31 protein-coding genes are annotated in these 47,954 nt (G+C 34.2%); all 31 read left to right on the top strand.

Annotated features, from left to right (window positions below; translation table 11 throughout):
- Positions 1-364: 364 nt before the first annotated feature.
- The 31 genes from HNS40_RS23735 (at position 365) to HNS40_RS13785 (ending at position 47,828) form a co-directional block, all read left to right on the top strand.
- Positions 365-2,599 carry an ABC transporter permease gene (locus HNS40_RS23735; RefSeq protein WP_371742944.1) on the top strand — a complete coding sequence of 745 codons (2,235 nt, stop codon included), beginning with the start codon at positions 365-367 and terminating at the stop codon, positions 2,597-2,599.
- A 763-nt stretch (positions 2,600-3,362) separates the two neighbouring features.
- Entirely contained in the window at positions 3,363-4,037 is a 675-nt protein-coding gene (locus tag HNS40_RS13645; protein WP_172281730.1) for an ABC transporter ATP-binding protein, read from the top strand.
- A gap of 139 nt (positions 4,038-4,176) precedes the next feature.
- Complete coding sequence (locus HNS40_RS13650) at positions 4,177-6,534, top strand: FtsX-like permease family protein (protein WP_172281732.1); 2,358 nt, start codon at positions 4,177-4,179, stop codon at positions 6,532-6,534.
- A 115-nt stretch (positions 6,535-6,649) separates the two neighbouring features.
- Positions 6,650-8,938: an ABC transporter permease gene (locus tag HNS40_RS13655; RefSeq protein ID WP_172281734.1), complete on the top strand. Its 2,289-nt coding sequence runs from the start codon at positions 6,650-6,652 to the stop codon at positions 8,936-8,938.
- Positions 8,939-8,964: 26 nt separating this feature from the next.
- Positions 8,965-11,316, top strand: a complete 2,352-nt coding sequence (locus tag HNS40_RS13660; protein WP_172281736.1) for an ABC transporter permease — start codon at positions 8,965-8,967, stop codon at positions 11,314-11,316.
- A gap of 45 nt (positions 11,317-11,361) precedes the next feature.
- On the top strand, positions 11,362-13,755 hold the full coding sequence (locus tag HNS40_RS13665) for an ABC transporter permease (protein ID WP_172281738.1): 2,394 nt from the start codon (positions 11,362-11,364) through the stop codon (positions 13,753-13,755).
- Positions 13,756-13,770: 15 nt separating this feature from the next.
- Positions 13,771-16,128, top strand: a complete 2,358-nt coding sequence (locus HNS40_RS13670) for an ABC transporter permease (protein WP_172281740.1) — start codon at positions 13,771-13,773, stop codon at positions 16,126-16,128.
- Positions 16,129-16,188: 60 nt separating this feature from the next.
- A complete protein-coding gene (locus HNS40_RS13675) occupies positions 16,189-16,521 on the top strand; it encodes a hypothetical protein (RefSeq protein WP_172281742.1) in 333 nt (110 codons plus the stop codon).
- Between the two features lie 17 nt (positions 16,522-16,538).
- On the top strand, positions 16,539-17,639 hold the full coding sequence (locus HNS40_RS13680; protein ID WP_172281744.1) for a T9SS type A sorting domain-containing protein: 1,101 nt from the start codon (positions 16,539-16,541) through the stop codon (positions 17,637-17,639).
- Between the two features lie 835 nt (positions 17,640-18,474).
- Positions 18,475-19,422 (top strand): kelch repeat-containing protein, encoded by a 948-nt coding sequence (locus tag HNS40_RS13685; RefSeq protein ID WP_172281746.1) that lies wholly within the window; start codon positions 18,475-18,477, stop codon positions 19,420-19,422.
- Between the two features lie 57 nt (positions 19,423-19,479).
- Positions 19,480-20,121 carry a hypothetical protein gene (locus HNS40_RS13690; protein WP_172281748.1) on the top strand — a complete coding sequence of 214 codons (642 nt, stop codon included), beginning with the start codon at positions 19,480-19,482 and terminating at the stop codon, positions 20,119-20,121.
- A 12-nt stretch (positions 20,122-20,133) separates the two neighbouring features.
- A complete protein-coding gene (locus HNS40_RS13695; RefSeq protein WP_172281750.1) occupies positions 20,134-22,662 on the top strand; it encodes an MBL fold metallo-hydrolase in 2,529 nt (842 codons plus the stop codon).
- Positions 22,663-22,666: 4 nt separating this feature from the next.
- Positions 22,667-24,016 (top strand): S41 family peptidase, encoded by a 1,350-nt coding sequence (locus HNS40_RS13700; protein WP_172281752.1) that lies wholly within the window; start codon positions 22,667-22,669, stop codon positions 24,014-24,016.
- Positions 24,017-24,020: 4 nt separating this feature from the next.
- Entirely contained in the window at positions 24,021-25,223 is a 1,203-nt protein-coding gene (locus HNS40_RS13705) for a redoxin family protein (protein ID WP_172281754.1), read from the top strand.
- A 26-nt stretch (positions 25,224-25,249) separates the two neighbouring features.
- Positions 25,250-26,470, top strand: coding sequence for a T9SS C-terminal target domain-containing protein (locus tag HNS40_RS13710; RefSeq protein ID WP_172281756.1), 1,221 nt, complete (start codon positions 25,250-25,252; stop codon positions 26,468-26,470).
- 136 nt (positions 26,471-26,606) lie between these two features.
- Positions 26,607-27,668 (top strand): alpha/beta hydrolase-fold protein, encoded by a 1,062-nt coding sequence (locus HNS40_RS13715; RefSeq protein WP_172281758.1) that lies wholly within the window; start codon positions 26,607-26,609, stop codon positions 27,666-27,668.
- A 67-nt stretch (positions 27,669-27,735) separates the two neighbouring features.
- The gene (locus tag HNS40_RS13720; RefSeq protein ID WP_172281760.1) at positions 27,736-28,743 is read left to right on the top strand and encodes a PD40 domain-containing protein; all 1,008 of its coding nucleotides are present in this window, start codon (positions 27,736-27,738) and stop codon (positions 28,741-28,743) included.
- A gap of 49 nt (positions 28,744-28,792) precedes the next feature.
- The gene (locus HNS40_RS13725) at positions 28,793-29,116 is read left to right on the top strand and encodes a M48 family metallopeptidase (protein WP_172281762.1); all 324 of its coding nucleotides are present in this window, start codon (positions 28,793-28,795) and stop codon (positions 29,114-29,116) included.
- A gap of 218 nt (positions 29,117-29,334) precedes the next feature.
- A complete protein-coding gene (locus HNS40_RS13730; protein ID WP_172281764.1) occupies positions 29,335-31,947 on the top strand; it encodes an ankyrin repeat domain-containing protein in 2,613 nt (870 codons plus the stop codon).
- Positions 31,948-32,096: 149 nt separating this feature from the next.
- A complete protein-coding gene (locus HNS40_RS13735; RefSeq protein ID WP_172281766.1) occupies positions 32,097-33,008 on the top strand; it encodes a PD40 domain-containing protein in 912 nt (303 codons plus the stop codon).
- A 14-nt stretch (positions 33,009-33,022) separates the two neighbouring features.
- Positions 33,023-35,044, top strand: a complete 2,022-nt coding sequence (locus tag HNS40_RS13740; RefSeq protein ID WP_172281768.1) for an FG-GAP-like repeat-containing protein — start codon at positions 33,023-33,025, stop codon at positions 35,042-35,044.
- A gap of 81 nt (positions 35,045-35,125) precedes the next feature.
- A complete protein-coding gene (locus tag HNS40_RS13745; RefSeq protein WP_172281770.1) occupies positions 35,126-35,809 on the top strand; it encodes a CPBP family intramembrane glutamic endopeptidase in 684 nt (227 codons plus the stop codon).
- Positions 35,810-35,836: 27 nt separating this feature from the next.
- Entirely contained in the window at positions 35,837-36,943 is a 1,107-nt protein-coding gene (locus HNS40_RS13750; protein WP_172281772.1) for an alpha/beta hydrolase-fold protein, read from the top strand.
- Positions 36,933-38,129 carry a hypothetical protein gene (locus HNS40_RS13755; RefSeq protein ID WP_216663668.1) on the top strand — a complete coding sequence of 399 codons (1,197 nt, stop codon included), beginning with the start codon at positions 36,933-36,935 and terminating at the stop codon, positions 38,127-38,129. Before HNS40_RS13750 ends, HNS40_RS13755 begins: the two co-directional genes overlap by 11 nt.
- Before the next feature lie 73 nt (positions 38,130-38,202).
- Positions 38,203-38,943, top strand: a complete 741-nt coding sequence (locus HNS40_RS13760; protein WP_172281774.1) for an NAD(P)-binding oxidoreductase — start codon at positions 38,203-38,205, stop codon at positions 38,941-38,943.
- A gap of 51 nt (positions 38,944-38,994) precedes the next feature.
- On the top strand, positions 38,995-39,138 hold the full coding sequence (locus HNS40_RS22940; protein ID WP_216664175.1) for a hypothetical protein: 144 nt from the start codon (positions 38,995-38,997) through the stop codon (positions 39,136-39,138).
- 4 nt (positions 39,139-39,142) lie between these two features.
- Positions 39,143-40,459, top strand: coding sequence for a serine hydrolase (locus HNS40_RS13765; protein WP_172281776.1), 1,317 nt, complete (start codon positions 39,143-39,145; stop codon positions 40,457-40,459).
- 74 nt (positions 40,460-40,533) lie between these two features.
- Positions 40,534-41,430: a M28 family metallopeptidase gene (locus HNS40_RS13770; protein WP_172281778.1), complete on the top strand. Its 897-nt coding sequence runs from the start codon at positions 40,534-40,536 to the stop codon at positions 41,428-41,430.
- A 62-nt stretch (positions 41,431-41,492) separates the two neighbouring features.
- Entirely contained in the window at positions 41,493-44,570 is a 3,078-nt protein-coding gene (locus tag HNS40_RS13775) for an ATP-binding protein (RefSeq protein ID WP_172281780.1), read from the top strand.
- A gap of 131 nt (positions 44,571-44,701) precedes the next feature.
- Positions 44,702-46,531, top strand: a complete 1,830-nt coding sequence (locus HNS40_RS13780) for a DUF3471 domain-containing protein (RefSeq protein WP_172281783.1) — start codon at positions 44,702-44,704, stop codon at positions 46,529-46,531.
- A gap of 49 nt (positions 46,532-46,580) precedes the next feature.
- Positions 46,581-47,828, top strand: coding sequence for a serine hydrolase (locus tag HNS40_RS13785; RefSeq protein WP_172281785.1), 1,248 nt, complete (start codon positions 46,581-46,583; stop codon positions 47,826-47,828).
- Positions 47,829-47,954 lie beyond the last annotated feature (126 nt).

Here is a 47,954-nt window from a genome sequence, read left to right on the forward strand (position 1 = left end):
TGGTATGTTATGAACCAGTGGCTTCAGAATTTTGCTTATAGAATCGGATTAAGTTGGTGGATATTTGCCTTAGCTGGGTTTGTTGCTTTGTTAATAGTTTTAATCACAGTTAGTTTTCAGGTTTTTAAGCTTGCAAGAAGAAATCCAGTGGAGGCTTTGCGATACGAATAGAGTAATGCGATTGCAAAAATAAATAGCACATTAAATTTTATAAAATGATTCTACACTATTTAAAAATTTCAATCAAGAGAATTTCTAAGAATTTAATATTTTCAGGTGTAAATATTCTAGCCTTAGCTATTGGGATTATTTCATTTTTCATCTTGTTTATCTATGTTACAAATGAAGAAGTTTTGATAAGCATATTAAGGATTATAAGAATATATACAGGGTCATCTCTAGTCCTACAGGTTCGAATATGCAATGGGCCAGAAGTCTCGGTTTTATTAATGGAGCGTCTAAACATATTCCTGAAATAGTGGAGGCAACGCAATTCACCCATTGTCCCATCGGAACAATTAGGCTAAATGAAAACTCTTTTCAGCAAAAGAACATGATGTCGGTTGACGAAAGTTTTATAAAAATGTTTGAAGTAGAAAGCTTGGTGGGAGATTTAAACGATATTTCAAAACCAAATACCGCATTTATCTCTGAAGACTTTGCAAAAATACATTTTGAGAATGAAAACCCTATCGGTAAAACCATTAAGATAGAATCCTTGCAATATTTTCAAGATGTGGGTGAATATCAGATTAGAGGTATAGTGAAAAATACACATCCCAAAACTCATTTTGAATATCATATCTTACTTTCGCAAAAAGGATCATTGCAGGAACGATTCAACGTTTTGCCAAATCGGAAGACCCATTGGGTTTACAACTATATAAAATTAAAAAATGAGGTCTCTCCAGCACTAGTGGCCGATAAATTCCTTTCTATATATAATGAAAGCAGCTTACGGAACGTGAGAGGGCCTGAGGATTATAAATTCAATCTTATAGCATTGGCAGACATTCATTTAAAGTCTGATTATCGCTTTGAATTAAAAGAAAGTACCAGCAAAATCAATATTGGCTTGTTCATTACCATTTCGTTTGTAATACTATTTGTAAGCCTTTTTAATTTTATCAATTTGAACCTTACCAAATTGATAAAAAAATCAAAGGAACTTGGTTTGTATCGTGCTGTTGGGGCGCATAAAAAACAGATCATAGAACAGGTTTTGGTTGATGTATTAGTGCATTGTTCTGCTGCCATTCTTGTTTCGCTGTTTTTATTAAAATTTATTGGCTCACAAATAAATCAGTTTTTCGAAATAGATTTTAATATTTATTATTCCGAGCCTATTATATACCTTACCATAATTGGTGTCCTGGCTATTTGTGGAGCCCTAAGTACTCTTTTTGTGGGGTTCTTTTTATTAAGAAAAACCACAACAGTTCAGCTCCTTACAAAAAAAGATAGTTCCTCAGGAAATTTTAGTTTAAAAGCTTTGATTGTGCTGCAAATTTGCATTGTTATCGTCCTGATGTCATGTACAATTATTGTAAATAAGCAAATTGATTTTATGAGCACAAAATCATTAGGTTTCGAAAAAGAAAATGTAGTTGTTATTCATTTTGAAGACTTCTCGAAAGATCCTACCGTTTTTGCCAATGAGTTGAAGAAGAATACTCTCATTAAATCTGTTGGTTTCACTCGACAATATTTTGGTTATCCCACACAAGATTTCCAGCTCGAAGGTTTTGGAATTGATGGATCTGCCGATTTCGTTCTGGCTAATTACGACTATATAAAAACAATGAATATTCAATTACTCCATAATTGGATTTCTCCCTCTGCAGATACTGTTGAAGGTATGCTTATTAATGAACATTTGTTTAATAGATTATTGGAAAAACACGGAACAATAGAAGCGCTTGAAACCTATGCTATGACTCACAATTTAGATCAGAATGATAATCCAGTAAAAATACTTGGTGTAGCAAAGGATTTTAATTATAACTCAGCGCATGAAGCCGTGGGTGATTTTGCTTTTTTATTAGGAGAATCGCCATCTCGTGCAAGATTTACTCATATTAGAATACGAGCAGGAAATACCAGAGAAGGTTTAGATATCACAAGGGAAGTGTGGAATAAACATTATCCCAATCAAGAATTCAGCTACTTTTTTATCGACGAAAAGATAGCTCAGCAATACAAAGCCGAAGAAATTCTAGGCAGAATACTTTTTACCTTCTCAATTATCGGCATATTAATTAGCATTGTAGGAATTACTGCACTAGCATTATTTATCTCGCAGCAACGCACCAAAGAAATGGGTATTCGAAGGGTAAATGGGGCCTCAATCTCTGAGATTCTAATCATGCTCAATAAAGACTTTATAAAGTGGGTGGCCATTGCCTTTGCAATTGCTGTTCCTATTGCTTGGTATGTTATGAACCAGTGGCTTCAGAATTTTGCTTATAGAATCGGATTAAGTTGGTGGATATTTGCCTTAGCTGGGTTTGTTGCTTTGTTAATAGTTTTAATCACAGTTAGTTTTCAGGTTTTTAAGCTAGCCAGAAGAAATCCAGTGGAGGCTTTGAGGTATGAATAAAAATAAGGCGAACTTGTTAAAGGAAAGTATCCTAGGAATAGATAAGGGCCGGGATTTCATAGTATAATGTGAAATTAAAATGGAATAATCATTTAAAAGCACAAATAACATTTAAATGAATACAATAGCGTCCTAATAATTATTAAAGATTCCTCGCTTCGCATCGGAATGACAGGTGTTTTGACAACTCATAAGGAAGAAGGGCTTTGCTTTTTTCAATACCAAAAGCAAAACCCTTCTTCCTTCCAATTAAATCTTAAACACCCGTCTTTCTGAACGTAATGTAATGATGTGAAGAATCTTTTTTAATATGGAACTTCTTTTGGACAGTATTTAAATGAAAACAATTATAATTTCAACACTACTCTTTTTTATTTCAAAGCACCATTCTTCTCGTTCAAATATTTGTAAATTATATATACAATCGCTGTAAAAAATATTTACACTTAGTTCTTTTTTTAATTGATCGAATATTCTGTAAAAACCATAAATACAATGTGTTAGGCTTTGCGGCACAAAGCTTGATTTAATGGAGTCAAATAGAAATGAATATCGATGAAGAATGTACAAAAGTAGAAATTGACAGATGCAAATGAAGGAATGAGGGAATGGGGAAATGATAGAGTATAAGAACAAGCTAAATATTAAATCATTCAAGCATTATATCATTAGAATGAAGCAATAAAAAGTATAATTTCTTTACGACTTTGCGGCTTTGCGTGAGGATAAAGCATAAAATATAGAAACAATAAAAACAATAGACATGATAAAAATTGAAAAATTAACCAAAGTATTTAGAACAGAAGATATTGAGACTTATGCGCTTAATGGTGTAGACATCAATGTAAAAAAAGGAGAATTTGTAGCCATTATGGGGCCTTCGGGTTGTGGGAAATCCACTTTGTTGAATATTGTGGGTTTACTTGATAATCCTACCGATGGTTCCTATCAATTTGGCGGTACGGAAGTAGCCAAACTTAAAGAAAAAGACAGAACCGTTTTCCGTAAAGGAAATATTGGTTTCGTTTTTCAAAGCTTTAATCTGATTGATGAATTTTCTGTATACGAGAATGTGGAGCTTCCTCTTATTTATTTAAAGATGAGTGCTTCAGAAAGAAAGAGAAGAGTGGAGGAGGTTTTACAAAGAATGAAAATCGGACATCGTATTAAGCATTATCCTCAACAATTATCTGGTGGGCAGCAACAAAGAGTAGCTATAGCAAGAGCAGTGGTAGCCAATCCCGATTTAGTTTTAGCCGATGAGCCAACGGGTAACTTAGATACCAAAAATGGTTTAGAAGTCATGAACTTGCTCACCGAGCTCAACCAAGAAGGTGCCACTATTATTATGGTAACGCACTCCGACAGAGATGCTGGATTTGCCCATCGTACCATTAATTTACTCGATGGACAAGTGATTACGGAGGAGTCAAAATAATCTTAAAAATGGGGAGGTTTTTTGATAGTGATTATAGTAAAAAATGAAAAGTATTTAGAAGAATAAATTGATACTTCAAATAAGAGATATCAATCGCGTAAAACCAAGAAAAAGAAATTAATCATCTAAAAAAAATGTCATGATTAAAAATTACATAAAGATAGCTTTTGCGAATTTGTGGAAGAATAAAGTGTATTCTTCAATAAGTATCTTAAGCCTGACCATTGGTTTGGCGGTTAGTATTTTACTGCTTTTCTATGTGTTGCACGAGTGGAGTTTTGATCGTTATCATACAAAAGCTGATAGTATTCATAGGCTTTGTCAGGAACAGCATCCTTATCAAGCTCCTGGTACTGCAGCTTTGTTGACTGAGAAACTCCCTGCTATAAAAAGTTTCGCAAGAATTTTGCCCCGTGATAATATACTCATTCAAAAGAGCGAGCTGAGGTTTAAGGAAAATTTGGTGGCTTGGGTAGATCCCGATCTGTTTAATATATTCTCTTTCCAATTTGTAAGAGGAGATGCTGCCACAGCTTTAACCCAGCCCTGGTCCATGGTGATTACTGAAGAAACCGCCCTTAAATATTTTGGTGATGCTGATCCTATAGGTAAAACTTTAAAAGTTAGTAGCGAATATGATTATACCATCACTGGGGTCATTCAAGATATTCCTGAAAATTCCCATTTTACTTTCGATATTTTTATGACTTTGAACGATGGTAATGCTATGTTCGATGATGGTTGGGAGGAAAACTGGGGATGGTGGAATTTCCTAGTCTATTTTGATACTCAACAGGGCTTTAATAAAGCGGATGTGGAAGCAGAAATCAGCAAGTTGATGAAGGATTACTACCAAGAGGCTGATGCATTACCTATATTTACTTTGCAGAATCTTAAAGATATACACTTATTTTCTTCCCACTTCTTAGGAGATATTCAGCCACAGAACAGTGTTACTTATGTTATTATATTTCTGGCTATAGCCTTACTTATCTTGCTGATTGCTAGTTTTAATTATGTGAATTTACTAACGGCCAATGCTACCAAACGATTGACAGAAATAGGGGTGAGAAAATCCTTTGGAGCTTCAAGAAAACAATTAGCCACTCAATTTATTATGGAATCCATTTTGGTATTTCTCATTTCGTTTGGCTTAGCTCTATTATTAGTTAAACTGAGTCTTCCACTTTTCAATAATCTAGCGGATAAACAGCTCACCTTTTCTATACTCACCAATGGTACTGTTATTCTTGGAATGACTATAATGATGTTTACCTTAGGAATACTTGCAGGCTGGTATCCAGCTTTTGTTTTGTCTTCTTATCAGCCACAAAGAGTGATGAAGTCTAATAATAGTGGTGGACGTTCTGGATTTCAAATTAAAAGAGTTCTTATTGGCACACAATTTACCATAGTAATCATCTTAATTGTAAGCGCTATTGTGATGTTTCGACAAATCAGTTTCTTACAAAATAAAGATTTAGGTTTCGAAAAAGATGGGGTATTGACTGCCATTTTTGACTTTGGAGATGAAACGAAATACAATACCCTCAAACAGGCTCTCCTCAAAAATAATGATGTAATAAGTGTTGCTGTTGCCAGTCGAATTCCCTCTGGATCTCTTAATAATGATGGTACTGTTTTACCGGAAGGACAAACCGACCCTATTACTATTCCATATGTTCATGTAACTTTTGATTATTTCAAAACCTTAGGTATAGAAGCTGCTCAAGGAAGATTATTCTCAGAGGAGACCAAGACAGATCAAATGGAGGCGATTGTGTTAAATCAGGCCGCAGTAGAAAAATTGGGAATCACTGAAAATCCCCTCGGACAATCCTTAGAATGTGTCTGGCCAAATGCTAGTCGTAGAGTAATCGGTGTTATAGATGATTTTCATTTTGAGTCTTTATATAATAATATCAAGCCTGCCGTATTTGTTATTCATTACCCATGGGCTTATCATTTAATCGTAAAAGTGAAGCCTACTCATGATGTTTCAGCCATAAAGTCATCCTTATCAGGTGTTTGTCATCAAATCTATCCCAACGAAATCATAGAATTTAGTTTTCTTGATGAGATACTAGAGCAAAGATATATGAGAGATAACAAAACTTTCCAATTGATGGGATTCTTTGCTATTCTAGCTATCCTACTTGCCAGTATGGGCCTATTTGGAATTGTTTCTTTTATGATGGCCAGTAGGACTAAAGAAATAGGAATTCGTAAGGTAAATGGAGCCACCGTTTTCCAAGTATTGAAATTATTAAATCTAGGTTTCCTAAAGTGGGTTCTGGTTTCTTTTGTTATCGGAATTCCAATTGCATATTATGGTTTGAATATTTGGCTTACACATTTTGCTTTTAAAACGGCTCTAAGTTGGTGGATCTTCCTGTTAGCAGGTGGTTTGTCATTTATTATTGTATTGCTAACTGTAAGCGGACAGACTTTTAAAGCTGCACGACAAAACCCTATTGATGCTTTGAGATATGAATAGATATTAAACTTTGATTTTTTGTAAGCTAGAGTGAAAATGAAAAAAACATTAAAGGTCACGGTACAAACTAAATACATAGATGAAGCAAATTCTCAAGATAATACAGATATTTAAAATGAATAAACTAAACAGTTCGGTGATCATCATTAGTCTGGCTGTAGGAATGGCTTTCTTCCTATTAATATCCGTATTTATTCAGCGTGAGCTAAATCCTGAAAGTTTTAATCCGGATAAGCATAGAATATTCGCTTTACAAACAAATAATCCTTTTGGGGCAGTGGGAGGTGACAGCCCCAAAATGCTATTCGTTCGATATGGTTCAGCAGAATATATGAAAGAAAATTTTACTGAAGTAGAAAGTTTTTGCAGAATCATACACAATAGTGTAACGCAAGTAAAGGTAAATAATAACTCTTTCTATAATCAGCCTGTTGTTTTAAATGCATCATCTAATTTCTTTAACTTTTTTAATTATACCCTTTTAAGTCGAAATGAGCAAACTGTGCTCAAATCAAAAAATGATATTGCCATTTCAAAAGAACTTGCCATGAAATACTTTGGTAATGAAATGCCTATTGGTAAGCCTATTATAATAAGTTTCAAAAGTGAGGAGAAAGAGTTTTTAGTTAGCGGAGTTTTTGAAAAACCCAATACCGTAACGCAATTTAATTTTGATATGGTAAGTCTATTCCATGGAGAAAGAAACAGCCGTTGCTATGTGAAATTGGATTCTCCTTTGAGCAGACAAAAAATGGAACAAGAGTTTGAGCGTTTAAAAGATGAAATTCCCGTTATCAAAGGCGACAGCCCAAACCAATATGATCTACTGCCAATGAATGAGGCCTATTATAGTTCTATGAGAAGATCAATATTCGACCTCACACGCGATAAAGCTGACCTTTGGATAGCCATTCTAGTTGCGTTATTGATTTTAGGGGTTGGATTGTTTAACTATCTCATACTCATTAAGAACAGATTAAACGATAATTCAAAAAACTATATAATAAACAGAATACATGGTGCTTCAAATAAAGATTTGACACTCCTTTTTATGAGGGAAGTTTTTGTGCTAATTTTGGTCTCTATCGGACTCGGTATCCTTCTATTAAAACTATTAATACCCTATTTTAATGAGCTGCTAAAAACTACAATTACTGCCTCTACTTTTATTCAATTTAATAGTTTAGCCTTAAGTATATTGCTTTTAGGATTGGTGGCTGTAATATCCTATTTCTTTGCGCAAATCCATATAAGAACAAAGCTCTCAACAACAAATATGAAATGCAGTTTCCAACCCATTAGAAGAAAAATAAACGTAATGAATATTTTTCAGCTTGCAGTAATGATAGTTTTGATAATCTCTTTTTCCGTTATAATCAAACAAATTCAGTTTGTTAACAATAAAGAAATTGGCTTGGACAAAAATGTAATGGCAATAAAAATTCCTCAAGCTTATAAAAATCTCAGCAAGGCTTTTAAAGAAGAATTGCGTGCCAATCCAAATATTAAGGAGGTGGCACTAACTCCCTCTGCACCTTTCCTCGGGCATTTTAAACTGCTTTTTAATTATGATGATAATGGTGTGAAAAAGGAATACTATCCTTGTTTTTTTTCTGGAGATGCAAGCTTTGTAAAGACTCTGGGGATAAGGATACTGGAGGGTGAAGGTTTTTCTGGGAATCCGGAAGTCGATAAGCATAAGTGTCTTGTAAATAAATCATTGGCTAGTCTTTTTCCCAATCAGCAACTTATTGGTAAAAGTATGCCAGGAAATTCTGACAAAACTATTATTGGTATTGTTGACGATTTTCATTTCTCAAATTTAAAAAGAAAAATAGAACCTGGTTTTATAGAATATAGAGACGAAGGCCCCAATGTTTTAGTTAAAGCAATAGCAGGTCAAGAAAAAGAAGTAGAAGCTTCGATAGCTGGCATTTGGTCCAAGCTCATTCCCGATTATCCAGTAAATTTCGAAAGCCTTGATCTACGTTACAAAAGTATTCACGATGAGAACAAAAATTTCATTCGCTTAATTGGCTCCTGCAGCATCATCTCTATTTTTTTATCGATGATGGGTTTGTTTGCCATTTCAGTGGATAAATCTGTAAAACTTACCAAGGAAATAGGTATTCGTAAAGTAAACGGTGCAAGCGTTCTTGAAATTATCCAATTGCTGAATAAAGACTTTATAAAATGGGTTTCCATCGCCTATGTAATTGCTGTTCCTGTTGCTTGGTATGCTATGAATGAATGGCTAAAGGGTTTTGCTTATAAAACGGAACTGAGTTGGTGGATTTTTATACTTGCGGGCTTAATGGCTCTTTTTATTGCCCTTATCACAATAAGTTGGCAATCGTTTAAGGCTGCTCGGAGAAATCCTATTGATGCTTTGAGGGATGAATAAAAGAACCTTTTTGAAAAAACACGATAATGATAAATTTGATTAAGTCTGCTTTTTATAGTTTTAAAAACTTTAAAATTTATTCCTTTATCAATCTATTTGGATTGGTGTTAGGTTTAAGCTGCTCCATGGTTATTATCTTATATGTTAGTTTTGAATACTCTTTCGATAGTTTTCATAAAGATAAGGATCGAATTTTTAGGGTGAATGAAATAGCTACAAGCCCAAAAGCAAGAAATATTAGCCCTTCGATTAGAATGCCCTATGGCCCTGCTTTAAAAAATGAAATTTCAGAAATTGAAGAGGTGGTCAGGATACGGAACAATTGGCATGAAAATACGCTTAAGTATGGCGATAAAGAGCTTACTCTTGAGAATGTGATTTTTGCTGATAGCAATTTATTCGAGTTTTTTTCTTTCGATATCATCCAAGGGCAGCCAAAGCAAGTCCTAGCAGGTAAGAATAGTATTGTGCTTACACAAAAAGTTTCAGAGCGATTATTTGGAAAGGAGAATGCATTAGGGAATCTTGTGGAGTATGACAATAATTCCTATATCATTACCGGAATTGTAGCCGATATTCCTTTAAATTCTCACATTCAGTTCAATGCTGTTTTTCCCATGGAAATATTAATCCATTCACCCGATGTATATGTTGGCTGGGATGGTGGAATATCTGCTCATACTTTTGTCAAGCTTTATTCAGGACATTTACAATCAAAAGTAGAAGCAAGATTACCCGATTTTTTATGGGAAAAGATAAATAAAAAGGATGAAGATTCAGGTTTTTTCAGTGAATTTTATCTGGAGCCTTTAGCACAAATACACTTGTTCTCTGATGTGGATTGGGATAGTAATGGCAAAGATGGAAAACAAGTTTTACTGCTTCTGTTTATTGGAGTTCTCATCCTTCTGATAGCCATCATTAATTATCTTTTTATTTCAAGTGGAGTATTAAGCCTCCGCTTAAAGGAGTTTCGTATTAAACACTATTTTGGATATGAAGAATCTGGCATTGCCAAACAATTTTTTATAGAATCGTTTCTGCTATTTATGATTGCAGCAGTGCTTTCGGCGATGATCATCTATGTGTTGAGGAATCCCATTTTTCAGTTATTCCAAACTGATTTTATATCCTTCCAGTTGAAGGAAAATATTTTCATGTTGATAATGGCGATTATCGTCATCAGCAGTATTACTGCTTTTATCCAATTTGTAAATTACAAAAAGAAAATCATTAGCATTGACGAAATTAGTTCTTTCTCAACGCCCTTTCGAAGTAGAAGACTGAATTATATTTCTGCATTTCAATTTTGTATTTCTATTGTTCTTATCTCCTCCATACTGATTGTTAATAAGCAATTAAACTATGCATTACATAAGGATTTGGGATTTAAAGCGGAGCATGTTATTAATATTTCTCATGGTTCTATTGGTGCGAAACAAGGAATGCTCATAGACGAAATAAAAAAAATACCAGGTGTGGTAAATGCATCAGCAAGTTTTGGTATTCCTGGATTAGAGACTACCGCTAATGGCTATCAACCTGAGGGTTCAGAGCAGTATCAAATGTTTAACGCGCTCTATGTAGATGATAACTTCTTTAATACTTTCAAATTGGAATTATTGGAAGGCCGAAATTTTAGAGAAGGGCTTAACAGCGACACCAAAAAGTTTATCATAAACGAAACATTAGCCAAACAGATGAATTGGGAGAATGCTGTCGGAAAATCAATGTTTAGAAATAGCAATTATGAAATTATTGGGGTGGTAAAAGATTTCCATGTAGGATTGATATACAGTAAAATACCTCCATTAATCATCTCAAAAGAATGGGCTGATAGCTTTTACTCCCTATCCATAGCATTAATGCCGGGTGAATCGCAGAAAACGATAAACGAGATAGAAACTTTGTGGTATAGCGTGTTACCCGATGTTCCTTTCCATTACTCGTTTATGAATACAAAATTTGAAAGTTTGTATGCTGAGATAAAGCGAACGGCCACTATTTTGTTTCTATTTACTTGCATATCTATACTCATATCTATGCTAGGTTTATTTGGAGTTACATTTTTGCTCATGAATAGTAAAGTGAAAGAAATAGGTATTAGAAAAGTAAATGGAGCCACTGTTTTTGAAATGGTGAAAATGTTAAATTATAATTTCATAAAATGGGTGCTCATTGCCTTTGTTATTGCTGTTCCCATTGCTTGGTATGCTATGAACACATGGTTACAGAACTTTGCTTATAAAGCAGAAATTAATTGGTGGGTTTTTGCATTTGCAGGAATGATGGCTTTTCTGATAGGAATAATTACCATAAGTTGGCAAACCTTTTTAGCAGCAAGAAGAAATCCAATTGAGGCTTTACGTTACGAATAATCAAATAGAAATAATGATTGATAATCAAAAAAATTAACTAGAAATATGATGCTCATAAAAAGTATTAGCTTGTCGATAAAGCGTTTGTGGTCCTTCAAACTCTATTCTATCATCAGTATTATGGGATTGAGTTTGGCTATGGCTGTGGCCTTGGCTATTTTCTCCTATACTTCGCATCATGCCAGTTATGATAGGTTTATCGAAAATGGAGAAAACGCCTATAGATTGGTCTCTAGACTTGGAGATGGCAACTATAATACCAGCACTTTTGCTGCCCTTCAAGATGTTATTGAGGAGGATGTAAATGTGATTTCTTCCACCACTTGTCATACTTATCATTCCATTGAAGAATTGGATGTGGAGGGAGAGAAGTATAAAATAGATCATGCTATTTTTATAAACTCCTCCTTTCTTGATTTTTATTCCATTTCCTTAATTTTGGGAGATTATAGAAGTATTGATGAGCCCAATATGGTCTTTCTTACACAAAAAATGGCTGATAGAGTATTCCCACAAGAGAGCGCTATTGGAAAGCAAGTATTTGTGAGGTCTTTTAGTGCGCATCAGGATAGCTTAATTGCTTTTACGGTGGGAGGAATAGTAGAAGAGATGCCCATGAATTCTCATCTATCGTATGAGGTTTTGTTTTCGCAATCTGGTCATTTTTCACCAACAGTAGAGGCTGTGAAATCCCGTAAGGTTTTTGCTGCAGCTATCTATTTAAAACTTCGCGAAGGTGCAGATATAGAGGTTTTTGAGTCGGGTCTGAGGGAACGAGCTGAAGTTCGACTTGAAAACGCTCCTGGCCCTCCAATGGAGGCTTTTAATTTTCATTTACAGCCTATTTTCGATATACACTTTACTGCAGGATTAACAGGAGAAATGAAGCCAACCGTTCGTGAATCTTCTCATCAGGTTTTAATCATCATTGGGTATTTGATACTGGCTTTAGCCATCTTAAATTTCGTGATTATGCACATTGCTAAAGCCTCTTTCTATCGCAAAGCCAACTTTATGATGCGATCGATGGGTGCTTTTAAGAATCAGATACTATTTCAAACCTTTTCGGAAATATTTATTTCTGTATTCTTCAGTTTGATTCTGGCGATATATCTTTTGGCTTCCTTTCAAGGATTATTTGGAGCAGACTATTTTGGCGACTTTAAAATCTCGTTCTTCTCCTTTAACTTCATCTCCTTATGTCTGCTGAGTCTTTTATTGCTAAGCTTGATTATTTCATTGATAGCCTCCTCCGATTTAGTGAAGAAAGAATCATTATTATCTGAGATTAAATTGAAAAGCAAAAGGAAGTTTGCTGTCATTTTATTGATATTTCAGTTTACTGCTGTAATAGGCCTGATTGGTTTTACCCTGCTGATCAATAAACAAATAGATTTTATCCAAAATAAAGACTTGGGTTATAATAGTGAGCAAACTTTGGTGATTAAAGTTCCTCAAAATAATGAAAAAATAAACATATTAAAACAAGAACTGAAAAATGATAAAGCCGTAATCAGTGCTGCAGCTGTTCGTCACTATCCGGGCTATAGACTACAAGATATGACTTTCTCTAATGCCGAGGATTCCTTTCCTTTTAAGTTTGGATTTATTGAGGCTGATGCCTTAGAAACATTAGATATCCCTGTTATTCAATATTTTCATCCCGATAAAGAAAGGGCAAAAGGAGGATGGTATATCAATGAGACTTTCTATCATCAATTGCAGCAAAAGTATAGTGAAGAACAAATCAGCAGTAGTCAATTTCCTGTTGACGAGAATGCGGAAGATAGGGGGGAGCAAGAGTTCTTAATATTGGGCGTCATCGGAGATTTTCATTATGAATCCTTACATCACAATATTGAAAGTTTTGCTTTCCATATTCCTGATGATGAAAGAATGGGATTTCGTTTTGTTTTGGTCAAATTCTTCCATAATGAAGCCCATCGTTTGATCAAATTAGTAGAACAGAAGCTAGCTGAGGTTTTTCCTGGTCAACCTGTACGCTATCATTTCATGCAAGAAGAAGTGCAAGAACAATATGAATCGGAAAGCGTTTTACTAAAGCTCATCAATACTTTTTCCATCCTCAGCATCTTAATAGCCTGTTTCGGATTAATTGGGCTTTCTGTTTTTATATCAGAACAAAGAACAAAAGAAATTGGCATTAGAAAAGTGAATGGAGCTTCCATTAGCGAAGTACTATTATTATTGCTTAAAGATGTGGTGATTTGGATTTCGGTATCCTTTATTTTGGCCACTCCACTTTCCTATTTTGCCATGAGAAAATGGTTAGAAAATTTTGCCTATAAAACAGATATCTCCTGGTGGATATTTCTTTTGTCAGCTGCAATAGCTTTTGTTATCGCATTGATAACAGTGAGTTGGCAAACCATCAAAGCAGCCAGAAAAAATCCAATTGAAGCATTGAGATATGAATAGCTTATAATATAAAACATGATACTAAACTATATAATATCAGCATTTAAGCATTTGTGGAAGAACCGTTTTTTCACCCTTATAAACTTGATTGGTTTATCTATTGCTCTATTTATTGCATATAATGCCCTTGTTTATATACTATTTCAATTCAGCTTTAATAAGCATCACGAAAAAATTGACGACATTTATCTGGTGGAATCATACTTGACGGACTTCCAAATGTCTCGTTCTCGAGTTGCCTATAAAGTGGCTCAAACTTTATGTGATGAATTTCCAGAGATTGAGACTGCTACTAAATATAGTTATTTGAAGAGCGTAAAAGTTGAACATAATAATGAGGTTTTCAATGCAAAGGAATTCTATGCTGTTGATGAAAATATATTGGATGTTTTTTCAATTCCATTGCTTTCACAAAATGGGCAGGAAGTTTTATTATCAGATAAAAGCTCTATTCTTATTTCTGAAGAAATGGCGAAGAAGTATTTTGGGGATAAAAATCCTGTTGGTGAATCATTAAAAATAAATACTAGGAATGGCCAATTAGTTTTCATCGTTCAGGCTGTTTTTAAGGATACTCCTTTAAATTCTACTTTTCGTCCGAGCTATATGGTGAATCAAGAAAATGCTTTTAATTTTTTCGAACGCTATAGCGATGAAAAGGATAAGCAGGATATTATGGATAATTGGACCAGGAGAGATTGGTTTACCTATATCCTGTTATCACCAAATGCAGATATTGATAATTTAAATTCAAAATTAGAGGGATTCCTTTCTAGAGTGGCTGGAAAAGGTTTAAAAATAGAATTGAAAATCCATTCTTATAAAGAACTCTATATTGATTATTATATGGATTTTGAAGTGTTATATGTTCTTTTAATACTTGCACTATTGGTCATCTTTGTAGCTTCAGCAAATTATATCATACTTAATTCGGCTTTATCCATCAACAGAAATAAGGAAATTGGAATAAGAAAGGTAATGGGCGCAAAACCCAAAGATATAAAGAAACAATTCCTTGGGGAGTCCATTATTCTTTCCCTATTGGCTTTACCATTAAGTATCTTATTGTTTAAGATATTTCTTCCAGATATTACCTCCCTTTTAAAGATTCCACTTGATTTTGTCAATCTGAATTTCTTTAGTTATTTTCCTTATTTCTTACTATTAAGTATTGTGATTGGGCTTTTGTCGGGTATATATGTTTCCTATAAGCTTTCCAATCTCCTTGTTGTTGATGTGCTGAAAGTCAAGTATAAAAAGCTTTCGACGAAGAGCGTTTTTCGAAAATCATTAATAATTTTTCAGTTATGTATTGTGATTTCACTTCTCATTATTCTTTTTGCGATTAGGCTGCAATTGAACTATAGTCAAGAGAAAGACATGGGTTTTGATAAAGATGATATTATCATATTAAACCTTCCCCGTGGATCGGGAAATACACAAGCTTTTCTAGATGGAATACTTGCAAATCCAAATGTAAGAAAAGCTGCTTTAGCTATGGATGGTCCTCCTACAAGTTCGTCTATGAGTTTTATGGTGCCACGATTTGATCAACCTGAGGAAGAAATTTTGCTTGAAGCAATGGGAGTGGATCATGGTTTTTTAGAGGTTTTTGATTTTAAACTCATAGAAGGCAGATACTTTTCAAAACAATTCACTTCAGATAAGAATGCTGTTCTCTTGAACGAAACCGCTGTTGAAAGTTTGGGTTTGACAGATCCCCTTGGAAAGAAAGTAATAGGAAAGGAAGTAATTGGGATTATTAAAGATTTTCATTTTCATTCTATGCATAGAGAGATTCCAGCATTAGTCATTAAACTAGGAACAAAAAAATATCTTTCTGAAATTGCTATAAAGCATGAGCCCAATTCACAAGCTGATATCATAGATGATGCAAAGAAGCAATGGGAGGAAACTGGAAAAGTTGGAAATTTATCGGTTCGAACTTTCGATGAAACATTATCTCAGCTTTATGAGCAGGAGAAACTTTATACCCATGTGATTGCCATCATCACCTTGATCATTTGTTTAATTGCTTTATCAGGTTTGTTTGGTTTGAGCCTATTTATGATTCGTAGCAAACAACGTGAGCTTGGCTTGAAAAAACTTTATGGAGCTTCCATTCGGTCTATTCAATATTCATTGTTTAGAGAGTTTTCTTATCAAGTGTTATGGGCATTTCTTATAGCCATTATACCTTCCTATTTTGTGGTAAGTAAATATCTAGAGCAGTATGCTTATAAGACACCATTAAATATTTGGATTTTTATTTTGCCTGGCATCATCACCTATTTGGTGGTTTCCATGGCTGTGATTTATTATGTAAACAAAGCTGCCAGAACCAATATCATTCAAATATTAAAAGAAGAATAGAAAGAATTATACTGCATGAATCAAATAAAGATATGCATTAGGAATTTCAAGCACAGTCCCATGTTGCTGTTTATTAATGTCCCAGGTTTGGCAATCGGTTTGGCTGCTTTTATTCTAATCATTGCCATCATAAACTTTATCAACCAATTAGGTTCCGAAGTAGTGAAAACCTACCTCAGAAATCATATCTATTTTATTCGATCTAATGATCATCAAATACTACTCTATGAAAAACGATCTAATACATTCCTATTTTTCTTAAAATATAATATTTCATTACCATCCATTAAAAGAGCTTGTATTTATTCGGAATATTGGCATTTCGTTGGGTTTTTAGACGAGCTGCCCTTGGGCGCAAAGTTGAGTTCATTATCAATTATACCAAAGTACTAATTTCAAACTTCTAAAAAATGAGAACAAAAAATATTTTTAGTTTACTGGCATTGGGATTAATTTCCATGAATTTGATTTCACAAGAAATAACGATTGATTATTTAGGCCAAACTCCACCAACAGATGTTCCAGAGATTTTTGCCCCTGGTATTGTTTCATTAAGTGATAGGTATGAATATGGATTAGCTGTTTCACCGGATGGAGAAGAAATTTTCTTTACTTGTTCATCGCCCGGTGATGGCTTAATGAGAATTGTTAAGGATGGTGATACATGGTCTTCGCCACAAGTTGCAAACCTAAGAAATAGTAATATTTGGGAGTATGAAGCATTTTATGCACAGACAGGCGATAGTTTGTTTTTTACTTCAGAAGATGCGAACAAACAGCAATTATTTTATGTGACAAAAACTGAATTAGAGTGGGGAGAAGCAAGCAAATTAAATTCAGTTGTAAATGACGATGATGTTATGTGGTCTAGTTTCTCTGAAAAAGGGAATATGTTTTACACCAAAATAAGTGATTTTAGTTCCTACTGTTCAAAAAAAGTTAATGGAATTTATCAGGCTGGCGAAAAAATTACAAGCGGCACTCATCCTTACGTATCCTCTGACGAATCTTTTTTCCTCTATAATGCAAGCGGCGATATTTACATTAGGTTTAAAAATATCGATGGAATAACATGGGATTCTGCAATCAAATTAGATAGTAGTATAAATACTACATATTTAGAGACTTGTCCGTCGCTGTCGCCTGATGGAAAGTATATGTTTTTCAGTCGGTACAACGATTTTGGAGATAAAAGCGACATATATTGGGTGAGCACTGCTTTTATTGATGAGCTATTAAATCCAACAAATTCAGTCATTCATGTTATTGAGCAAAACATCCAGATTTTTCCCAATCCAACAAAAGGTATATTGAGCATTTCGTTTGGTGAACAACCATATAAAAATGCAATTGTTGAAATAACCAATATTGAAGGTAAACAAATATTATCAAATACTTTCCAAAATATTACAGATGCAACAATTGATATTACTGGCAATCCGAAAGGTATTTATCTTATAAGTATTAGCATAGATGGAAATAGTATTCATGAAAAAAATTTTATGGAATGATAATATTAAATCCTAGCACTCAACACAAAAGCATATAAAAAGTAGCAGATGGAAGGAGTTTAAGTAACTAAATACTTTGAGTATTCAAGTTTCTCATAGCTTTTTGATAAAATGCATTATTTAAAGAATTTACCATCCAGGTATTGATAGCCTTCGTTTTCGCTAGTTCTGGGGCATATATCATCATATCAGAATATATGAAAATGTATGCTTATCCTACTCCTTTATATGCTTGTATAGTTATATTACCTTGTATTATTACCTTTCTATTCAAAATTTCATATATAACAAAGCCAGTTAACAGAAATAATTACAGGCTTTATATACAATATTTAAAGTATTTATATTTTACGAAACAAGAAGAATAGACTGCCACTTGATGTTTAGCTTTGTAGTGGCCTATTGCTAAAGACGAATGTTCCATTATGCTCATCGAAACCAAAACCACTAAACATACAGGAGATGTTAAGTCTCCCATCACCAAATCTATTCAAGAACAATCTTATTAAATCGGTTTCGTAACCTTCCTCATTGCCACTCAAAGCTTTTCATCTAAACTTACTTCGTTAAATTAATTAACTAAGGGACGATAACTGTAAAATATACATACACTCAGTGTAAGATATCTTTACACTAATTTCTGTATACCTCTTCCAGAATAGGTCTATGTTGTTCTTATCCTGTATTTTACGGTCATTGGCATAGCAATTGATTTAATTATATCAACAATATGAACACAGTATAAAAGTATTAACTAAGTATTTAGTTAATGGCAAGGCCATTGTTCTCTTTCTGTAATCAGCTAATTACTTAGTTATAGATTAACACTAAAACGATGAAAAAAGTAGCTATAATCACATTGTTTTGTTTTTTTATTTGCTCATGCTTCGCTCAAACAATTGTATGGAAAGAAGTAGCATCTCTACCGGAAGCTTATAGTGGCGGAGAAGCCGTAAGCCTGAACAATGAAGTCTATTTTGTGGCAGGATGTACCAAAACTACTAGAAGCAGTGCGTCTTTTTACAAATTCAATCCTCAAAAGAATCAGTGGACAAAACTGGCAGATATTCCAGCCCCCGCAACAAATTTTGCACTAGCAGCTGTAAATGGAAAAATTTATGCCATTGGAGGGGATCAATTTCAAGATGCTAATCGAGAATACAATCCAAAAACCAATAGCTGGAAACTACTCAACCCAATGCCCACTGCACGTCAGCATATCAACTGTGGCGTTTATGAAAATAAAATTTACATTTCCGGAGGACTCACTTCTTGGAAAAACATCACACAAAAACATGAAGTATACGATGTACCAACTGATTCATGGTCAGAAAAAACAGAAATTCCCTATTTAGTGCAAAATGCTTCTGTTGTTACTATTGATTCTCTCATTTATGTAATAGGGGGTGCAGGTGCAAAAGAAGATATTTGGGGAGATGTATGGACTGTTGAGACTTACAATACCAAAACAAATAAATGGAAACATATCAATGATTTACCAAAACTGCTATTTGGAACAGCTGCTGTTGTGGTGAACAAAGAAATCATTGTTCTAGGTGGGCAGACCTTGATAGATGGTAAGGAAGACACCTCAAAAAAGGTTTTTATTTATAAAGTTAAATCTGACCAATGGATAGAAACAACTCCACTACCCATAAAAAATGTGTTTTTTGCATGTACCACAATCGAGAATAAATTATATGTAATAGGTGGAACAGTAGGTGGCAACCCCAATTGGGATAACTACGCTGAGGTTTATGAAGGGGAGATTATTGATAAGTAATATGGTTAATGACACAATGGACATGAAATAAATATCCTTTTGAAAAAATAATATAAAATGAAAACATTTAAGCTCTTTTTAGTCATTATTCAATTGTGCTTTGGTTCATCGTTATTTGCACAACAAAATGAGATAATCCCTCATTTATCAAAAGCTAATGACTCCAATTTATGGGTTTTGCATAATAGAGAGGTTCATATTGGTAATGAAGTTCATTTAGATGGAAAACCTGGAAATGGATTATATTGGATTAAAGAACCCCTATTTACAAATGGAAGAATTGAGCTTGATATTAAAGGAAAAGATGAGCGCGGGAAAAGTTTTGTGGGATTGGCTTTTCATGGTTTAAACGATAGCACCTATGAAGCCATATATTTTCGTCCATTTAATTTTAATAACCCAGATAGAAATACACATGCTGTCCAATACATATCTCATCCTGAATATCCTTGGTATAAACTAAGACGAGAGCATCCTGAAATATATGAAAACACCATATCTCCAGTTCCAGAACCCGTAGATTGGTTTCACGTGACCATAATCATTGAATACCCTAATGTGAATGTATTCGTGAACCATTCAAAGAAACCATCTTTAACTATCGAACAACTGATTTCACGAAGAGAAGGTTGGATAGGGTTTTGGGTGGGAAATAATTCTGAAGGATATTTTAAAAACTTAAAAATTACTCCTGAATAATAAAAAATAAATATGAAAAGAACAGCAATAATAGTATTTCTAATACTGAGCTATTTTACGGTTTCAACCTATGCTCAACAAAACAAGGTTGATGTTAGCTATGTTGGAAATTCTGGGTTTTTAATAAATATTGGTGATAAAAAAATACTTATCGATGCCCTTTTCAAAGGTTTTGAAGGCGATTATATATTGCCTCAGAAAATTCAGGATAAGCTAATAAATGCTAAGGTTCCTTTCGATGATGTGGATTTAATTTTGGTGACCCATGCTCATGGTGACCATGTTGATTTGGATATGGTAAAGCAATATATGCAAAACAATCCGAAAACAGTTTTTGCATCAACTCAACAATTGATTAATGTTCTCACTGATTCAACCAATCGTTGGATTGGATTTAACCCAACAAAAGAAAAACCTGAGAGTAAGGTAATTGGAGACATCAAGATAGAAGCCTTTTACCTTCCTCATGGTCCAGATTCAAGAATAATAAACAACGGTTTCCTGATTACTGTAAACGGAATCTCATTTTTTCATACCGGCGATGTTGACTTTGATCAATTTACTTTTGAAGAGTTTCAATCACTTCAGCTACAAGAAAGAAAAATTGATCTTTCATTTATTCAACATTTCTACCTTACTAGTGATTCCATTTCCAGACAGTTTGTGACCAAAGGTATCGGAGGTAAATACATTATTCCCATTCATTATCATTTTACAACACCTATTTTCGACAGCATATTAATAAAACAAAATTATCCTGAAGCGATCCTTTTCAATGAAGAATTGCAAACTTGGCATATGCCAACTAAGAATGATGAAAAATCAACCTTAGGGGAATACTATTTCAATCAGCCTCCTCCTGGCGATTCAGCTGTTGTTTTTGCTCCTGGTATTATTTCTTTGTCCAATCGTTTGGAATCCAACATTGTTTTCAATCCCGATGGCAAAGAGTGTTACTTTGGAGTACTTGAAATAAAAGACAGACAAGTTTCCTACAAAATTTATCAAAGCATATTTGATAACAACAAATGGACAGAACAGACAGAAGCTCCGTTTTCATTAAACCAGAATATTAGTGATCCTCTTCTGTCGGCGGATGGACAAAAACTCTACTTCAATAAAGAGGGTGATATTTGGATGATTAACCGTATTTCTGATGGATGGAGCGCAGCTGAAAAACTTCCAGCCCCCATCAATTCTGATGCTTATGAGGGCAATATTACTGAATCCGCCGATGGAGTTATTTATATTTCTTCCAGGCGTCCGGAAGGATTTGGCGGAATTGATAATTGGAGGATAAACCGCCTACCCGATCAATCTTTGCAAGCAGAGAATCTTGGACTGTTGATGAACTCCCTCTATTTTGACTACAGCCCCTTTATTGCCCCTGATGGTTCCTATCTTATATTTGGTTCCTATCGCGCGCTTAGAGATGGGCTTCTCTATATAAGTTTTAATGAAGGAGATGATAATTGGACTATACCTATCAATATGAATCGCTGTGGTGCTAAAGTCAATAATGCAACGGCTCACCATAGCAACCCCTCCCTTTCGCCCGATGGAAAATATCTGTTTTTTAGACGTCACGAAGCAGATACTGTTATGGATGTGTATTGGGTAAGTGCAGAAATACTTAAGCCGCTTAAAGAGAAAGCTTTGCAGGAATATTCCTCACAAAAATTAACCCATCTAAAAGGTGACTACCTCGGTCAAACTCCTCCTGGAAACATACCAGAGGTATTTGCCCCTGGGATCGTATCAATAGCCTCAACAATTGAACATGGATCGCCAACATTTTCTCCTGATGGCAATGAAGTATTCTGGCAAGTTAATAGTGCAAATCAGAAAACAATACTTTGCTTGACCATGAGACGTGAAAAAAATGTGTGGACAGCTCCAAAGATATCACCATATGACAGTAGTCCGGTTTTTTCACCTGATGGCTATCGGCTTTATTACCTTCCTTTTGGTGAAGAAAATGGTGAAAAAGACGGCCCCCATTTTGTAGAAAAAGAAGGTGAGTCCTGGAGTTCGCCAGTATGCATGGATCTTATCAAGCGTTTTCCCGAAATAAAAGCAGTATATAATCATTCATTTACAAACAGTGGTACGCTCTATTTTTTGGGCCATGCAGAAGGATACTGGAATAATTTCGCCATTTATCGTTCTGAATTAATTGATGGTGAGTATGCTCAGCCTGAATTGCTTCCAGGTAGTATAAACATTCCGGGAGAGATACGTAATTGGACTCCTTTTATTGCTCCCGATGAGTCCTACCTCTTATTTTCTTCCAGCCGAGCTAAAGACAAAAATGATACTGGCGACATATACATTAGTTTCCGAAATGTAGATGGAGACTGGACAAGCCCCGTTTCATTGGGCGAAGAAGTAAATTCTGAACGCCCTGAACGTTTTCCTTCTGTCACACCAGATGGCAAATATTTATTCTTTTCACGATTTGTTTCCAAATACAATGAGGATGTTATGTGGGTGAGCGCAGAAATAATTGATGAACTCAAAGTAAAGAATAATAAAAAATAAGAATATGAAAAAAATGAAATTTAAAACAAACAGGAGAAAAACACTTATTCTTTGGATTTTAATTATTCCGGTAGTTTTCTTTGGACAAAATAACACTGAACAACTTTTTGAACCAAGGCAAGTCAAAGCAGATATTGACACCCTGATTTCCAAAATGAAGGATATTCATCCCACATTTCAAGTCCATTACAAGGCAACTAACCTAGAAAGCAGTATAGACAGCATTAAGAAGAGTATCACCAAACCCATGTCTAAGTTGGATTTTTTTAGGATAATGCAACCCATTGTTTCTATTGATGGTCATACAACACTTTTATATAATGGACCATTATACGATAAAGAAGATAGTCCATTGTTTCCTTTTAAAGTGATTATTTACAACAACGCACTTTACATCAAAGAAAATCTCTCTGAAAATGAAACGCTCGTTAAAGGCTCACTTATTGACAAGATCAATGGAATTTCTTCAGAAACGATCATCCATAAGCTGTACAAGTATATTCGTGGCGAAAAAGAGGCTTATCAAGCAAAAAAGCTCGAAGAAAGTTTTCATGTTTTTATGGCTTTGGTTTATGGCTCTTTTTCTGATTTTAGTATTACTGTAAATAAATCTAAATATCATCTAAAAGGTACTAATTGGAATGCTTTTCAGGAGGCTTCAAAACCAAAATTTGAGTTACGCTTTTATGATGATGACATCGCCTATATTTATAAAAGAATGTTTTTTCCACCGCAAGATTTCATGCATTTCATGGATTCTGCTTTCACCATAATCTCTGAGAAAAAAATTAATCATTTGATCATTGACAATCTTATTGGTGGAGGGCTTACTGATCTTGCTGACTCCCTGATAACTTATTTTACAGATAAGCCATTCAATATGATGGAAATGAAAAAAACCAAAGTAAGTGACTTGACAAAAGAATTTATTGAAGATAAAAAACCAAAAGGTAGTATTCAGGATGATTATTTTATTGAGAAATACGCTAAACATAGTTCTGATTGTGAAAATCGCTTTTCCGGGAAAACCTATATTCTGACAGGCCCACGGTCTTATTCGGCAGGCACCTGTTTTTCCGCTGCAGCTAAATGCTATCAGAGTGCCACAATCGTTGGCGAAGAATCAGGACAACCCCTTTTGAGTAATGGCGATCAGAACCAGTTTGTGTTACCTGAAACGAATATGTCCGTTGTAACGGCGCTTTCAATAGTTTATATGCCCTGTAATAATGATGATACTATACAAGGTGTGCTCCCTGATTATTACTGTGCACCTACATTGGATGATTTGTTAAACGACAGGGAGTACACCCTTGAATATACATTGCAATTGATTAGAGAAAGTAAATATTAAGATTATGAAAAAACGATCCATTATAGCTTTAGCAGTATCGATGTTACTTTTTAATGCTTGTACTACAAATTACACTTCTAACGATTACTTGGAAAAAGTATTAAATAATCTGGAAACAATAGAATCTGCAACATACAATATCGTTTCTGAGAACTGGCCACCGGGAGATACTGTAGCTTCAGAGACTTATTATTCCTTTGTGAAAGAGTATGATTACCCATCAGATACAACAATAGGTTCAAAGTTTGTAAGACTCAATGGTTCCGATACTTCAATTCTTGAATTCTGCTATGATGGTGAAATGAGAGCGCTCGTGTATAAGGACGAAAAAAGAGTGGTGCTTGACAGTTTTAATGTAAATCCCAAGCCAATCAGGACTTTGACACCACCATTTTTTAATTATACAGAAAGCATTCTTAAATACGCGCTTGAAACAGAAGATAGTATATCGTTGGATATAAAAGATCTGGGAGATATTGTTTATTTGAAACTTACGATTTATGAGGAAAATCAAGTGGAGTTCTTTGGAAAAGCTTTCCACATGCCAATAACACCCTATACTTTTGGAGAAAATACATCTATTTATGAAATGTGGATAGACAAAACGAACGACCTTCCTTTTAAAACGAGGAGAGAAATGTATCACAATATTTCTGTTAGAGTTCGAAAAGACTATAAACTGAATAATATTGATATAAAAGACTTTAAAGCTTCGGACTATTTCCCTGAGGATTATCGAATCCAACCCTATAGATTGGGAGGAAAAAGAAAGACGAAAAGTGAGCTAATTGGCAAAGAAGCCCCCGACTGGACTTTGCAAACCGGAGATCAATTACCCTTCTCTTTAACAGATCTAAAAAGTAAAATTACGATGATCCAATTTACCAGTGTGAGCTGCGGACCTTGTAAAGCTTCCATTCCATTCCTTAAAGAACTGCCTTCCATTTATAAAAAAGAAGATTTTGATTTTGTATCCATTGAGTGCACCAGCAGAAATTCGAATGTATTAAAAACCTATATGAATAGAAATCACTTCGACTACAAGTTTTTGTTATCGACCAAAGAAGTATTGAAAAGCTATTCCATTGGTTCTTTCCCTGTGTTCTTTATCCTTGATGAGAATCGAATCATAAGAAATGTCATTTACGGATATGGAAAAGGAAGCACCGATAATGAAATTCGTGAGGCCATTGATAAGCTGATATAAATTTAAAAATCAATAAAACGATTTATATGAAAACAAAATTAATTTTTGCTGCACTATTTTGGGGATTAATAACAACAAGTTCATTTTCTCAGGCAATTGTATGGAACCCCAAAGCTGAACTTCCGGCCCAAATATATAGTGGATCAGCTGTTAGTTGTCAGGGTAAAGTTTACTTTATCGGTGGACAAATAGATATAGGATCCACTGATTATATTGTGTCAAATATGATTTTCGAATATGATTTGGCAACGGATGAGTGGATTGAAAAACCCAATATGCCGACAGCACGCTATAATCTTGGCGTTGCCGCAGTTGATGGTAAAATTTATGCCATAGGCGGTGATAGTTTTCTTGATAAAAATGAAATGTATGACCCTACGACAGAAACCTGGCAAACACTCACTCCTATGCCCACAGCCCGGCAACATATAAAAGCCGCCGTTGTAAATGGTAAAATATATATTATCGGTGGATTATTGGTCAACTATTCGCAAGTTTCATCCAAGAATGAAGTATATGACCCACAAACAGATACATGGGAAGAGATGGCTCCTATTCCTACACCAAAACACAACTATGCAAGCATGGTTTACAATGATAAAATCTATATTTTTGGAGGAAGCACACAGAATGGCGGAAATGTTTGGGTTCAAACATCCACTGTAGAAGTGTATGATCCGTCTACTAACACTTGGGATACTTCTGTCTCGCTACCTTCTGTCAGGTTTAATCCCGGAATAGGCTTCCTCAACAATAAGATCATCATTACTGGCGGTATTTCAGGTAATGAAACTTTAAGTGATGTTGATGTTTTTGATCCTGTATCGAACACCTGGAGCGAAGGTACTTCTCTACCTATGCAAATCGTTGCCATGGGCTCTACAACTTTAAATAACAAAATCTACATTATAGGAGGCTCGAATGGACCGGGAGCTTGGATTGGATATAATTCGGTTTATGAAGGAGCTTTTGATGAATCAACTGGAACTGACCAAATAGCAAATATGGAAAATCATTTTAAACTGTATCCAAATCCTACGAAAGACTATTGTGAGATAAAGTACGATGGGGCTAAAATTGAGTCGGTTTTAATAATGAATGCTCAAGGAACCGTCGTTTACACTAAGAAATTAATTATGCTTCATCCGAGAATTAATGTTTCCGAATTAAACGATGGATTTTATTATGTAAAAATCCATACAACAGACAATGAAGTATATACGTCGAAATTGCTTAAGATCCAATAAATCTCATTGCAAATTTGACCGTGTTGAGTTGCAATATGGCTTGTTATTGGTTTTTAGAGTTTCTCAAAATAAAACCATAAAATATTGAAATACTAAAGAATGAATTGATCATATTAATAAATAGAACTAAATCAACATGAAGAAAATACATTTACTAATAACAGCAGCACTCCTCCTGGTATGCATTCAAAATTCGCATGCACAAAACATTCTGGAAAGACCTTATAAACCTTTGGACAAAGAATTTCTTAGTTTCACAAAAATGCTTAAAGAAGTAGATGAAACTGACTATCTGAAATCCATAGATTTATGTACGAAGGCCCTTGATCAATTTAAGGATATGAATATTAGAAATAATCTGATATTTTGGGAATTATCCTTCCATTATGCGAGTTTGAAACAATACGATAAATGCCTGGAAATACTAAAACTCGGGCAGGATGAAGGCTTGTTCTATTATACAAGAACAGGCGATCGTGCTTTTCCTCCTTATCTCAAAGAATTAGAGAAACTTCATGGATATGAGGCATTGATGGCGAAAAATAAGGAGCTTATGGATGCGGCTAATCGGCATAAAGCTTATGAATTTATGGTTCAGCTTCCAACAGACTATAATAAAAATGAAACCTATCCTTTGATGTTTATAATGCATGGTGGGATTGGAAACATTCCCAATTCACAGTTCAAGTATATCTCAGAAAAGCTGGAAAAAGATTTTATTGTAGCCTATAGCCAGGGAGATGTTTTTTTGGGTTCATTTTCCAAAGCTTATGACCATGAAAATTGGGAAGCCCCATTAGTAAATATTTATCAGGAGATCATTTCAAAATATGCGGTCGACACCACTCAAGTCATCATAGCTGGGCCTTCTGCCGGTGGCTATCGCTCTTTAATACTCGGACTCAACAATAGCGTTCCTGCCAAAGGATTGCTCTTGTCTTTTGCCGTATACCCAATCGAGTTAGACAGTACATTATTTTTAAATGCGGCAGAGAGAGGACTTAAGGTAGCACTGCTTTGCGGGGAGAATGATTGGGCCATTCAACAACAAAAGAAACTAGGATATTTATTAGATCAATACGGAATAAGGAATCGGTTTGTGGTCTTCCCGGAAATTGGTCATGGATTCCCCGAAAACTGGCCCTACTATTTAGACACTTCTGTTGATTTTATTTTAAAAGAAGATGAAAATAATTAATTGAGAATATGAGAAAATCTGTTCAATTGGTGAATAAGTAAAAACGAAAATTAATAAAGATAAAGTCATGAAAAACCATTTTTTTATTTTAATACTATTTATTGCAATGGGATGTAATGTTGAGCAAAAGGATAATGAAAACGAAGAAGCTGAATTTCCTAAATTAACGGGTAAATATATGGGGCAAAAAGAGCCGGAGCTTTCTCCTGAAATATTTGCTCCCAATATTGTATCTACCGGAATGTCAGAATTAAATGCTTGTTTTTCCCCAGACTATACAGCGTTTTTCTTCTCTGTCGTTATGCCAGGCAACAATTTTGTGATTATGTCCATGAAATACGATGGTCAGCAATGGTCAGCACCAGAAGTAGCCAATTTTTCGGGTGAATACTCCGAAGCAGACCCTTTTATTACAGCCGATGGGAAATGGTTGTACTATGTATCCAAACGCCCCACCGACAGCTTACAAATCCCCAAAACAGACTGGGATATTTGGCGTGTTGAAAATATCAATGGAGAATGGGCTAAGCCTGAACATTTGGAATCAGATATAAATTCAGATAAGGATGACATTTATCCCAGCTTAACAAAGGAAGGAACTTTATACTTTTCATCGGGAAGAGGAGGCGGAAATAACCGGGATATTTATTACGCCAGGAGTAATGGTAGTGGTTTTGAACCAAGCGTAAAATTAAATGATACGATTAATAAATATTGGGAAGGAGATATTTATATTTCACCAAATGAAGATTATATGATTTTCAGAACCTATGGCAGACCTACCGGTAATGGCTTGTACATCACATTCAATAGCGAGGGCGAATGGAGTATTCCTCAAAATATGGGGGAAGAAATTAATAAGACCGGTGGTGAATTTTGCCCAATGGTTGATCCGGACGGGAAGTATTTTTTCTTTACATCAAGCCATATTATAGCAAAGAATGAATCAGACAAGAAACTGACTTATCAAAAAGTGATGGATGATTTTATCAACTCATACAAACATCCGGGTATGGGTAGAAATGATATTTATTGGGTGGATGCTAAGATCATAGATAATTATCGAATAAATTGATGAAATTAAAACACTAAAAAACATTAAACAATGAGAAAAACTAACAGAATTGCTGGATGAAGGGAAAACCATTGATGAAATAGTACTTTTTGTCAAGAATGAGGATGTGCTGACAACTCAGTATGATCTACGTGAAACCTGGTTTAATCACTTTGGATATAATCTGATGAACGAAGAAAAAAAGAATGACGCTTTAAAAATCTTCAAATTAAACACAGAATTATACCCTAACGAATACAATACTATTGACAGTTATGGAGATTGCCTTTTACAGCTAGGTGACAAAGAAAACGCCATTAAAGCCTATAAAAAATCTTTAGAATTAAACCCCAAACATGAAAATGCTAAAAAAGTATTGTCGGAACTGGAATAACAGAATATAGCTATGGAAAAACGGAAATTTATTGGGGGGAATGCAGAGATTCTTAATAAATAAGATTTGATTACTTAAAAATGAAATAATCTAGAATAAGTATTCTGGATAAATAAGCGATTTTGAGTATGTCAACAATTCTCAGCTATCAAAATATAAGGAAATAAAAAAATTACTATTAGTGAAAAAGTAGATTTAACAAAAAAAATCAAATCGAAATGAAAAAACAAATATTTATTTTATTAGCAGCACTTATATGTAGTCAAACTATAATTTTTTCTCAAGTAGATGAAGATTTTTACGTAGGCGAAAAACTTTCTTACGAATCTGAAATATTTGAAGAAACGAGAGAACTGTTTGTTAGTATGCCGGCAGATTATGACTCATTGAATTCTTACCCCGTTCTATACATATTATTTCCAAAATATAGTTTTTATCGTGCTAAAGCAGCAGCAAGATATTTAGAAGGGAGTAATGGGATACCAGGAATGATCTTAATTGGTATTTGTGAAAAAGATGGGGCTGAAGTTTTTCCTTTTGAAAATAGACGTTATCGAGGGCAAGGGTTTAAAGGAGACGAGTTCTTAAATTCCATTAAGAATGAGGTAATTCCTTTTGTGGAAAATAAATATTTGACCGATTCATTGCGAATTTTGGCAGGATTTTCAAATAGTGCAATGTTTGCTAATTATATCATGGTAAAGGAACCAGATTTGTTTACTTCCTACATATTTAGTAGCCCAATGATTGGTTGGGGAGATAATTTTGTGCTTCGACAAACAACAGAGTTTTTTAATAGTATAGATCATTTTAATAAAACCGTTTATGTTATTTATGGAGAAAATGATTACGATCATGTGCTTAATCCAATGCCTGCCTATAAAAAACTATTTTCAAATAAAGCACCTGAGGGTTTAAAATGGAAAATAGATGTTTTAGAAGATGAAGGGCATGTACCATTTATTGATGTGTATAATGGCATAGCTTATACATTTAAAGAATTAGGATACAAGCCACAAGAATCAATATTTAATGCTTGTACAGATGGTGATTATGAAACTGTTGAAAAGATACTTGCAGAAAATGTTACTTGGGTTGATTCAACTATTAGCGGAACGGCTACGCTTTTGATAATAGCATCCTATTATGGGCATGATAGTATAGTAAGGCTGTTATTAGATAACAATGCTGATATAAATTTCCGAGTGTCGAGTAATGGCTATAATTCATTGCAATATGCATTATTTACTAATAAATTATCTACCATTCAATTGTTAATAGATAAGGGTATCGATGTAAATAATTCTGATAATAACCAGCAGACGGCTCTTCACTTGGCTTTGAACAGGAGATCATACAAAGTATATGACGCACTTATGGCTGCAAATTGTGATATGAATGCTCAGTATTCAAATGGAAATACAGCCTTGCATTATTCAATTGAAAACAATTTAGATAGTATTAGCAAATGTTTAATTGATGCAGGTGCTGATTTGAAACTTCTGAATAACAATAAAGAATCAGCGTTATTTATTGCCATTGAAAATAATAATCGTGATTTAGTTGATTTACTACAACAGAAAGGATCAAAATTACCGCAAGACAAACAGAAGAAGAATGAGCTTCTTCAATTTGCCGTTAAAAATAAATTTCAAGCCATTGCAGCAGAGCTTCTTGAAAATGGGGCAGAATTATCGGGTATCGACAGTAAGGGGAGAAATTTATTGCATCTTGCTGCAATAGGAGGAAATCTTGAATGGGTAAATAAACTCCTTGATAAAGAATTTGATGTGAATGTTGTCGATAGTTTGAATAGAACAGCTTTGCACTATTCGGCCGAGCAAAATAATATTGATATAGCCAAATTATTGGTGAAAAATGGAGCAGATATACATAAATTGGATTATACAAATAGAACAGCTTTGGCATTGGCAAATGATTGGGGGAGCACTAAAGTATCTAAATTTTTGATGGATAATGGAGCAAGTGTTTTTAATTCTGATATTATTGAATTAGAAGGAGCAGGTAATGAAAAATCTGAGATTAAAGTTACCTATATTGCTAATATGGGATTTATGGTTTCATCTGCATCAAAAACAGTATTAATTGATGCCCTTTTTGACGAAGATTTTGGTTCTTATTCATTGCCATCAAAACAAATTGTAGAAAAGATCAATCAATTAGAGAAACCTTTTAACTCTGTTGATCTTATGCTTGTTACACATGATAATGGAGATCACTTCTCGACTAACATGGTGGCTGAGTATTTAACGAAAAACAAAAAAGCAAAAATAATATGTAATAAAAGCGTTTCGTCGAAATTGAAGGAAAATAAAAATAGTAAAGTTGATAGCTCGCGAATTGTTGGAATTACTCCTGAAATGTATAAGTCTGTTGACACTAAGGTTAATGGTATTGAAATAAAAGTTTTGAGGTTAAGACATAGTGAAGGAGATGGACGAACTGAAAATATTGGATTTTTATTTGACTTGGATGGGATGAAAGTATTGCATGTTGGAGATGCTACGGGAGGAGTTTGGAAAGGAGCTGTTGTTAATGGAATTGAAGAATATGATGCAATAGGCCTTAAGAATATGCAAATTGATGTGGCCATTTTAAACAGAGGATCCTTATGGGGCATTGATGCTCCCGGGATCGAAATTATTGAGAAATATATCAAACCGAAACACATTATTCTAGGTCACTTTTCAATAGGCAACAAAGATGGTGAAGACGAGGTTATTCAAACTATAGAGAAATTAAAAGATAGTTTGCCAGGTGTCACAATTCTTGTAGAGTCAATGCAAAACATTATTATCAAAAATAATTGACGGCCAAAAAAAAGTAGTATTGAAAATCCAAACTAAATAATTCATCAAAATGAAACAAGCATGATTAAAATAATTATTAATCTCACACGACAATGATTATTTTATATCATGCGGTTCCATCTGACCAATAAAAACAAAAAAATAAACAGATGAAAAATATTCCATTACTAATACTAGTAACCTTTATATGGGTTAGCTGCACTCAAACAGATAAAAACTTTCTTGAATCAAAAGATGCCTATTTTGGACTTACCCCTCCTGGCTTAACTCCTGAAGTCTTTGCCCCTGGTATCGTTTCCGATACTAGTTGGCGTGAGCATTGTCAGTTGGCAATTTCGCCTAATGGTGATGAAATTTACTGGTCGAAATTTGCAAATGATGTTACTGAGCAGATCTATTTCTCTAAATTTATAAATAATAAATGGACAAAAGCGAAACTAGCAGATTTTATAAAGGACGATTTAACGCTTGTGAATGGCCAGCCTACTTTCTCTCCCGACGGAAACAAATTGTTCTTCTATTCCAGAAATCGCCCTGGCGGTTTTGGCTATATAGATGCCTGGTATGTTGAAAGAACGGAAACTGGATGGAGCAAACCCATCAATGCAGGAAAACCATATAATTCAGAAAAAGATGACCGTCCACCAATAATTACTAAATTGGGTAATGCATATAATATGGGAAGGGATTTCATTAATAATAAAGAAGAATTTCTCAAATTCAATTATGCTGACGGTAAATTTTCTGATCCAAAAACAGTGAGTATTTATAAGGATTTTTCATCTTGGTGGCCATTGTTTATTTCACCGGATGAAAGCTATATTATTTTTCCTTCAAATCATGAAAGTGGTTTTGGTGGTCTTGATTTGTATATCAGTTTTAAAGACAAAAATGATAATTGGGGACATCCAATAAATATGGGAGCTGAGATTAACTCTAATCTAACTGAACGTTTTCCTGTCGTATCTCCTGATGGAAAGTATCTGTTTTTTATGCGGCATACAAAAACCTGGGATATTTTTTGGGTGAGTGCAAAAATAATTGATCGAATAAGAAAATAAATAATGACACAATTATGAATAAAAAACATGACATATTAACCGCAAAATTTTTCAAAGTAATAACTATTGGTCTTGTGATAATTGCATTGCAAGTTAATATTGTCAAGGCTCAGGTATCATTAATAACAAATGGGCAAAACATACAAACTACTAATTCCTGGGATATCAAACTGGTAGATATTAACGGGGATGGCCATTTGGATGCATATTTGGGTGGCAAAACATGGCTAAACAATGGGAATGGAAAAATTTCTGAAACAGATCTCAGCTTTGGCTCTGGTATTTTTGCAAGTTTTGGAGACCTCAACGGTGATGGATTTATAGATGTTGTCAGCCAGGATAGCATTTATCTTAATGATGGGGACAATCATTACGAATTCAAAATCAAGCTTTCCTCCGATATTTTAATGTACTCGTCTGTACTAGTAGATGTGGATAAGGATGGAGATATGGACATTATCAGTTGTTCTCAAACTACCGACAGAATTCTAATTAACGATGGCAAAGGCAATTTTACGAATACAGGGAAAAGCCTTGGAGGTTGGGGACAGGCAAGCTATACTTTCGGCGATATCAATAGTGATGGTTTTACCGATATCTATGTGGCTATTCCTCACACCCCTCCTCCTGCAATGAAGCATTCTGCAAACAAAATTTGGTTGGGTAGTGCCGAAAAGAAGTTTACTGAAAGGAGCCATGATATTTCTGGTGCAGTAAGTCGAAATGCACTTCTATGTGATTTTGATAATGATGGCTACATGGATTTATTTCTTGCCAGTAATAGTGAAGCCGGAAATATGATATTTTTTAATGATGGAAAAGGAAACTTTACAGATAGCGGACAAAAACTTGGTGATAATTCCGGTTCTGCAAAAACCGCTGATTTTGACAGCGATGGTGATTCTGATTTATTTATCTGCCATGGCAAAGTTCCTTTTGGCGATGGAGCCCCCAACAAAGTTTGGCACAATGACGGTAAAGGACACTTTAGAGATAGTAAGCTTAGTTTGGGAAATTCAAATAGTGCAGCAGTAGCGCTGGGTGATATGAATAAAGATGGTAAAATAGATGCTGTTATTGTAAATGTAAAATTAGACCCTAAGAATAGCTATGCCTCTGTTCCTTGTCCTGTGGAAATATGGTTTAACAATGCTTTCGAAAGTAATAATTTAAATGAATCAAAAGATGCATATTTCGGTTTAACACCTCCGGGATTAATCCCAGAAGTCTTTGCTCCCAGAATAGTTTCAATAGATACCACAATTGAACATGGATCGCCAACATTTTCTCCCGATGGAAAACAACTTTTCTGGCAATCTAACCTACGCCATACAGGCAAGGAAACAGAAGTTTTCCTAAAAACCATGCGTTGTATTGAGGGTCAATGGACAGAATCTGAAATGTCACCTTTTGGAGGCATGCCTGCATTTTCCCCCGATGGTCAGCAAATCTACTTTATCGCCTTGGATACCGAAAATGATAAAGGACTATATATGTCCACTAAACAAAATGAGAAATGGAGTGAGCCAAAAAGCCTGAACTTGCTTGCACGATTCCCTGAGCTTAAGTATTTATATGGCCCCTCTGTTACAAACAAAGGAACACTTTATTTCTTTGCACATGCTGAAGGTCTCGAAACCTTGAATAATTTTGGCATTTATCGCTCAGAATTAAATGATGGTGTTTATGAAAAACCCCAATTACTCCCTTCATCCATTAATATGGCCGGCGGAACATTTAATTGGACGCCCTTTATCACCCCCGACGAAAGCTACATTCTATTCTCATCCAACCGCTTAAGCCCAGATAAAGATTTTGGCGATATTTATATCTGTTTCCGGAGTAATAACGGTAATTGGACAGAGGCTATTAATTTAGGAAAGAACATTAATTCTGATCGACAAGAGCGTTTTCCTTATGTATCTCCAGACGGTAAATATCTTTTTTTTACTCGCTGGATTGCCAGAGGTAACGAAGATATTATGTGGGTGAGTTCAAGAATTATTGACGATCTAAAAAATGAAGTTATAAAATAAAGTCAAATAAAGATCATGAAGAAATCGAGTTTTAATATATGAATTTAGCTGCAATAAGATTAAGAGTTAAAAACTAAAAAAATGGACATTAGAAATTACATTGGCATTACATCATTAACTGAAGAAAGAAAGAAACCTTTGATTTACGCATTTATATTCTTCATTCTTTACATATGTGCTTCTATTTTTGGCTCAGAAATACAGAAAATATTGAACTTGGATATGAAGATGGGATGGGTGCAGCAAATTGTAAGTGCCATAATAATACTTCTTTTCGCGTTCTTTTTTAAAGCACCAAGGCAACTATTGGCACTGGTAAAACCAAAAGATAAAAATTGGTTGAAATACACGGTTTTTATTGGCGTGATATTTTCCATATGGAATCTTATTACTTCAGTGTTATCAGATGATCCAAGTGTAAAATTAGGCCTTGAATATTACCTGTTTGAGTTGACAATGCCAAGCTTTTCAGAAGAAATTTGTTTGAGAGGAGCAGTTTTTGGTTTTGTATTGTACTATGTTAAGCAATCAGGTTTATCAAACTTTAAAATCTGGATAATTGTGATCATACAAGTATTACCTTTTGCAATTGCTCATCTATTGCATGTGGAAAGTTTCGGTGAAGGATTAAGAATATTTCTTTTCACATTTTCTGCTGGACTTGGATTAAGTTGGCTAAGAATAAAGACAGGTTCTATATTCCCTTCTATGATTGCACACAGTATAATAAATGTTTTAGATAACATATTGGGGTATTTATTGTGATTATAAAAATGATTAAACTTTGATTATATGAAAAAGATAGTACTCGTGTTATTTGTAATATTACAGACAAGTGTGTTTTGTCAAGACATTGATAAACAGTTTGTTTTTACCGATACTATTCAGTCAAGATTCTTAAATGAAAGTAAGCTGATCCATATTTACTTGCCTCCTGATTATTACAGTTCAAATGATTCTTATCCTTTACAAATAGTATTAGGCTATTATTCGAGAACTCGCATGTATTATTCTATCTCGGAATATTTAAGCAGACCCTATCATATGATAGAATTGAATCAATTGCACACAATCCCTGAGTCAATTGTTGTTGGTATTGGCAACCCGAATTCAAAGAATATGAATGAGTATGATAAGTTTATAATTCAGGAAGTAATTCCTTTAATTAACAAAAAGTATAGAAAGTGTCATTTCAAAACAATCATTGGACATTCTATTGGTGGAGAATTGGTTTTACATTCTATGTTAGATGAGAATAGTCCTTTTCAAGCTTTTTATAGCTCAGCACCTGTAAACTCAGATTATTTTATTGAAGTGTTGAGCATTGAAGAAAAAATGTCATTTCTCAAAGAATCTAAAAAACGTTTATTCTTAGCTGCCAGTAAGCAAGACTATTTTTACGAATGGAATTTAAAACTTATTGATGCATTTAATGAAATAGGTAGTGGGACCTTTTTATTCAAACCAATTTTAAAAACTTCCGATAATCATCATACTATTTTTCCTGTCACCATAACAGATGCATTGTTCTTTATTTTTAAAGATTGGAAATTTACTATTCCTGAAAAAGACTCTTCTAATATGACAGAGTTATTCCTAGAGCATTATAAACTTTTATCAGAGAAGATAGGTATAGACATAAGCCCACCAGAGTTTGATTTTTATTTATTAGCATACGTTCTTAATGAGAGAAATCAACTTGAAGAAAAAATAAAGTTATTGGAAACATGTAAAAAACTTTACCCAAACGCGCAAAGTGCTGATGCCTATTTAGCAAGGACCTATTATTCGGTGGGTGATTTGAAGAAAGCAAGGAAACATAATGAGCAATCATTATCTTTAAATCCAGATAATGAGTTTGCCTTAGAAACTAAAAAATTGATTGAGAATGAAGAATAAAAATGTCATAATATTAATAATTGCCTTGCTAACCATTAGCTTTCAATCTCATGCATGTAGCATGTTTGTTATTAAAAAAGATGGGAAGGTGATGGTTGGTAATAACGAGGATTTTTATAATCAAAATTCTCGGATGTGGTTTGAAAAAGGCAATAAAAATGAATTCGGAGTTGTATATGTTGGATTTGATGACTTATGGCCTCAAGGAGCAATTAATGATAAGGGGCTTGTTTTTGACGGATTTGCAATGCCAAATTTAGAAATCAAAGATTTTGAAGGTAAAGATTCACCTGAGCATGAAGATTTCTTACAATTCATAATGCGAACTTGTTCTAAAGTTGAAGAAGTAAAAGATATTTTCTTAAAATGGGATTTACGAGGCATGGAAACTTCGATGTTTTATTTTGTGGATAAATCCGGAAAGCAATTAATTGTAGAAGGAGATTTTATAGAAATTAGAAATCAATCATATGATATCATATCAAATTTTTACCCTTCGCAATGTGACAATTTAAATGATGTCACCATAGAATTTTATCAGAAAGGAAGAAAATTAATAGAAACAAAACAAGAAACAAGTGTTAGCTTTTGCACCTCATTATTAGATAGCTTACATCAGGAATCAAGTTGGGGAGGCGGCACACTTTATTCTACTCTTTACGATTTAAATGAAGGAATTATTTACTTATATTATAATCATAATTTCAACAATGTTATTACGATCAATATCAAAGAAGAATTACAAAAAGAGAATCATATAATTGAAATTCCAAAATTATTTCCGGATAACAAAAAAGGCCAAGAATTTTATAAGAATTATAATGAGACCATTTCAAAAATTGAAGAATTAGGATATGCCAAAACAATTTCATGTTCAGAGAATATTTCTGAATTGGAGAAATTCTTTAACAATGTTCAGAAAATAACTATTTACAGGGAATATTTTGACAAGGCAGCTGACAAATGGGAAGAAACGGAAGATTTTAAAAGTGCGATTAAAGTTTATGAAGTTATGGCGATGTTTTTTCCTGATGATTATCAAATATATTACAAACTTGGTGAAGCTAATTTTAATTTGAAGCTTTATAATAAAGCACTACTGAATTATCAAGAATGTTCCAAACTTATACCAGAAAACGAAAAATTAAAAGAAAAAATTAATGCGGTTAAAGAATTAATTGAATAAAAAACATTTTCTGTGAAAATCAGCAACTTAACAATCGTTGTAAATAAGAAAACATAAAAAAGAGAGGAATGATATGAAAGTCTTAGTATTAGGTGCAAATGGAGCTACTGGTTTTAATGTTGTTACTCAATTATTAAAGCAAGGGATTGGTGTGAAAGCCTTAACAAGAAATGTAGGAAAATTTGATTTGATAAAAAGTACCGAGCATATAGAAGTAATAAAAGGTAGCATATTAGAACTCGATCATCAAATATTGAAACACTATTTAAGTGATGTAGATGCTGTGGTATCTTGTCTGGGGCATAATATTACACTTAAGGGAATATTTGAAAAGCCATATACACTCGTAGTTGATGCATTAATAAAAACGATTAATTCTATTAAGGAAATTAATAAAAACAAAACCGTGAAAATAGTATTGATGAATACTACGGCATGTATAAACAAATCGCAGAATGAGAAGTTCAAAATAACTGAGAATATTGTAATGAAGATGATGAGGTTTTTATTACCACCACAACGTGACAATGATTTAGCATTAAGACATTTGATCGAAACAGTTGGTATAAGCAACCAACTTATTGAATGGATAGCAGTAAGACCTGATACCTTAATAAATGAAGCTGAAGTATCAGAATATACCATCCACCCTTCACCTGTTAGAAGTCCAATATTTGATGCTGGCAAAACAAGTAGAATTAATGTTGCCAATTTTATGGTAAGTCTGCTAAAAGATGAGGACCTTTGGGAAAAATGGAAATATAAAACTCCGGTTATTTATAATAGGGAAGCAAAAAAACAAAAAAAAACATAGAGTTCCCTTTGTTTAGTAGAAATAAATAATCCGAGTGAGAATACAACTTAAATGATGGTTGATTTTAATGAAGGACATTATTTCAATAGTACCAAAACAAAATCAAATGAAAAATTAGCAAATAATTTTTCATTTGATTTCTGGCAAACAGGCCATCCTGAATATCAGAATAACGAAACGATTAGTAAGCATTAGAGAAATGAATCTAAAACACTTACATATTATACCCATTCTTTTGATACTCATTTTGAGTACCAATGTTTATTCACAAAACCCAAAAGAAAATTGGGAAAAGTATAAACAGATTGAGCAATCAGGATTTTCTATAGAAAACTTAGCCATAGCAAAAGCATATTATGACTCCTTAAATTCCTCCGCATTTCTGATCATTCAAAATGGGAAGGTAGTTGCTGATTGGGGAGATATTAACAGAAGATTTATACTTCATTCAGTTAGAAAAAGTATTCTTAATTCCTTATATGGAATTTATTCTGAGAATGGAACCATAGAGCTAAATTATACAATTGGAGAAATTGGAATTACAGATAAGGATTCATTATCTGATCTTGAAAAATCTGCCAAAATAATTCATCTGTTAAAGGCTCGCTCAGGAATTTATCATAAAGCAGCGGCAGAACCACCCTGGGTGGATGATTACAGACCTGAAAGAAATAGTGTCAAGCCAGATTCACTGTGGTTTTATAATAACTGGGATTTTAATGTATTGGGGACGATTTTTGAGCAATCAACACAAACTTCAATTTATGAAGCTTTATACAATGATATTGCCACACCATTGCAAATGCAGGATTATAGAATTATTGATGGAGAATATTACTACGAACTCGAATATTCGAATCATCCTGCCTACCATTTAAAGATGTCGGCAAGAGATTTGGCAAGATATGGTCAACTTTTTTTACAAGAAGGTTTATGGAATGATAAACAGATATTATCAAAAAATTGGGTAGATAGCAGTACTTATCCGGTTTCAAAACACGGCGGCGGAGGAAAAATTGGAAGATGGTATGGCTGGTTATGGAACGTTTCTGAATATTATCAGGATTACAAAATGTATTATGCTGCAGGTGCTGGAGGACAATTCCTTGCTATTTTTCCGACAGAAGACTTGATTTTGGTAAACCTTTGCAATACATATCAGAGGGACAAATTATATGATAAAGAAATCGTTAAATTATTTGACTTGATTTTAGCATCAAAGATGAACAAACCGATAGATAATCCAGCCTTAATCACATTAAAAACAAGTTCACGGATACCTGAAAAATTATATCAGCAAAAAATAAACCATTCAAAATATATTGGTGATTTTACGATTGATGGCAGAAAAGCTTTGATTATTGAACTGAATGGCGATTTGATTCTTAAGGATTATTTCATGAAACTAAAACTATTCCCTATTTCGCCAAATCGCTTTTTTGTTGAGGATATAGAGAAATATTTGATTGTTGTACTGGATAAAAAAGGATTCGCAACTAAACTGAGTTATGATTAATAGGAGAAGAAATAGATGTATTCCATCAAAACAAAGAAAATTTAAAAATACAGTATGTAATAAAGAGCATTAGAATGAAAAAAACGGCATATATTTTTATATTAATAGTATCAATGAGCTTTCAATTATTTGGACAAAATCCTTTGATAAGTAACGTTGTAAATCTGGTTTCCGGAGATTCTATCTTTAACAATATTGCCTTGCTCGAACAAATGGAACGATATACGCCAGACAATAATCTTGAATGTGTCAATCATTTAATTTCAAGTTTGGATAACATCGGAATGGACACCATTTATTTGCAGAAGTATACCCAAGGCTGGTTACCCAATATAATAGCTGTTAAATATGGCACATTGTCCCCTGATTCTGTTTACGTATTGGGTGCTCATTACGATAGCTATAAAAGTGGAGCACCTGCTGCCGATGATAATGCTTCTGGCACTTCAGGTGTTCTTGAAGCTACTCGTATCTTGTCTAAATATAAGTTTAAAAAAACAATAATGATGGTTCTCTTTTCTGGTGAAGAAACCGGACGCTGGGGTAGTAAAGCTTTTACTGACAGTATCGTAAATAATAATATTATAATATTAGGCATGATCAATCTTGATATGATATCGTATGTAAATGATGGTGATCATATAAGCGTAAGTATTTGTGTAAATAAACTATCTTTAGATTTAATGAATATATATACAAATGCTGTAAGTGTTTATGCCCCAAACTTGAAATATGCAGTTGATTCAACATCAATGATTGTTTCAGCAGGAGACCATTCGTCATTTTGGGATAAAAATGTTCCTGCTGTCATGCTAATTGATGAAATTGATCTTTTTAGCGATAATTTCAATAATCATATACATTCAAATAATGATATACTTGGTTTATCAGCTAATAGTAAAATAGAAGCCGAACTAATTACGAAATCAGCTGTTGCAACAATAATTAATATTGTAGAGATGGATAAGTAGTAACTTATTAGTTCTTCTATAAATGAAAGCTTGTTATAATGTAATTTATAAGTGTTGATGATTTGAAAACAATAACCTTTAAAATATTTTTTGTACTTGCATTTTTAGCAGGTTTCAATATCGTGTTTCCTAACACCTTTATCGATATTATTAAGTTAAAACCTCAGCTAAAGCCCAGAAATATTAAATCTGAAGAAATGCAATCCTTTTATGACGGAGGCATTTACTATTATAATAATGCTGAATATATTTATGCCGAGCAAGCCTTTTTAAAAGTCATAAACACGGCTGAAAAACCACAAGATAAAAAAATACTTTCCTATTCTTTTCATTTTTTAGGTAATATCGAAAGCTGGAAATCCAATTTTTCACAATCCATATATTATCATAAAAAGGCTCACAAATTGTTTCTTGAATTAAAAAATTCGGAATATGTAGCTATCTCAAACAATAAAATTTCATTTGGTTTTACCTCTTTGGGTGAGTATGACAGTACTCTGGTTTATTGTCAAAGTAATATTAAAAACAGAAAATTAATTGAGGCCAATTATGCAGTGCTAAATTCTTATAAAGTTATAGCAGGAACTTATGCAAGACTTTATAATTACAAATTATCTTACCAATATTTGCAGGAAGCCATAGAATACGCCGAAGAATTGGGAGATAATCAATCATTAGGTGAGATGTATTTAACAGCAGGTTTATTATTCCTGAATAATCATGTAAACAAAGATATAGCACTGGAGTATTTACTTGAAGCACAAGGCCTTTTTGAAGACCAAAAGAATAAGATATACATCAACTTGACGAAGCTTCAGATTGGTGATGTTTATTTCAAAACTGGAAATGATACTCTAGCAATGAAGTATTATAATGAAGTAATTGCAAGCACTCGGCAAAGCAATTATGCCATGCTCTCTGCTGCAAACCATAAAATAGGGATGGTATTTAAAGAAGGAGGTGAGTATGAGAAAGCATTGGAATACTTGCAAAAAAGTATTGATGGAATGTGTAAGGTATGCCCCGAAATTCAAATACATCAAACACTGATAGAAGCTGCCCGCACTTCTATAATTACAGGCGATTCAGCACAAGCTTTTATATATTTAAATCGATCAAAAAATATTGCAAGCGAATCTGAGTCACGTTTAGAAATGGCCATATCTTATAAAGAATTGGGAATTTACTACCAATTGATTAATAATAACGATAGCTCCATTTACTATTTAGAACTTTCACATCATCTCGCTATAGATTTAGGATTACCCAAGAGGATAAAAACAACTGCTGAATTACTGAGTGAGAAATACTATTTAAATGGGAAATATAAAACTGCATCCAATTATTTGAAGATGGCCATTCAAATGAACGATAGTTTAGCAAGTATTGAAAAGTATAATGAGGTGGCAAAACTTGAAATGAGGTTTGAAATTGAAAAAAAAGAAGCAGAAATCTCAAAACAAAAGCTCCTCAGAAATTCTTTTATTGGGGGCGCATTTTTACTCGTTATTTTCGGATTAATGCTTTGGAGAGCTTACCGAAACAAAAAAAAGGACAACCAGCTACTGGCAGAACAAAAAGCCGAGATTCAGGAAATTTCAAATATACTTCAACAATCCACCAAGCGCAAACTCGACTTCTTTACCAATATCTCTCATGAAATTCGGACGCCCTTAACATTGATAAAATCACCTTTGGAAAGAATTCTTAAATCAGAAACACAAGAAGAGGAAATTGGAAATCAACTTCAACTGGCCATCAAGAATACAAACAAATTGAAATCACTAGTGAATCAAATCCTTGATTTACAAAAGCTCGATGAGGATTTATTATGTTTGGATCTATCTGAATTTGAAATCATCTCCTTTTGCAAAGAAATAGTGGCTTCCTTCGAAGGCTATTCCTCTCAAAACCATTGCAAGCTTATCTTTGAAGCAAATATTGCTAAAGCTCAAATCAAATTCGACCAAGGACGTTTGCAATCCATCATCACAAACTTATTATCCAATGCTTTCAAGTTTAATAAAGAGAATGGTGAGGTTGACTTCAAACTTCATTTAAACCAACAGCAACTAGGTTTAGAAATTAGTGATACTGGAAAAGGGATGAATGGCGAACATATTAAAAAACTGGGAGAGAGATATTATCAAATAGAGGATTCCAATACAAATGTTGAGGGCAGTGGTATTGGTTTGGCTTATGTCAAAGAAATTGTAGCCCTGGCAAAAGGAAAATTTAGCGTTTCCAGTGAACCGGGAAAGGGTACAGATATTACCATCTCCTTGCCTCTTGAGAGCGTTGAAATTCAGGAAGGAACTCCTATTAAGCTCGAAATGATAAACCGAGATCAAAATGTAAATCAATTTGAAAACCTGAACTTGGAGCCCAATGAAAATCCGCAGATTTTAATCGTTGAAGATAATGATGAATTGCGCTTGTTTTTACGAGACCTGTTTTCTCCTTCCTATCAGGTTATTTGTGCCAAGGATGGTGAAGAAGGAAAGGACTTGGCTTTAAAACACCTTCCCGATTTAATAATCAGTGATGTGATGATGCCCAAGATGCAAGGCAATGAATTGTGTAAATTGCTTAAAAATGATATCAATACCAGCCACATCACCATTATCCTATTTACCGCTATAGGTGGAGCTGACAGTATCATTGATGGCTACGATTGTGGAGCTGATGATTATATCGTCAAGCCCTTTGATACAGATGTATTGCTTAAAAAAGTACTTAACATCATTTCAACAGGAGAAAATGCCAGAAAGAAATTCAGCTTCACTGATATGGAGCACTCGAAAAATATTTACTCCGATTTCGACAAGAAATTTCTTGAAGATTGCAAATCTATTATTAAGACTAACCTCGACAATACTCATTTTACAGTTGAATTTTTTGCGGAAAACTTGAGTATGCATAGAAGGACCCTATTACGTAAATTTAATGCCTTAACGGGTAAATCACCAATAGATCTGATCAGACATAGCAGAATGACTCAAGCTGCCAAATTACTCAAAGAAAAATACCGTGTAAACGAAGTGGCCTTGATGGTGGGTTATGAAGATACCAAGCGATTTAGTCAGGCATTTAAACAATTTCATGGTGTCTCACCTTCCAACTTTCAACAAGGATTTTAGAGTCTTTTTCCCTTATTTCTTCTGTTTTTTTTGTGATGTCCAGATTTGCTACTCATACTGTCTCCATTTGCAGGCCTAAGTCTGCTGAGTATTTACTTGATTTGTAGAAGATTAATATAAAAACAAAAATGATGTTCAAAAGAATCACATTCATATTATTGGCAATTATTTTTAGCCAGGGAATTCTAAAGTCACAGACAAACCAACTGACAGATACCACGGTATATACTCTTGGTTTCTCCACCTATCTTTCACAAATAGATAAATATGCATCAGGAGTAGATGTTTATACCGATAACGAAGGTTATTCGTATATTTCAGGTAACACCAAAGACAGAAATTTCCCCGCCACAGAAGGAGCTTATCAAACACAATTAAAAGGCGATGGTTTGGCAGATGTCTTTGTAGCAAAATATTCACCCGAAGGAGAACTCGTATTTGCCACACTGATTGGTGGTACAAAAAGAGAACATCATTCAGGAATAACGGTAGATGATGCAGGTTACATTTATATAGCCGGAGGAACAGAATCTCCAGATTTCCCTACAACTGAGGGAGCCTATGACACCAGTTTTAACGGAGCAAAATCGTGGGGCGGGGATGTGTTCGTAACTAAATTAAACCCAATGGGAACTGAAATTGTTTTTTCTACATTTATTGGAGGAGCGGCTCAAGAAACAATAGGGTCAGGAGGTATTAAGGTTGATTCTAAAGGTAATGTTATTATTGTGGGAGTTACCGCCTCTCATGACTTTCCTTTAACACAAGGTGTCATTGATGATAATGATAACTTACATGGTTTCCTCTCTAAATTGAGTCCCGATGGTCACAAATTGCTGTTTTCTACTTTTTTTGGGAGCAGCCAAAGAGAAGGCATAGCAGGATTTACTATCGATGACAAAGACAATATTTATTTGGTAGGTGCTACCCATACAGCAGGCTTACCTGTAACGGGTAATGCTTTTCGAAAAGAGATCATGATACCTGAATCCGGATATTTAATGGATCATTTTATAGCCAAAATAAATGCCAGGAATCACAAAACTTCCTATTTAAGCTATTTCGCAACCAATGCATATACTATGTCATCTGTACAATGGACTAAGCCAAATAGACTGATAGTTTGTGGCAGCACTACTGGAGAAAGCTTCCCGGTAACGGAAAATGCAATAAGTAAAATAGGGAAAGGTAAGCTGGATTGCTTTGTATCTGTATTTAATTCTGAAACCATGAGCTTAGAATATGCCAGCCTGTTTGGAGGAAGTGATGAAGATCGCATTATGTCAGCAAATTTTATTAATAAAGATACCATTGTTGTTGGCGGATTAACAAATTCTGCTGATTTGCCACTTACTGAAAATGCCTTGTATTCAGAATATCCAACTTGTGAGAAGGCCTTTAACTCCTCATTTCTTGGCCTCAAAAAATCATTCGTTTCTGTTATCGATATTAAAAACAGCAAACTCCTTTACTCAAGCTACTTTGGTTCCAGTCATTTATTTAGATTTTACCCTGATCAATACGGAAACATCAGTTTTGTTGGTGAAGCAGGAAAGAAATCAGAAGCAGGAATAACAGGCTTTCCGGTAACTAAAGATGCCACTGAGCCGCCGTCTTATGCAATGGTAGGGCGATTGTTGCTAAACGCTATTCCAAAACCGACGAAGGAAGAATTGTACAAAGATGTGACTGTTGCTGATGCTATACTGGAAACTTATGTAGGTAAATATGAACTAAGTCCTGGTTTTGCACTGACTATTATCAAAAAAGAAAATCAGTTGATATTGCAAGTACCTGAACAAGGAGAACATCTCATATTCCCAAGATCCCAAATTGATTTTTTTATAAATGGATCGGTGATTGAATTTACATTTAATATAAATGAGGCTGAAGAAGTAGAAAGTATGACTATGCATCCGGATGGAGGAGACGATGTTATATGCAAAATAGTAGAAGAATAAACATAAAGCCAAAGCACAGATGAAATAGCCATAAAAAAACCATAAACAGATGAAACAGTATAGAATCACCCTTATATTTCTTCTGATATCTTTTATCACCATTCAATGTCAGAATAGTCATAGAAACACAAATCAGAAAGGTCTTCCTACTGAAGTAGTAAAGACTATTGAAAAACGTATAGAGGAGGGTGTTAATCCAAGTATAGTTATAGCAATAATAGACTCCTCCAGTATTCAATATTTCAATTTTGGGAAAACTGCGGAAGATGGTAAGGATGTAGATGAAAATACCATCTACGAAATAGGGTCTATATCTAAAGTATTTACAGCGTTAATTCTTGCCCAACAAGTACAAAATGGTGAACTCAAACTGGAGGATGAAATAAATAAGTTTCTCCCCTATGACATTGCAGTTCCTGTGATGGGCGATAAGGATATTACATTTGGCAACCTTACAGATCATACTTCTGGCCTTCCTAGAATGCCAAGCAACTTTAAACCTGCCAATCCTAACAATCCTTTTGCAGATTATTCAGTAGAACAGATATATGAGTTTATTTCAAATTATCAACCGGTTCGAAGGGTAGGTTCTGAATACGAATACTCAAATATTGGTCAAGGTCTTTTAGGGCATTTACTGGCATTGAGTAATAATAGTACCTATGAAGAGATGATGATTCAATCCATTGCAAATCCATTGGATATGAACGATACAAGAATTGAATTAACACCGAGAATGAAAGAAAATTTAGCCTTAGGGCATAGTGGCGGGAAGCTTGTTGAAAACTGGGACATCCCAACACTTCCGGGAGCTGGTGCGATTAAAAGCTCAACTTCAGATATGGCAAAGTTTATTTCTGCTAATCTCGCTTATGTAGATAATTCATTTAGGGAGGCCATAAAGCTTAGTCATAAAGTAAGACATGATAAAGCAGGTAGCATGTCTGTAGCCATGGCCTGGCATATTAAAAAAGGTGAAGAGGGGGATGTAATATGGCATAATGGTGGAACAGGTGGATACTCGACTTTTGCTGGATTTGTTAAGGAAACAGGTAAAGGAGTAGTCCTACTTACAAATTCATCAACAAGTGTCGATGATATTGGCTTCTATTTACTTGATTCAGGATCGGAGTTAAAGGAGCTAAGATTCAAAAGTGAAGCCGTTGATATAGCTGAGGCCACTCTCGAAAAATATGTTGGTTTATATGAGTTGAAACCTGAATTCAAAATCACGGTAAGCAAAGAAGGAAAACAACTATTTATTCAGGCTACAGGACAAGAAAGAATAGAGATTTAGGGTCACATAAAAAATTATGGGGAGCAATGGTTTTTAGCCTTTTCATAATTTAAAATGCTATTAAGTAATAACATAGGATCAGATTCAAAATTATGGAAGTAACAAAGGATGGCCACTTCACTGTCG

Source organism: Lentimicrobium sp. S6, assembly GCF_013166635.1.
Lineage (GTDB): Bacteria > Bacteroidota > Bacteroidia > Bacteroidales > UBA12170 > UBA12170.

What these genes read in the sequence shown, in the direction of transcription:
- HNS40_RS13645 (WP_172281730.1), top strand. Translation starts at nt 3,363, where the DNA reads ATGATAAAAATTGAAAAATTAACCAAAGTATTTAGAACAGAAGATATT.
- HNS40_RS13650 (WP_172281732.1), top strand. Translation starts at nt 4,177, where the DNA reads ATGATTAAAAATTACATAAAGATAGCTTTTGCGAATTTGTGGAAGAAT.
- HNS40_RS13655 (WP_172281734.1), top strand. Translation starts at nt 6,650, where the DNA reads ATGAATAAACTAAACAGTTCGGTGATCATCATTAGTCTGGCTGTAGGA.
- HNS40_RS13660 (WP_172281736.1), top strand. Translation starts at nt 8,965, where the DNA reads ATGATAAATTTGATTAAGTCTGCTTTTTATAGTTTTAAAAACTTTAAA.
- HNS40_RS13665 (WP_172281738.1), top strand. Translation starts at nt 11,362, where the DNA reads ATGATGCTCATAAAAAGTATTAGCTTGTCGATAAAGCGTTTGTGGTCC.
- HNS40_RS13670 (WP_172281740.1), top strand. Translation starts at nt 13,771, where the DNA reads ATGATACTAAACTATATAATATCAGCATTTAAGCATTTGTGGAAGAAC.
- HNS40_RS13675 (WP_172281742.1), top strand. Translation starts at nt 16,189, where the DNA reads ATGTTGCTGTTTATTAATGTCCCAGGTTTGGCAATCGGTTTGGCTGCT.
- HNS40_RS13680 (WP_172281744.1), top strand. Translation starts at nt 16,539, where the DNA reads ATGAGAACAAAAAATATTTTTAGTTTACTGGCATTGGGATTAATTTCC.
- HNS40_RS13685 (WP_172281746.1), top strand. Translation starts at nt 18,475, where the DNA reads ATGAAAAAAGTAGCTATAATCACATTGTTTTGTTTTTTTATTTGCTCA.
- HNS40_RS13690 (WP_172281748.1), top strand. Translation starts at nt 19,480, where the DNA reads ATGAAAACATTTAAGCTCTTTTTAGTCATTATTCAATTGTGCTTTGGT.
- HNS40_RS13695 (WP_172281750.1), top strand. Translation starts at nt 20,134, where the DNA reads ATGAAAAGAACAGCAATAATAGTATTTCTAATACTGAGCTATTTTACG.
- HNS40_RS13700 (WP_172281752.1), top strand. Translation starts at nt 22,667, where the DNA reads ATGAAAAAAATGAAATTTAAAACAAACAGGAGAAAAACACTTATTCTT.
- HNS40_RS13705 (WP_172281754.1), top strand. Translation starts at nt 24,021, where the DNA reads ATGAAAAAACGATCCATTATAGCTTTAGCAGTATCGATGTTACTTTTT.
- HNS40_RS13710 (WP_172281756.1), top strand. Translation starts at nt 25,250, where the DNA reads ATGAAAACAAAATTAATTTTTGCTGCACTATTTTGGGGATTAATAACA.
- HNS40_RS13715 (WP_172281758.1), top strand. Translation starts at nt 26,607, where the DNA reads ATGAAGAAAATACATTTACTAATAACAGCAGCACTCCTCCTGGTATGC.
- HNS40_RS13720 (WP_172281760.1), top strand. Translation starts at nt 27,736, where the DNA reads ATGAAAAACCATTTTTTTATTTTAATACTATTTATTGCAATGGGATGT.
- HNS40_RS13730 (WP_172281764.1), top strand. Translation starts at nt 29,335, where the DNA reads ATGAAAAAACAAATATTTATTTTATTAGCAGCACTTATATGTAGTCAA.
- HNS40_RS13735 (WP_172281766.1), top strand. Translation starts at nt 32,097, where the DNA reads ATGAAAAATATTCCATTACTAATACTAGTAACCTTTATATGGGTTAGC.
- HNS40_RS13740 (WP_172281768.1), top strand. Translation starts at nt 33,023, where the DNA reads ATGAATAAAAAACATGACATATTAACCGCAAAATTTTTCAAAGTAATA.
- HNS40_RS13745 (WP_172281770.1), top strand. Translation starts at nt 35,126, where the DNA reads ATGGACATTAGAAATTACATTGGCATTACATCATTAACTGAAGAAAGA.
- HNS40_RS13750 (WP_172281772.1), top strand. Translation starts at nt 35,837, where the DNA reads ATGAAAAAGATAGTACTCGTGTTATTTGTAATATTACAGACAAGTGTG.
- HNS40_RS13755 (WP_216663668.1), top strand. Translation starts at nt 36,933, where the DNA reads ATGAAGAATAAAAATGTCATAATATTAATAATTGCCTTGCTAACCATT.
- HNS40_RS13760 (WP_172281774.1), top strand. Translation starts at nt 38,203, where the DNA reads ATGAAAGTCTTAGTATTAGGTGCAAATGGAGCTACTGGTTTTAATGTT.
- HNS40_RS22940 (WP_216664175.1), top strand. Translation starts at nt 38,995, where the DNA reads ATGATGGTTGATTTTAATGAAGGACATTATTTCAATAGTACCAAAACA.
- HNS40_RS13765 (WP_172281776.1), top strand. Translation starts at nt 39,143, where the DNA reads ATGAATCTAAAACACTTACATATTATACCCATTCTTTTGATACTCATT.
- HNS40_RS13770 (WP_172281778.1), top strand. Translation starts at nt 40,534, where the DNA reads ATGAAAAAAACGGCATATATTTTTATATTAATAGTATCAATGAGCTTT.
- HNS40_RS13780 (WP_172281783.1), top strand. Translation starts at nt 44,702, where the DNA reads ATGTTCAAAAGAATCACATTCATATTATTGGCAATTATTTTTAGCCAG.
- HNS40_RS13785 (WP_172281785.1), top strand. Translation starts at nt 46,581, where the DNA reads ATGAAACAGTATAGAATCACCCTTATATTTCTTCTGATATCTTTTATC.